Origin of the sequence: Gordonia aurantiaca (genome assembly GCF_039939235.1) — a bacterium.
GTDB lineage: Bacteria > Actinomycetota > Actinomycetes > Mycobacteriales > Mycobacteriaceae > Gordonia.
Genome location: NZ_JBDUUF010000012.1, coordinates 1 through 57,671, shown reverse-complemented (window position 1 = coordinate 57,671; position 57,671 = coordinate 1). Strand labels below are relative to the sequence as shown.

General features: G+C 66.1%; 45 protein-coding genes (1 of these 45 running past the window's edge). 29 read left to right on the top strand and 16 right to left on the bottom strand.

The window, feature by feature from the left end; genetic code table 11:
* The 4 genes from ABFT43_RS19650 to ABFT43_RS19635 all read left to right on the top strand — a co-directional run.
* Positions 1-177: the final stretch of an FxsA family protein gene (locus ABFT43_RS19650; protein ID WP_347961980.1), read on the top strand. Its footprint begins 360 nt before the window's first position; only the last 177 of its 537 coding nucleotides appear in the window; its start codon lies off the left edge, out of view; its stop codon occupies positions 175-177.
* A gap of 76 nt (positions 178-253) precedes the next feature.
* Positions 254-1,894, top strand: coding sequence for an amidohydrolase (locus tag ABFT43_RS19645; RefSeq protein WP_347961979.1), 1,641 nt, complete (start codon positions 254-256; stop codon positions 1,892-1,894).
* Positions 1,895-1,914: 20 nt separating this feature from the next.
* Positions 1,915-3,675, top strand: a complete 1,761-nt coding sequence (lnt, locus tag ABFT43_RS19640; RefSeq protein ID WP_457590193.1) for an apolipoprotein N-acyltransferase — start codon at positions 1,915-1,917, stop codon at positions 3,673-3,675.
* On the top strand, positions 3,659-4,474 hold the full coding sequence (locus tag ABFT43_RS19635; protein ID WP_347961978.1) for a polyprenol monophosphomannose synthase: 816 nt from the start codon (positions 3,659-3,661) through the stop codon (positions 4,472-4,474). Before lnt ends, ABFT43_RS19635 begins: the two co-directional genes overlap by 17 nt.
* 129 nt (positions 4,475-4,603) lie before the next feature.
* Here the strand turns inward: ABFT43_RS19635 and ABFT43_RS19630 are convergent, their stop codons facing one another.
* On the bottom strand, positions 4,604-4,948 hold the full coding sequence (locus ABFT43_RS19630) for an RNA polymerase-binding protein RbpA (RefSeq protein ID WP_347961977.1): 345 nt from the start codon (positions 4,946-4,948) through the stop codon (positions 4,604-4,606).
* A gap of 331 nt (positions 4,949-5,279) precedes the next feature.
* Between ABFT43_RS19630 and ABFT43_RS19625 the strand changes: the two genes are divergently transcribed.
* From ABFT43_RS19625 to ABFT43_RS19595, 7 genes are all read left to right on the top strand, one after another.
* Positions 5,280-5,564, top strand: a complete 285-nt coding sequence (locus ABFT43_RS19625; RefSeq protein WP_347961976.1) for a hypothetical protein — start codon at positions 5,280-5,282, stop codon at positions 5,562-5,564.
* The gene (locus tag ABFT43_RS19620) at positions 5,561-6,748 is read left to right on the top strand and encodes a DUF475 domain-containing protein (RefSeq protein WP_347961975.1); all 1,188 of its coding nucleotides are present in this window, start codon (positions 5,561-5,563) and stop codon (positions 6,746-6,748) included. Before ABFT43_RS19625 ends, ABFT43_RS19620 begins: the two co-directional genes overlap by 4 nt.
* A 181-nt stretch (positions 6,749-6,929) precedes the next feature.
* Positions 6,930-7,151 (top strand): DUF3263 domain-containing protein, encoded by a 222-nt coding sequence (locus tag ABFT43_RS19615; protein ID WP_347961974.1) that lies wholly within the window; start codon positions 6,930-6,932, stop codon positions 7,149-7,151.
* A 36-nt stretch (positions 7,152-7,187) separates the two neighbouring features.
* A complete protein-coding gene (locus ABFT43_RS19610) occupies positions 7,188-7,514 on the top strand; it encodes a hypothetical protein (RefSeq protein ID WP_347961973.1) in 327 nt (108 codons plus the stop codon).
* Positions 7,511-8,254: a VOC family protein gene (locus ABFT43_RS19605; protein WP_347961972.1), complete on the top strand. Its 744-nt coding sequence runs from the start codon at positions 7,511-7,513 to the stop codon at positions 8,252-8,254. The genes ABFT43_RS19610 and ABFT43_RS19605 overlap by 4 nt, the downstream gene beginning before the upstream one ends.
* A gap of 93 nt (positions 8,255-8,347) precedes the next feature.
* Positions 8,348-9,334, top strand: coding sequence for an oxygenase MpaB family protein (locus ABFT43_RS19600; RefSeq protein ID WP_347961971.1), 987 nt, complete (start codon positions 8,348-8,350; stop codon positions 9,332-9,334).
* Between the two features lie 421 nt (positions 9,335-9,755).
* Positions 9,756-10,487: a hypothetical protein gene (locus ABFT43_RS19595; protein WP_347961970.1), complete on the top strand. Its 732-nt coding sequence runs from the start codon at positions 9,756-9,758 to the stop codon at positions 10,485-10,487.
* Positions 10,488-10,502: 15 nt separating this feature from the next.
* On the opposite strand, the gene ABFT43_RS19590 is transcribed toward ABFT43_RS19595, so the two are convergent.
* Entirely contained in the window at positions 10,503-11,621 is a 1,119-nt protein-coding gene (locus ABFT43_RS19590) for an NAD(P)/FAD-dependent oxidoreductase (RefSeq protein WP_347961969.1), read from the bottom strand.
* Between the two features lie 65 nt (positions 11,622-11,686).
* On the opposite strand from ABFT43_RS19590, the gene ABFT43_RS19585 reads away from it, so the two are divergent.
* The 8 genes from ABFT43_RS19585 to ABFT43_RS19550 all read left to right on the top strand — a co-directional run bounded on the left by ABFT43_RS19585 (position 11,687) and on the right by ABFT43_RS19550 (position 21,634).
* Complete coding sequence (locus ABFT43_RS19585; protein WP_347961968.1) at positions 11,687-12,916, top strand: glucose-1-phosphate adenylyltransferase family protein; 1,230 nt, start codon at positions 11,687-11,689, stop codon at positions 12,914-12,916.
* Positions 12,895-14,598 (top strand): phospho-sugar mutase, encoded by a 1,704-nt coding sequence (locus ABFT43_RS19580; protein ID WP_347961967.1) that lies wholly within the window; start codon positions 12,895-12,897, stop codon positions 14,596-14,598. Before ABFT43_RS19585 ends, ABFT43_RS19580 begins: the two co-directional genes overlap by 22 nt.
* 71 nt (positions 14,599-14,669) lie before the next feature.
* Positions 14,670-15,101: a helix-turn-helix domain-containing protein gene (locus ABFT43_RS19575; protein WP_457590191.1), complete on the top strand. Its 432-nt coding sequence runs from the start codon at positions 14,670-14,672 to the stop codon at positions 15,099-15,101.
* Between the two features lie 20 nt (positions 15,102-15,121).
* Complete coding sequence (locus ABFT43_RS19570; RefSeq protein WP_347961965.1) at positions 15,122-15,532, top strand: VOC family protein; 411 nt, start codon at positions 15,122-15,124, stop codon at positions 15,530-15,532.
* A gap of 197 nt (positions 15,533-15,729) precedes the next feature.
* Positions 15,730-18,147, top strand: a complete 2,418-nt coding sequence (locus ABFT43_RS19565; protein WP_347961964.1) for an excinuclease ABC subunit UvrA — start codon at positions 15,730-15,732, stop codon at positions 18,145-18,147.
* A gap of 174 nt (positions 18,148-18,321) precedes the next feature.
* Entirely contained in the window at positions 18,322-18,744 is a 423-nt protein-coding gene (locus tag ABFT43_RS19560) for a globin domain-containing protein (RefSeq protein WP_347961963.1), read from the top strand.
* A 105-nt stretch (positions 18,745-18,849) separates the two neighbouring features.
* The gene (locus ABFT43_RS19555; protein ID WP_347961962.1) at positions 18,850-20,112 is read left to right on the top strand and encodes a glycosyltransferase 87 family protein; all 1,263 of its coding nucleotides are present in this window, start codon (positions 18,850-18,852) and stop codon (positions 20,110-20,112) included.
* Between the two features lie 106 nt (positions 20,113-20,218).
* Entirely contained in the window at positions 20,219-21,634 is a 1,416-nt protein-coding gene (locus ABFT43_RS19550) for a cytochrome P450 (protein WP_347961961.1), read from the top strand.
* 162 nt (positions 21,635-21,796) lie between these two features.
* Here the strand turns inward: ABFT43_RS19550 and ABFT43_RS19545 are convergent, their stop codons facing one another.
* From ABFT43_RS19545 to ABFT43_RS19485, 13 genes are read right to left on the bottom strand one after another with little or no spacing between them, the layout of a single operon-like run.
* On the bottom strand, positions 21,797-22,381 hold the full coding sequence (locus ABFT43_RS19545) for an FKBP-type peptidyl-prolyl cis-trans isomerase (protein ID WP_347962038.1): 585 nt from the start codon (positions 22,379-22,381) through the stop codon (positions 21,797-21,799).
* A gap of 35 nt (positions 22,382-22,416) precedes the next feature.
* A complete protein-coding gene (locus ABFT43_RS19540) occupies positions 22,417-22,869 on the bottom strand; it encodes an SRPBCC family protein (RefSeq protein WP_347961960.1) in 453 nt (150 codons plus the stop codon).
* Positions 22,869-23,903: an LLM class F420-dependent oxidoreductase gene (locus ABFT43_RS19535; RefSeq protein ID WP_347961959.1), complete on the bottom strand. Its 1,035-nt coding sequence runs from the start codon at positions 23,901-23,903 to the stop codon at positions 22,869-22,871. Before ABFT43_RS19535 ends, ABFT43_RS19540 begins: the two co-directional genes overlap by 1 nt.
* The gene (locus ABFT43_RS19530; protein WP_347961958.1) at positions 23,900-24,316 is read right to left on the bottom strand and encodes a nuclear transport factor 2 family protein; all 417 of its coding nucleotides are present in this window, start codon (positions 24,314-24,316) and stop codon (positions 23,900-23,902) included. The genes ABFT43_RS19535 and ABFT43_RS19530 overlap by 4 nt, the downstream gene beginning before the upstream one ends.
* Positions 24,313-25,302, bottom strand: a complete 990-nt coding sequence (locus ABFT43_RS19525; RefSeq protein WP_347961957.1) for a DMT family transporter — start codon at positions 25,300-25,302, stop codon at positions 24,313-24,315. The genes ABFT43_RS19530 and ABFT43_RS19525 overlap by 4 nt, the downstream gene beginning before the upstream one ends.
* Positions 25,299-26,486, bottom strand: coding sequence for an MSMEG_0565 family glycosyltransferase (locus ABFT43_RS19520; protein WP_347961956.1), 1,188 nt, complete (start codon positions 26,484-26,486; stop codon positions 25,299-25,301). Before ABFT43_RS19520 ends, ABFT43_RS19525 begins: the two co-directional genes overlap by 4 nt.
* A complete protein-coding gene (locus tag ABFT43_RS19515) occupies positions 26,483-27,355 on the bottom strand; it encodes a carbon-nitrogen hydrolase family protein (protein ID WP_347961955.1) in 873 nt (290 codons plus the stop codon). Before ABFT43_RS19515 ends, ABFT43_RS19520 begins: the two co-directional genes overlap by 4 nt.
* Positions 27,352-28,788, bottom strand: a complete 1,437-nt coding sequence (locus ABFT43_RS19510) for an MSMEG_0567/sll0787 family protein (RefSeq protein ID WP_347961954.1) — start codon at positions 28,786-28,788, stop codon at positions 27,352-27,354. The genes ABFT43_RS19515 and ABFT43_RS19510 overlap by 4 nt, the downstream gene beginning before the upstream one ends.
* Positions 28,788-29,843, bottom strand: coding sequence for an MSMEG_0568 family radical SAM protein (locus ABFT43_RS19505; RefSeq protein ID WP_347961953.1), 1,056 nt, complete (start codon positions 29,841-29,843; stop codon positions 28,788-28,790). The genes ABFT43_RS19510 and ABFT43_RS19505 overlap by 1 nt, the downstream gene beginning before the upstream one ends.
* Positions 29,844-29,875: 32 nt before the next feature.
* Complete coding sequence (locus ABFT43_RS19500) at positions 29,876-31,147, bottom strand: MSMEG_0569 family flavin-dependent oxidoreductase (protein WP_347961952.1); 1,272 nt, start codon at positions 31,145-31,147, stop codon at positions 29,876-29,878.
* Positions 31,147-31,479 (bottom strand): MSMEG_0570 family nitrogen starvation response protein, encoded by a 333-nt coding sequence (locus ABFT43_RS19495; RefSeq protein ID WP_347961951.1) that lies wholly within the window; start codon positions 31,477-31,479, stop codon positions 31,147-31,149. Before ABFT43_RS19495 ends, ABFT43_RS19500 begins: the two co-directional genes overlap by 1 nt.
* Positions 31,472-32,368 carry a carbon-nitrogen hydrolase family protein gene (locus tag ABFT43_RS19490; RefSeq protein WP_347961950.1) on the bottom strand — a complete coding sequence of 299 codons (897 nt, stop codon included), beginning with the start codon at positions 32,366-32,368 and terminating at the stop codon, positions 31,472-31,474. The genes ABFT43_RS19495 and ABFT43_RS19490 overlap by 8 nt, the downstream gene beginning before the upstream one ends.
* 53 nt (positions 32,369-32,421) lie before the next feature.
* Positions 32,422-32,946: an MSMEG_0572/Sll0783 family nitrogen starvation response protein gene (locus ABFT43_RS19485; protein ID WP_347961949.1), complete on the bottom strand. Its 525-nt coding sequence runs from the start codon at positions 32,944-32,946 to the stop codon at positions 32,422-32,424.
* Between the two features lie 694 nt (positions 32,947-33,640).
* Between ABFT43_RS19485 and ABFT43_RS19480 the strand changes: the two genes are divergently transcribed.
* Entirely contained in the window at positions 33,641-34,327 is a 687-nt protein-coding gene (locus ABFT43_RS19480) for a ZIP family metal transporter (protein ID WP_347961948.1), read from the top strand.
* Positions 34,328-34,332: 5 nt separating this feature from the next.
* Here ABFT43_RS19480 and ABFT43_RS19475 read toward each other — a convergent pair whose 3' ends face one another.
* Entirely contained in the window at positions 34,333-35,448 is a 1,116-nt protein-coding gene (locus tag ABFT43_RS19475) for an alpha/beta hydrolase (protein ID WP_347961947.1), read from the bottom strand.
* Positions 35,449-35,573: 125 nt separating this feature from the next.
* On the opposite strand from ABFT43_RS19475, the gene ABFT43_RS19470 reads away from it, so the two are divergent.
* From ABFT43_RS19470 to ABFT43_RS19430, 9 genes are all read left to right on the top strand, one after another.
* On the top strand, positions 35,574-37,094 hold the full coding sequence (locus ABFT43_RS19470; RefSeq protein ID WP_347961946.1) for a DUF3375 domain-containing protein: 1,521 nt from the start codon (positions 35,574-35,576) through the stop codon (positions 37,092-37,094).
* The gene (locus tag ABFT43_RS19465) at positions 37,091-37,984 is read left to right on the top strand and encodes a DUF4194 domain-containing protein (RefSeq protein ID WP_347961945.1); all 894 of its coding nucleotides are present in this window, start codon (positions 37,091-37,093) and stop codon (positions 37,982-37,984) included. Before ABFT43_RS19470 ends, ABFT43_RS19465 begins: the two co-directional genes overlap by 4 nt.
* The gene (locus tag ABFT43_RS19460) at positions 37,981-41,325 is read left to right on the top strand and encodes an ATP-binding protein (RefSeq protein WP_347961944.1); all 3,345 of its coding nucleotides are present in this window, start codon (positions 37,981-37,983) and stop codon (positions 41,323-41,325) included. The genes ABFT43_RS19465 and ABFT43_RS19460 overlap by 4 nt, the downstream gene beginning before the upstream one ends.
* Before the next feature lie 585 nt (positions 41,326-41,910).
* Positions 41,911-47,055 (top strand): DEAD/DEAH box helicase, encoded by a 5,145-nt coding sequence (locus ABFT43_RS19455; RefSeq protein WP_347961943.1) that lies wholly within the window; start codon positions 41,911-41,913, stop codon positions 47,053-47,055.
* A 7-nt stretch (positions 47,056-47,062) separates the two neighbouring features.
* On the top strand, positions 47,063-49,879 hold the full coding sequence (locus ABFT43_RS19450; protein ID WP_347961942.1) for a helicase-related protein: 2,817 nt from the start codon (positions 47,063-47,065) through the stop codon (positions 49,877-49,879).
* Complete coding sequence (locus tag ABFT43_RS19445) at positions 49,876-53,856, top strand: Eco57I restriction-modification methylase domain-containing protein (RefSeq protein ID WP_347961941.1); 3,981 nt, start codon at positions 49,876-49,878, stop codon at positions 53,854-53,856. The genes ABFT43_RS19450 and ABFT43_RS19445 overlap by 4 nt, the downstream gene beginning before the upstream one ends.
* Entirely contained in the window at positions 53,853-55,358 is a 1,506-nt protein-coding gene (locus tag ABFT43_RS19440; RefSeq protein ID WP_347961940.1) for an McrB family protein, read from the top strand. The genes ABFT43_RS19445 and ABFT43_RS19440 overlap by 4 nt, the downstream gene beginning before the upstream one ends.
* Positions 55,327-56,523 (top strand): McrC family protein, encoded by a 1,197-nt coding sequence (locus ABFT43_RS19435; RefSeq protein ID WP_347961939.1) that lies wholly within the window; start codon positions 55,327-55,329, stop codon positions 56,521-56,523. The genes ABFT43_RS19440 and ABFT43_RS19435 overlap by 32 nt, the downstream gene beginning before the upstream one ends.
* A gap of 158 nt (positions 56,524-56,681) precedes the next feature.
* On the top strand, positions 56,682-57,551 hold the full coding sequence (locus ABFT43_RS19430) for a DNA-binding protein (protein WP_347961938.1): 870 nt from the start codon (positions 56,682-56,684) through the stop codon (positions 57,549-57,551).
* Positions 57,552-57,671 lie beyond the last annotated feature (120 nt).

Here is a 57,671-nt window from a genome sequence, read left to right as displayed (position 1 = left end):
ATGGACCGCGCCGGCCTCTACGCGACCGGAGCCTTCCGCGACTCCCGCGTCACCGTCGACGGCACCGTGATCGACGGCGGGGTGGGCACCGGCGGGGTCGTGGATGGTGTGGTGGTCGACGTCCCCGGCACGAACACGAATCCGATGACCGGCCGCCGGTTGCCGCCCACCCGCTGAGATCCGCGGGGACACTCCCGGGACGCCCGGACCCCTCTCGGCTGTATTCACGCACGGCAAGGCAGACTGGACGATCGTGGCAACCCAACTGCTTCTCGGTGGAATCGTGTATTCGGCGGCCGCTCCCGACGCGACCGCCATGGCCATCACCGACGGCGTGGTGGTGTGGGTCGGAACCGACGACGTCGGCCGGGCCCTGCACCCCGACGCGGAGATCATCGACCTGAACGGGTTGTTCGTGACGCCGGGCTTCGTCGACTCCCACGTCCACCTCACCTCCACTGGCCTCGCGCTCGACGGTCTGACGCTCAACGAGGCGACGAGCCGCACGCACTGTCTCCAGCTCGTCGAGAAGGCCATCGCAGCCGACGCCGCAGCAGGGCATGACGAGGGTGAGCTCCTCTGGGGCCTCGGTTGGGACGACTCGACCTGGTCCGGTGCCGCACCCGAGGACGGCCGATTCCCGACGACCACCGAACTCGACGCCGTCGTCGGCGCCCGCCCGGTCTATCTGGCCCGGGTCGACGAACACTCCGCGGTCGCGTCGACCGCGCTGCGCCGTCTGGTTCCCGAGCTGGAGAACGCGGTCGGTTACCACCCGGAGGAGCCGCTGGTCGCCGAGGCGCACCACCTCGTCCGCGGGGCCGCCCGGCAGCTGGTCACCGCCGCGCAGCGGGAACGCGCCCAGCGCCGCGCCCTCGACGTCGCCGCCGCACACGGCGTGGTCGCGGTCCACGAGAACGGCGGTCCGGACATCAGCGGACTCGAGGATTTCCTCGCGCTCGCCGATCTCGACCACCCGGTCGAGATCCGGCGGTACTGGGGACAGGCGGTCACCGACGCCGACCACGCGGCCGAACTCCTGGGCATCACCCGTGCCGACGCGCTCGGTGGCGACCTGTTCATCGACGGCGCCATCGGCTCACACACCGCCTGGCTCACCGAGCCCTACACCGACGACCCGCACACCAGCGGTATCAGCTACCTCGACGCCGACACCATCCGCGACCACCTGCGCGGCTGCACGCTCGCCGGGATCCAGGCCGGTTTTCACGTCATCGGCGACGCGGCGACCGGTGCCGTCGTCGACGCGTTGACCGACCTCGCCGACGAGCTCGGCACCCCGGCCCTCGCACGCTGCGCCCACCGCCTCGAGCATGCCGAGATGGTGACCGCCGCCCAGGCCGAGGTGCTCTCCCGCTGCGGCGTCATCGCCAGCATGCAGCCGCTGTTCGACGCCGAGTGGGGCGGACCGGGCGACCTGTACGAGACCCGCCTCGGCGCCGAGCGCGCGGCGAGCCTCAACGACTTCGCGATGCTCGCGAAAACCGGTGTGGCGCTGTCATTCTCGTCCGACGCTCCGGTGACGCCGATCGACCCATGGGCCACCATCCGCGCGGCGGTGCACCATCACCGGGCCACCAACGCGATCTCCCCGCGCGGCGCTTTCGCCGCCGCCACCCGCGGCGGCTGGCGCGCCGGTGGTGTCAACGACGGTCTCACCGGCACGCTCACCCCGGGCGCCCCGGCGAGCTACGCGGTGTGGGAGGCCGACGAGTTCGTCGTGGCCGGGTCGCACGAGAAGGTGCAGCGCTGGTCGACCGACCCGCGGTCCCGGGTGCCGGCGCTGCCGGACGTGTCGCCGGGCGCCGAGCTGCCGCGCTGCGTGCGCACCGTGCACCGCGGACAGGTCCTCTACGACCGGGACGCCACGTGAACGCAGCCCCGCCGTCGGACATGACCGGCACCCCGAGAACCCCGGACACCCCGGGGCCGGAGGACGTCGAGGGCACGGCACCCGGCGCCGAGACCTCCCGCGGCACCCGGTTCGGCCGTTTCCGGTGGGGCCTCGAGCGGCTCCCCCTCGACTGGGCGCTGCGCACGCTGGTCGCGATCGTCGCCGGCCTCGCGATGTGGGGTGCGTTCCCGCCCCGCAACTTCTGGTTCCTGGCCGTCGTCTCACTCGGACTGCTGTTCGCGGCCGGCTACGTGGGCCGTCCGCGGGTGCGCACCGGCGCGTGGATCGGGTTCGTCTTCGGGCTGGCCTTCTTCCTGCCGCTCCTGCCGTGGATCGGGGTCTATGTCGGGCCGCTGCCGTGGGTCGCGCTGTCGCTGGCGCTCGCCCTCTACCTCGCGCTCTTCGGGGCGATCGCGACCCTCACCATGCGCCTGCCGGTGCCGCCGGTGTGGTTCACGCTGTCGTGGGTGCTCGTGGAGGCGCTGCGCTCGGCCTTCCCGTTCGGCGGTTTCCCGTGGGGGAGGGTCGCCTTCAGTCAGGTCGACGGTCCGCTGCTTCCGCTGGCCTCGGTGATCGGCGCGCCCGGACTGTCCGCCGGGGTGGCGCTGTTCGGGTCCTCGGTCGTCTGGGTGCTGCTGATCCTCGGCGACGCACTGCGCCGCGGCGCGACCAAGGATCCCCTCGCCGCCGACCAGCCGACCGGATACGTCCGGGTGGGCACCATGGCAGTGGCGCTGGCCCTTCTCGCACCCGTCGCCGCGATCGCCCTGACCCCGTCGACGGTCGACCGCACGATCTCCGGGACCTCGGTGCGGATCGCGGCCGTGCAGGGCAACGTGCCGCGCCTCGGCCTGGACTTCAACGCCCAGCGACGCGCCGTGCTCGACAACCACGTGCGCGCGACGCTGCAGTACGGCCGCGCCATCGACTCCGGGCGGGCGCCGCACCCGGACTTCGTGCTGTGGCCGGAGAACGCCTCCGACATCTCGCCGATCGACAACGCCGACGCCGCCGCCTCCATCACCGCCGCGTCGGAGGCGGTCGACGCCCCGATCCTCGTCGGCACCCTGCTGCGCAACCGTGACGGCCGGCCCACCAACTCGGTGCTGGTCTGGGACGGCGCCAGGGGACCGGTCGACCGCTACGACAAGCACATCGTGCAACCGTTCGGCGAGTACCTGCCGTGGCGGCCGTTCTTCCGGCTGTTCTCCTCGTACGCCGATCTCGCCGGCAACTTCAGGCCCGGCGACGGCCCGGCGGTGGTGACCGTCCCCGGTTACTCGCGCGAGGTCACCGTCGGTGTCGCGACGTGCTGGGAGGTCGCCTTCGACCGCGCCGCGCGGCAATCGGTCCGCGACGGCGCCCAGATGCTGTTCGTCCCGACCAACAACGCGACCTTCGGCCGCACCCAGATGACCTACCAGCAGCTGGCGATGTCCCAGGTGCGTGCCGTCGAGCACGGCCGTGCCGTGGTCGTCGCCGCGACCAGCGGTGTGAGCGCGATCATCGACCCCGACGGTTCGATCTCGGAGCAATCCGGCATCTTCACGCCGGATGTGCTGACCAGTACGCTTCCTCTCCACCACGACCAGACCCTGGCGACCCGTCTCGGCGTGTGGCCCGAGGCACTGGCGATCGTCGTGGCGGTGGGTGGGCTTTTGTTTGCGTTGGTATCGCGTACTAGGTTCACAATCATGTCCCGCAGGGGCGCCACTCGGGCGTCCGACGACACTAAGGAGCTCGATGGCATCGGGGATTGACGCCACGACAGGGGATCGGCAGTCGGGAGACTCGCCGAATCCCGTGGTCGGCACCGACGGAACGGGTGCGCTGGTGGTCGTTCCGACGTTCAACGAGCGCGACAACCTCCCGGTGATCGTCCGGCGTCTCCAGCAAGCGCTGCCGGGCGTGCACCTGCTCGTCGTCGACGATTCCAGCCCCGACGGCACCGGCGAGGTCGCCGACGAGCTGGCCCGCGCCGACGCCGGGCGCGTGCACGTCATGCACCGCAAGGAGAAGGACGGGCTCGGCCGCGCCTACCTCGCCGGTTTCGGCTGGGGGCTCGGGCGCGACTACCCGGTCATCGTCGAGATGGACGCCGACGGCAGCCACGCGCCCGAACAGCTGCACCGCCTCTTCGACGCCATCAACGCCGGCGCCGACCTCGCCATCGGCTCGCGCTACGTGCCGGGCGGCAAGCTCGTCAACTGGCCCAAGCACCGCGAGTTCCTCTCGCGCGGCGCCAACACGTATGCACGCATCGCGCTGGGCGTGCGGATCCACGACATCACCGCCGGCTTCCGCGCGTACCGGCGGATCGTGCTGGAGAAGATCGAGCTGGACACCGTCGAGTCGGCCGGTTACTGCTTCCAGATCGACCTCGCCTGGCGAACCGTTCGCGCCGGCTTCGACGTCCGCGAGGTTCCCATCACCTTCACCGAGCGCGAGCTCGGCGTCTCCAAGATGAGTGGTGGCGTCATGTCCGAGGCGTTCACCAAGGTCGCTACCTGGGGCATCCAGAGCCGCCTCGAACGACTTGGACTCCGCAAGAACCCGTGAGCGGCAAGAACCCGTGAGCGGCAAGAACCCGTGAGCACCGGACGCGTGTAGGCGGGTCACACCGACCGGAAAACGCTTCGGCCCGGCAGGTCAACCTGCCGGGCCGAAGCGTTGGTGTTCGTGGTCGCGTCAGTGCGCGGCGCCCTTGCGACGCTGCCGCAGGAGTTCGAGACGCTCGTTGAGGAGAACCTCGAGCTCTTCCTCGGTGCGGCGCTCGAGCAGCATGTCCCAGTGGGTCCGCGGCGGCTTGGTCTTCTTCTCCTCGGGCGGAGCGCCCTCGAGAAGCTTGCCTTCCATGCCGTTCTTGCACGGCCAGGTGGCCGGGACCTCGGCATCGTCTGCGAAGGGGATGTCGAAGATCTCACCGTTGTCGGTGCGGTACTGGACGATGCGACGCGGCGCGAGATCGTGGTCGCGATCGGTCTCGTAGCTCACCGCACCGAGGCGGCTACCCCGAAGTACTCGATCTGCCATGAAGGGTTCCTCTCAGACTTCCTCAGATTCTCAGTTTGCCGGATCTCTCAGCTCTGCTCGCGTGGTGTTCACCGTTGAACCCAACAACTGAGTCGTCAACAGAAACATTCTACGCGCATCCGGCCTCCCATTTCGTCACTGCCCATTTCGTCACTGCCGACCGCGTGCCGATTCGGCGGCGGTCACCAGCTGTCACGCGCCGCCCATCCGGTTGCGTCCCGACTCGCCGTGCCCTGCCTCGCTGCGATCGCCGAACCGGGTACGGTCTGTCGTTGTGGAACAGCCCTCCCGTCACCGACGTCGCCCGTACGCCTGTGCGTGGTGCGGCACGATGATGGTCGATTCGGAGCTCGGCCGGCGGCGCAAGTACTGCAAACGGTCGTGCAGGCAGCGCGCCTATGAACAGAGAACGCAGCTCGAGGGCACCAGCATTCCCGCCGACGCGGTGATCCTCACCCCGGCCGAGGCCGCGGATTTCGGCGACCGGATGTTCGCCTTGCGCTGCGCCGCCGAGGACCTGGGCACCGCAGTCGAAGAACGCGCGGACCACGAGGTCCTCGCCGAGCTGACCGACCGGTTGCTCGAGCTCGCGAAGGAAGCCGAGCGACTCCGGTGATCGCCCGCATCTTCGGCCTGTCGTTCGCGGTGTCCATCATCGCCCTCGTCGTGGCCTACCTCTACATGGGCTGGACCGGTCTGGCGCTGGCCGCGATCCTCGGCATCCTCGAGGTGTCGCTGTCCTTCGACAACGCCGTCATCAACGCGACCATCCTGGAGCGGATGAGCGCGTTCTGGCAGCGCATGTTCCTGACCATCGGCGTCCTCATCGCGGTGTTCGGCATGCGCCTGCTGTTTCCGCTGCTGATCGTGTGGATCACCGGCGGGCTCAACCCCGCCGAGGCGTTGCGGCTGGCCACCAACCCGCCGCCGGACGGCGGGTCGCATTTCGCCGACGGACGGCCCAGCTACGAGACGATCCTCACCGAGGCGCACCCGCAGATCGCCGCGTTCGGCGGCATGTTCCTGCTGCTGCTGTTCCTGAACTTCGTGCTGACCGACCGGGAACGCAAGTGGCTGACCTGGATCGAGCGACCGCTGGCGAAGATCGGAAAGCTCGACCAGCTGCCCGTCGTCCTCGCGGCCGTCGCACTCGTGCTGACCGCGGAGTACCTCGCCGCCGACGACATCCGCGCGACCGTGCTCATCGCCGGCATCCTCGGTCTGGTCACCTATATCACCGTCGACGGCCTGAGCTCGCTGTTCATGGCCGACGGTCCGGAGACCGGCGGAACCGTTGCCGGGGAAGCCGACGCCGCGGAGGCCGAGACCGGGGGAGTCGACGCGGGGCGGTCTGTTGGTGCGCCGGGGGAGTCCGGGAGGTCCCGCGGCCCGTCGCCGGCCGTGCAGGCAGTGGGCAAGGCAGGCTTCTTCCTGTTCCTCTACCTCGAGGTTCTCGACGCGTCGTTCTCGTTCGACGGCGTCATCGGCGCGTTCGCCATCACCTCGGACCCGATCATCATCGCGCTCGGCCTCGGTTTCATCGGCGCGATGTTCGTCCGTTCCATCACCATCTTCCTGGTCCGCAAGGGCACGCTCTCCGAGTATCGCTATCTCGAGCACGGCGCCCACTGGGCGATCGGTGCGCTCGCGGTGATCCTGCTGCTCGGCGTCGAGTACCACATCGACGAGATCGTCACCGGTCTCGTCGGCGTCGCTTTCATCGGCGCCTCGCTCGCCAGCAGCATCCGCGCGAATCGACGTGACGCCCAGCGCAACTCGCCGTCCTCGGTGAACGCCTGAATCCACGTCCCAGACCATCTGATGGGTCGTTCATGACGACCCGATGAACCTTTCGGGACACGTTCGGATCAGTCTGGGCGTCCTCCTGTCATCTGTTGGTCCGCCGGTGTAGAAAGGACGGCGTTGGTGACGTGGGTCACCCCGAATCGAGTACTTGCCAGGCAACCAACCGGTGGTGTGAATGGACGACAGGCAATTGCAGATGATCCAGTTCGAGAAGAACTGGTACCCGCTGGGTGGCGGTTCATCCAAGCAGATCATCGAGGAGTTCGGCGTGTCCGATCGGGACTTCTTCGCCGAACTCGATCGTCTCGTCGACGCCGACCCGCCCGAGGCCCTCACCGAATCGGAACTCCGGCGTATGCGCCAGGTCATCAAACGACGACTCTGGATGGCCCGCTGAGCGACGGGTTCTCCGTCGACGGGGATAATCGATGTCGTGCCCTTCTCCGACGACGAACTCGAAGCGTTCTATCGCGAGATCGAGGCACGCACGGCATACCGGGAGCTGATGGATCGAAGGCGCGCCGAGCGTTCGGCCCGGCTCGCCGATCTCCCGGAGTGCCCGACGCCGGACAAGCTCCCGTTCACCTCGCCGGCCGCGGCCATGGACGGGATCGAACGCATCAGGGCGCGGACCCTCGGCACGGTGACGCTTCGCTACTACGAATGCGTCTGCAATCGGTGGCACATCACCAGTTCGGCGCAGTTGACCCATCGCCCGGAGGCGCCGGTCCGGCGACGGAAGGGTAAGAAGAAGCGGTGATCCCACCGATTTCCTCGTCGACCGCCGGACCGACGGTGGTCATCGAACTCGCCTGCGCGGATGCCGCCGCGACCGCCGGTGCCCACGGCGTGCTCCTCGGTCTCGACGCCGCCGATCCCTCGATGCCGATCGTCGTCGGAAACACCGAACTCCGACTGGGTGACCGCGAGCCCGGCACGGACGTCGACCGCGACGGCGCGCACCGCGTGTACTTCAGTGTCGACGATCTGCCGGCTGCGCTTCGGTTGTTGACCAGGCGCGGGTTCCCGCTGACCGAGACCGGGATCGCTGCGGTGGGGGAGCCGACCCCGCTCGGTGTCGCCGGACCGTCCGGCATCGCACCAGTCCCGGCAGGCGACATCACCGGGATGGACCACCTGGTCTTCATGAGCGATGACCGCGACCGTGCCGTCGCCCTGTTCGGCGGCGTCTTCGGACTGGACTTCCGGCTCGACCAGCCGATCGGGGACACGGCCCGCCAGCTCTTCTTCCGTGCCGACGACCTGATCGTCGAGGTCGTGACCGGAACCCGATCGCCGGACGCACCGCCCATGCCGGCGGCGGCTACCCTGTGGGGCGTCGCCTGGCGCGCGCCCGACATCGAGGCCACGCACGCGCGGCTCACCGCAGCGGGCCTGGATCTCAGCGAGATCCGCGTCGGCCGCAAGAAGGGCACCCGCATCTTCACCGTGCGCGAGCGATCTCTGGGCACACGCACCGTCGTCATCGGTCCCGCCTGAGACAAGACGGCGGATGCTGTCTTTTGGCCGAGGACTGCGGTAATCTGACTACGAATGTTGTCGAAAGCAGGCTTCGCTCGAGATGGGGGTGCCATGACCGCGGTACACGACGATCCGACGTCCACTGCGTCGGATGCGGCCGACCTCGAGGGCGCGGACCACCTCATCAACCATCGCGATGCCGAGATCGAACTGATCCCGCCGGACTCCCTGACCGCGCGGCTCACGGGGCTGTACACGTTCCTGCCGATCAACGGCGCTGCCTTCGTGATGCAGGTGATGCACCCGATCATCGGGGACGTCGTCGACAAGTTCTCCGTGTTCCGCAAGGATCCGATCGGCCGCGCGATCCGCTCGGCGGACTCGGTCTTGCGCTGGACCTACGGAGGCCAGGAGGCCATCGCCGAAGGGCACCGCCTGCGCAAGTTGCATCAGCCCCTGCAGATGCGCAATGCCGAGGGCAGGCACATCAGCGCGCTGAACCCCGAGGCCTACGCCTGGGTGATCGCCACCGCGTTCCCCACGATGACGACGGCCGCGCCGTTGATGCTGGGACGCGAGTTCTCGCTTGAGGAGCGCAAGGAGCTCCTGCGCGACAACCGTCGCATCGCCAAGATCGTCCAGGTCCCGATGAAGGGGTACCCGGAGACCCTCGAGGAGTTCGACGAGTACTTCGACGACTTCATCGAGAACAAACTCGTTCGCCACCCCGTCGCCGTCGAACTCATCGAGCAGATGCGCCAGGCCCCGCCGGTCCCCAAGACGGTGCCCGGGCCGCTGCGTCCGGCGCTGAAGAAGGTCGCCGCGACCGCGTCGGTGCCGCTCCAGAACTTCAACTACCTCACCACCGTCGGCGTGATGGATCCGCGCGTCCGCGAGATCCTCGGCCTCACCTGGACCGACCAGGAGCAGCGCCACCTCGAGAAGATCCACGCCCGGCTGCGGTTCGCCTACCGCACCCTGCCGGAGCGCTTGACCTATTTCCCGCTCGCGTACCACGCGCGCCGGCACCACGACGCCATCCAGGCGATGAAGCGTCGCGAAAAGGCCAGCGCCGCATACCAGTACGCGTCGAAATGAGCTGGGACTGAGCCGACGCGCCGATGTTGGGGGGTGCGTCGGCCCAGTCCCGCCCACCCGTTTCGTAGCGGCTCACGCGGCTCTCATGGTCGAGAGCGGACCCGGTGAACGATAGATTCCGCTTACACACCATGAGCTGTCGAGCATCTGTGTAGGGACTTCGGGTTCATGCGTCGGTGGGTCCGGACCGATGAGCGAGTGCAATCGAATCCGCTTACGCAGGAGTCGTTTGCAGTCGCGTGATCGGACCTGCGACTGAACCGAGCATCCGATCTGGGTCGTGCGAGGCTATGGACTGAAGTGGGGACTGCGAGGTTCTCGGGTGGTCTCCCGCCACTATTGTCAATAGTGTGGATCACTAAGTGATTCTCTTCGCCGTCCTTACCATTTGTCATGGTCGATGCATTTTTCTGATTCTGTCGTGCGTGCATTTTTCTGCGGTACTGTCTGGTATCACGTCGCCGGCAGTGTGCTGAATCGGGAGATGCAGATGAATGTTGTCAGGAACTCAAGGGTTCGTGTTATCGCCACGATTATGGCCCTTGGCTGTGCACTCGCGGTTGCCGTGAGTGCCACCGGCGCCGCGGATGCTGCGGTGAAGACGGTGAATGTGAATCACAGCAAGAGTACCCGTTGGACCGAGTCGAAGATTCGGCTCAGTCTCACGGGATCGTTTTCGATGAACGTGACCTATGACAGCTCTGACAAGTCCCAGCTCAGTATGGCTGGATTCTTCAAAGGTGGCGTAGTCACCAAGAGTGCTTGGACCAACCACAGGCTCTGCGTCTACGGACAGGTCAATCTCTGGGCGAAACGCAAGGGGCCCGGCACTTTTGCATTGGACATCGATCCGCAGTACGTGACCGGTTCCAGCACTCCGTATATGTCCAGCATGGGATCTCCGAAGGTATGGTCCACCGGAAGTGGTTCCAGAGCGACGCAGTATGGAATCTTCTCCTACGGTACTGGTTGGAAATGTGTCGAAAACGAGAATGTTGTCACCTACTCGATACCTGTGGGCAATATCGGATGGATGACGACCGCGGGAGCTCAGATCTACAAGATCGAGATCATCTCCTATGCGCAGAACTATGAATACAACAGTGACACAGTCGCAAAGAGGGCTGAAGCGAAAAAGGGCAGGAATGTCTGACGGTCTATCTGCGGATCAGTGTGTGAGAGGGCTGAAGCTCTCCGCCACATACCCGCCGATCGCCAACGACGACGTGATCCCCGGTGACTCGATCCCGAACAGATTCACCAGTCCCGGCGAACCGTGTTCATTCGGTCCCTGGATGACGAAATCCGCGGCCGCCTCACCGGGACCCCCGACCTTCGGCCGAATCCCTGCGTACGCGGGAGTCAACGTCTGGTCCGGCAAACCCGGCCAGTACCGACGGATCGCCTCCTCGAACACCGTCCGACGCCCCTCGTCGACGCGATGGTCGAGGTCCTCGGCGTCCCCGTCGATCCATTCCACATCCGGACCGAACCGCGCCGCACCGTCGAGGTCCATCGTGAAATGCACCCCGAGTCCGCCGTCCACCGGCACCGGATACACGAGATGCTCGAAAGGAGCTCGCGCACCGGTCAGTCCGAAGTAGTTCCCCTTCGCCAGATGTCGTTGGGGGACAGGACCGTCGAAGCCGACGAGCGATTCGGCGACCGACCACGCACCCAGCCCCGCGCAGTTCACGACGAGGTCCGCCGATGCGGCCGAACCGTCGGCCAGTTCCAGGGTCACGCCGGCATCGTCGACGCGCCCGCCGACGACCCTGCTCCGCAACGCCACTGCTCCGCCGAGATCCTCGACGTCACGCTGCAGCGCACGCACCATCCCCGCCACGTCGACGATCCCCGTGGACGGGGATAACAACGCGCCGACGCCCCAGACCTCGGGTTCCAACTCGTGGAGCTCGGACTCGTCGACGCGGCGCAGATCCTCCACACCATTGGCCAGTCCGTGGCGCAACAACGTCTCGAGCCGACCCGACTGCGCGTCGTCGGTCGCGACGATCAGCTTTCCGGGCCGACGCCAGGCGACCCCGTGCTCGTCGCAGTACCGCGTCAGCATCTCGCGACCACGCACGCAGAGTCGTGCCTTCAGGCTGCCTTCGGGATAGTAGATGCCGGCATGGATGACCTCGGAACTGCGCGAAGTCGTCTGCGTGCCAACGGCGTCGGCGGCCTCGAGCACGACCACCTCGCGGCCGGTCAGCGCCAGCGCACGGGCCACCGCCAGGCCGACGATCCCGCCGCCGACCACCAGACACTCGACTCGGTCCACATGTCCTCCCTCGTCGCACAGCGAACTTACCCAACCGGGTCCCACGGCTCGTGCACACTGGGCTGATGCGGCACTCCGAAGTCCTCGCGATCGTTCAGGCCGGCGGGCGTGGTTCCCGGATGGAGGTCCTGACCGACCGCCGGGCCAAGCCGGCGCTGCCGTTCGCGGGGAACTACCAGCTCATCGACTTCCCCCTGTCCAACCTGCACCACTCCCACATCGACGACGTCTGGCTGTGCGTCCAGTACCAGGCCGACGGCCTCACCCAACTCGTCGCCGGCGGGCGCCCCTGGGACCTCGACCGCACCAGTGGCGGCCTGCGGATCGTCATGCCCGAGCAGACCGATGCGCCGGAGACCGAAGACGGATTCGCCACCGGCAACGCCGACCTCCTCTACCGCATCCGCGACCGCATCGTCGACCAGGACGCCGCCGAGGTCATCGTCATGAGCGCCGACCACGTCTACGACTTCGACTATCGCGACGCGCTCGACACCCATCGCCGCCACGGCGCCGAGTGCACCGTCGTCACCACCACGTGCGCGCTCGACGAAGCCTCCCGGCACGCGACCGTCACCGCCCGCCGGGACGGCACCGTGCGCGAGTTCCGCTACAAACCCGAGCGTGCCACCACCCGCACCATCGCCACCGAGATCTTCGTCTACGACTCGACCGTTCTGGTCGAAGGTCTCGAGAACCTGATGCGCAAGACCACCGAGCACTCCGCCGCCGACGACACCGGCCTCGGCGACTTCGGCGAACACCTGCTGCCGTGGTTCGTCGACCGCGGCAAGACCGTCGCCCACGCGATGTCCGGATATTGGATCGACGCCGGACGCCCCGAGACCTATGTCCAGGCCCACCGCGACCTGCTCGCCGGCAAGCTCGACGTGTTCCGCGCCGACCGTCCGATCCTCACCAACCAGCCGCAACGCACCGCCGCGCGCGTCGAGGCCGGCGCGGTGATCGAGGACAGCCTGATCAGCAGCGGTGCCCGCGTCCACGGCACGGTTCGACGCAGTGTGCTCGGACCCGGTGTCGTCGTCGAGAAGGGGGCCTCGGTCGTCGACTCGATCGTCTTCGCCGACAGTGTGATCGGCGCAGGTTCCTCGGTCGCGTGGTCGATCCTCGACGAACGAGTCCGGGTCGGTCCCGACGCCACGGTCGGCGGGCATCCCCGCACCCGTCCGGTCCCGACCCGGAAGATCACCCTCGTCGGCATGGACACCCGCATTCTTCGCGGCGCTCGGGTTGCGTTGGGCGACCGCATCGAATGCAACCGCCGTGTGCGGTGACTGATAGCCTCGCGCGCGTGATCGAGACCGCGCGCATCTGGCGAGACCACGACCCGGACCCGGCGACCCGGGCCGAACTCACCCGTCTCATCGATGCCGCCGACAGCGGCGATGGTGTGGCGCTCGCCGAGCTCGAGTCCAGGTTCCGCGGCCCCCTGATGTTCGGGACCGCCGGACTCCGCGGCGAGATCGGGGCGGGGGAGACGCGGATGAACGTCGCCGTGGTCACCCGAGCCACCCACGGACTCGGCCGGTACCTGATCGACACGGTCGGTCCCACGGCAAGGGTCGTCGTCGGTTGCGACGCCCGGCACGGCTCGGACGACTTCCTCGACGCCACCGCGGAAGTCCTTGCCGCTCAAGGCCTCACCGTACTGACCCTGCCACGCCGGCTGCCCACCCCGGTGACCGCCTACGCCACCCGCGCCCTCGACTGCGACGCCGGCGTCATGATCACCGCCTCGCACAACCCGCCCGCCGACAACGGGTACAAGGTCTATCTCGGCGGACGCGCGGCCGATGACACCGGCCGCGGCGTGCAGATCGTTCCGCCGGCCGACGCCGAGATCGCCTCTCGTATCGCGAGCGCACCGCCGGCGGACGAGGTCGCCCGCGCCGCCACGGGTGTCACCGCGCTGGGTGGAGACGTCGTCGACGCCTACATCGCGCGTACCGCCGGTCTACGGCGCGTCGGCTCGCCGAGCCCGATCCGGGTCGTGCTGACCCCGTTGCACGGTGTCGGCGGGGTCACCGCGCTCACCGTGCTGCGAATGGCCGGCGTCACCGACATCCACGTCGTCGAGGAGCAGTTCGCGCCCGATCCCGATTTCCCGACCGTCGCCTTCCCCAACCCCGAGGAACCGGGCGCCCTCGACCTCGCGCTCGACCTGGCCCGCCGAGTCGACGCGCACATCGTGGTCGCCCTCGACCCCGACGCCGACCGGTGCTCGGTCGCGATGCCCACCCGCGACGGCGCCTGGCGCCAGTTGTCCGGCGACGAGATCGGCTGGTTGCTGGGGGAGCAGGCCGCCTCCGACCACGACCGTGCCGGCCGCACCCTGGCCTGCTCGATCGTGTCGAGCCGGCTGCTCGGCAAGATCGCCGCGCACCACGGCCTGGACTTCGCGGCGACGCTGACCGGCTTCAAGTGGATCGCCCGCACACCGGATCTGCGGTTCGGTTACGAGGAGGCGATCGGCTACTGCACCGACCCGGAGTCCGTTCGCGACAAGGACGGCATCTCCACGATGGTCCGTGTGCTCGCCCTCGTCGAGGAACTCGCCGGGCACGGCCGAACCCTCGAGGACAAGCTCGACGACCTGGCCCGTCGCCATGGCCTCCACGCGACCGCGCTGTTGACGATCCGCGTCGACGACGTCGCCGAGATCGGGGCGATGATGGATCGGTTCCGGCACACCACGGTGGACGCGCTCGCCGGATCCGAGGTCGTCGAGTTCCTGGACCTGGCGGAGGGTTCGGCCGATCTGCCGCCGACCGACGGCGTCCTGCTGCGCACCGCCGCCGACGACCGGGTCATCGTCCGCCCGTCGGGTACCGAACCGAAGCTGAAGTGCTACCTGGAGGTGGTGCTGGGATGTCCCGACGGCCACATCCCGCGCGACGAGGCCGCCGAGCGGCTGGAGGCATTGAAAGCCGACGTCGCGGCCGTTCTCACCGGCTGAGACCGGCAGAGACACGAGGAACGCACGCGACGGGCATGGGAATCGGGTCCGCGACCCCTACCATCGAAACCGTGTCCCGATCCGACGACGACCAGCGTCTCCGCGACCTCACACTGCTGCGCAAGGTGCGCGACCGGATCGACCGCGAGTACGCCCAGCCCCTCGACGTCGAGGCCCTCGCGCGCGGCGTGAACATGTCCGCCGGCCACCTGAGCCGCAGGTTCAAGCAGACCTACGGCGAATCCCCGTACTCCTACCTGATGACCCGCCGCATCGAACGCGCGATGACGTTGCTGCGCCGCGGCGACCTCAGCGTCACCGAGGTCTGCTTCGAGGTCGGGTGTCAGTCCCTGGGCACCTTCAGCACACGCTTCACCGAACTCGTGGGCGTCCCGCCGACCGTCTACCGCGAGCGATACGCGGACTCGACCGACGGCATCCCGCCGTGCATGGCCAAGAACATCACCAGACCGATCAGGAATCGAGAAGCGCGGCACGGCTGATCGTGCCTAGCCTGGCTTTCATGAACATCACCATCCAGTACGCATTCCTCCCGCACACCGATGCCGAAGCGGCACTCGGTTTCTACCGCGACCTCCTCGGTTTCGAGGTCCGCAAGGACGTCGGCTACGAGGGCATGCGGTGGCTCACCGTCGGACCGCCCGATCAGCCCGGCACGTCCGTCGTGCTCTATCCGCCCGGCGCCGAGCCCGGGATCACCGACGCCGAGCGACAGACCATTCTCGAGCTGATCGCCAAAGGTTCTTACGGCGCGCTGACTCTCGCGACCGACGACCTCGACGGCCTGTTCGAGAAGCTGCAGGCCAATGGTGTCGACATCGTCCAGGAGCCCATGGACCAACCGTACGGCGTGCGTGACGCCGCGGTCCGCGATCCGTCCGGAAACCTCATCCGCATCGACCAGGCGAGCTGACCGATGTGCGGTGCCGGACGACAACCACCGCCCGAGGCCGTGACACCCACTGCCTTCGGAGAACATCCCGCAAGCCCGGTCACGCACGTGGTTGGATCGACAGGGTCCCCGGCGAACACATCTCACGGCCGGGCCTCGACTTACGTGACCGAAGAACGTGAAGACCGCTGCGCCCCAACAGCCTTGATGGAGAGACGATGAGCCCAGCCACCGCAACCGCCTCCCGATCCACCGGGACCCGCGCCGACCCCGAACGTCCCGCGATCCACCCCGCCGACACCCACGATCGCATCCGCGTCCACGGGGCGCGCGAGAACAACCTCAAGGACGTCGACGTCGAACTGCCCAAACGCCGTTTGACCGTTTTCACCGGTGTGTCGGGTTCGGGTAAGTCGTCCCTGGTGTTCTCGACGATCGCCGCCGAGTCGCAGCGACTGATCAACGAGACGTACAGCACCTTCGTGCAGGGCTTCATGCCGACGATGGCCCGCCCCGACGTCGACGTCCTCGAGGGACTGACCACGGCGATCATCGTCGACCAGGAACGCATGGGCGCCAACATCCGCTCGACCGTCGGCACCGCCACCGACGCCCACGCCATGCTGCGAATCCTGTTCAGCCACTTGGGTGAGCCGCACATCGGTCCGGCGCAGGCGTTCTCGTTCAACGTGGCGTCGGTCAGCGGCGCCGGCGCGGTCACCGTCACCAAGGGCGGCCGCGAGGTCAAGGAGCGGCGCAGTTTCTCGATCACCGGCGGCATGTGTCTGCGTTGCGAGGGGCGTGGCGAGGTGTCGGATTTCGATCTCACCGCGCTGTACGACTCCTCGAAGTCGCTCAACGAGGGCGCCCTCACCATCCCCGGCTATTCCATGGACGGCTGGTACGGCCGCATCTACCGCGGGTGCGGCTTCTTCGACCCCGACAAGCCGATCGCGAAATTCACCAAGAAGCAGCTCGACGACCTCCTCTACAAGGAGCCGACGAAGATCAAGGTCGACGGCATCAACGTCACCTACGAGGGCCTCATCCCGAAGATCCAGAAGTCGATGCTGAGCAAGGACCGTGAGGCCATGCAGCCGCACATCCGGGCGTTCGTCGACCGCGCCATCACCTTCCAGACCTGCCCGGAGTGTGAGGGCACACGCCTGACCGCGGAGGCGAGGTCGTCGAAGATCAAGGGCATCTCGATCGCCGACGCCTGCGCCATGCAGATCAGCGATCTCGCCGAGTGGGTGGCCGAACTCGACGAACCGTCGGTCGCGCCGTTGCTGAAGAGCCTGCGCAAGCACCTGCAGTCCTTCGTCGACATCGGCCTCGGCTATCTCTCCCTGGATCGTCCGGCCGGCACCCTGTCCGGCGGTGAAGCCCAGCGCACCAAGCTGATCCGTCATCTCGGGTCGTCGCTGACCGACGTCACCTACGTCTTCGACGAGCCGTCGATCGGCCTGCACCCGCACGACATCCAGCGCATGAACGACCTGCTGCTGGCCCTGCGCGACAAGGGCAACACGGTGTTGGTCGTCGAGCACAAGCCCGAGGTCATCGCGATCGCCGACCACGTCGTCGACCTCGGCCCGGGTGCGGGCACCGACGGAGGCGAGATCGTCTTCGAGGGTTCCGTCGAGGATCTGCGCAAGGCCGACACCCTCACCGGACGTCACCTCGACGACCGCGCCCAACTCAAGCCGGAGGTCCGCACGCCCACCGGCAGGATCGAGGTGCGCGGGGCCGACCGGCACAACCTGCAGAACGTCGACGTCGACATCCCGCTCGGGGTCCTCGTCGTCCTGACCGGTGTCGCCGGATCCGGCAAGAGCTCGCTGGTCGACTCCTCGGTCGCCAACCGCGAGGGCGTGGTCTCGATCGACCAGACCGCGATCAAGGGTTCCCGACGCTCCAACCCGGCGACCTACACCGGCCTGCTCGAACCCATTCGCAAGGCGTTCGCAAAGGCAAACGGGGTGAAACCGGCCCTGTTCAGCGCGAATTCGGACGGTGCATGCCCCAGCTGCAACGGTGCCGGCGTGGTCTACACCGACCTCGCCATGATGGCGGGAGTTGCCGCGCCGTGTGAGGTGTGCGAGGGCAAGCGGTTCCAGCCGGAGGTGCTCGAGTACACCTTCGGCGGCCGCAACATCAGCGAGGTCCTCGAGATGTCCGTCGCGCAGGCCGAGGAGTTCTTCGGATCCGGCGATGCGAAACTGCCTGCAGCGCACAAGATCCTGAAGCGACTCGTCGACGTCGGGCTCGGCTACATCAAGGTCGGACAGCCGCTGACCACACTCTCCGGCGGCGAACGCCAGCGCCTCAAGCTCGCCGTGCACATGGGGGAGAAGGGCGACGTCTACATCCTGGACGAGCCGACCACCGGCCTGCACCTCGCCGACGTCGAGCAACTGCTCGGACTCCTCGACCGTCTGGTCGACTCCGGCAAGTCGGTCATCGTGATCGAGCATCACCAGGCCGTGATGGCGCACGCCGACTGGATCATCGACCTCGGCCCCGGCGCCGGCCACGACGGCGGACGAATCGTGTTCGAGGGCACGCCCGCCGAGATCGTCGCCGACCGGTCGACGCTCACCGGCAAGCACCTCGCCGAATACGTGGGCGCCTGACCCGGCTCTGTCACCGATCCATGGCCCCACACCGCGCTCGCCGCGGTGTGGGGCCATGGGGTCGTGGCTCGGTCCGCGCATCTCACAGCCCGCCTGTGGCCGTGTGAGATCACCGTTACCCGCCCCTTGCGGCGTCACAGCCTCGACGCAACGCGGCGGCGTCAGTGTCTGTGCATGGACAAACAATTGTTGGAAGAAAGCCTCGCCCTCGTCGATCTCCCCGATGCCGGTCTCACGGTCAGGTTCTACGACATCCTCTTCGAGCGTTACCCCGCGGTGCAGCCGATGTTCCAGCGCGACACTCGCGTACAGGCCGAGATGCTGCGGACCGCGGTCGTCTCGGTCCTCGACCACCTCGAGGACGCCGAATGGCTCACCACCAATCTGCACGCGCTCGGCAAACGTCATGCCGATCTCGGCGTCACCCGGCCCATGTACTCGGCCGTCGCCGAATGCATGATCGCCGCCATGAGCGAGATCGGTGGCGATCGGTGGACCGACGCGATGACCGAGGCCTGGCAGGAAGCGCTCGGGGCTGTCGCCGCCATCATGCTCGACGGCTATCCGGAGGAATCGGCCGAATCCGGCGCCGCCTGAGACCGCAGCTCATCTGACCCCCCCAGGCCCGCAGCGGGGTCACCGCCGCCCCCGCTGAGGTCCCGACCGTCCGCGATACGATCCCGCTCGGAAGAGAGAGGGCTCGTGACTGTTGTGGACATTCCCCGGCGGGGGATCGATCGTTTCCTTCACTCGACATGGGCACGAGGACTGACGCTGGCCGTCTTCCTCGCGAGCGCATCGGCAGCGATCTTCCTGCTGCCCAACCAGCCGCCGGCGCCCTACCGCATCGATTTCGACGTCTACCGCATGGGCGGCCAGGTGCTCCGCGACGGTGGCGACCTGTACGGCCTCCTTCCGCGACTCGCCGAGGGAGCGTATCTGCCCTTCACCTATCCGCCGCTGGCCGCGGCGCTGTTCACGGTCTTCACCGTCGTGCCGCTCTGGCTCGGACAGGCGCTCTTCACCGCGATCTCGATCGGCTGCCTGCTGCTCGTCTGCCGGATCGTCGTGTCGCACCTCACCGACCGGCCATCCGCCGATCTGTGGTGGCTCGCCGTCGCCGCGACCGCCGTCGGCCTCTGGCTCGAACCGGTCCGTGACACGCTCAACTTCGGCCAGATCAACATCGTCCTGATGGCACTGGTCGTCGTCGACGCCCTGCTCGGCCGCGGAAAGTGGTGGCGCGGCCTGCTCGTCGGCCTCGCCATCTCCATCAAACTCACACCCGCGGTGTTCCTCCTGCTGCTCTTCCTCCGCCGCGACTGGCGTGCCTTGATCGTGGGCGCGGCGTCGGCGATCGCCTATGCCGGCCTCGGCTATCTGATCGCGCCCGACGACTCGGTCCAGTACTGGACGTCGACCCTCGTCGACACCGACCGCATCGGCGACGTGAACTTCGCCAACAACCAGTCGATCAGGGGCGAGCTGGCCCGGTTGGGCGTCGAGTCGCAGGTCGCCTGGTTCGTGGTCGCCCTCGTCGTCGGCCTGCTGATCGCGTGGGCGGGCCGGCGGCTGCTCGCGGCGGCCGACGCCCACGACGATAGGGTCGCCGACGTCGCCGCGGTCATGTGCGTCGCCTTCGCGTGGCTGTTCTGCTCGCCGGTCGCGTGGGATCACAGTTGGGCGTGGATCGTGCCGCTCCTGCTGGTGTTGTCCGCGCTGGCGGTGCGTCCCGGGGCGTCGCAGGTCTGGTGGTGGCTCACGGGCACCGGGCTCGTCCTGTTCGCCGTCGCACCCCACCAACATCTCCCGCACCGCTTCGACGCCGAGCTGACCTGGGCATGGTGGCAGCACCTCATCGGGTCGGCGTACCTCATCTGGGGACTCGCGGTGATTGTTGCCCTCGGAACCCTCGCACCCCACCTGACCTCGACGAGCGCGCAACGGTCGACCGCGGCACCTTGACGTCTTGCGACGGGCCGACACGGACCCCTTGAAACAACCGCTAGAATCCGTTCCAATGGTGCATAGTGATGTAACGCACATCGGACCAACGGGGAGTGGCAGGTAGATGGTCAGTCGGAAGAAGCAGTTCCAGTCCGTTCTCGGCAAGCTGAGCAGCAAGTACCCCAGCAAGCCGCGTCCGCTTGCCGAGCCCCCGGCCGGTTCCGGACTGAAGCCGGTCATGGGTGACCCGGGCATCCCGTTCCTGGGCAACACCCTCGAGGCGTTGGCGGACCCGCTGAAGTCCGCAATGGACCGCTACGAGCGCTACGGCCAGGTCTCGTGGTCGGGCGCGCTCGGCATGAACATGGTGACCCTGGTCGGCCCGGACGCCATCGAGACCGTGTGGATGAACCGCAAGAAGGCGTTCTCGAGCGAGCTCGGCTGGGAACCGATGATCGGCCCGTTCTTCCGCCGCGGCGTCATGCTCATGGACTTCGAGGAGCACATGCAGCACCGGCGCATCCTGCAGCAGGCATTCAGCAAGCAGCGCCTGGTCGGCTACCTCGACATCATGACCCCGCACATCGAGAAGACCCTCGCCAACTGGCAGGTGGGCCCGGGGTTCCACATGTACTCCAACACCAAGGACCTGACGCTCTCGCTCGCCACCGAGGTGTTCATGGGCGCCCACGTGTCCGAGGCCGAGGCGCATCGCCTCGAGCGCGCGTTCGAGGCGGCGGTCCGCGGCGGTCAGGCCATGATCCGCAAGGACGTCGGCAACTGGACCTGGGCCAAGGGCCTGCGCGGCCGTGAGGTCCTGCAGGAGTACTTCCGTTCGGAGATCCCGCTGCGTCGCGGCAACGACGCCGACGACCTGTTCAGCGTTCTCTGCAACACCGAGAGCGAAGAGGGTGAATCGTTCTCCGACGAGGACATCGTCAACCACATGATCTTCGCGATGATGGCCGCGCACGACACGTCGACGATCGCGCTGTCGATGCTGACCTACTACCTCGGCAAGCATCCAGAGTGGCAGGAGCGGCTGCGACAGGAGTCTCTCGCACTCGGCAAGCCGACCCTCGAGTACGACGACATCGACAAGCTGCCCAGCATGGACCTCGCGTTCAAGGAGGCACTGCGCCTCAACGCCCCGGTCGGCATGCTGTTCCGGATGGCCATCGAGGACACCGACGTCTGCGGCTACTACATCCCGAAGGGCACGCTCGTCGCGATCCACCCGTGGGCGACGATGCTGCGCGAGGAGTGGTGGCCGAACTCCCGCAGGTTCGACCCGGAGCGCTTCTCGCCCGAGCGTCGTGAGGACAAGGTCCACCGCTTCGCGTGGGCCCCGTTCGGCGGCGGCGCACACAAGTGCATCGGCCTGTACTTCGGTGGCATGGAGGTGAAGTCGATCCTGCACCAGATGCTGCAGCGCTTCGAGTGGACCGTCCCGGCGGGTTACCACCCGGAGCTCACCTATGGCACCGGCCCCACTCCGGCCGACGGTCTGCCGATCGACATCCGGCACCGCGCGCTGTAGCCAGACGACGAAACGCCCGGAGGGAGTATCCCTCCGGGCGTTTGTCGTTGGTTCCTGTGTCGTCGTGTCGTGAGGAGACCGCGGGCGAGGCGACCCTCAGGCGACGACCGGCCGGGCGGTGTCAGCCGTGAACCGTGTCGAAACCGGCACTCCGGCAACCGGTCACGACGCCGACAGGATTCCGATCTCGAACACGAGCGTGTCGCCCGGTTCGATCCCGGCCGCAGGCTGTCCCTGCGCGTACCCATCCGCGGAGGTCATCGCGACGGCCACCTGTGAGCCGACCTTCTGTCCGGCGATCGCCTTGCTGAAGCCGGCGATCACACCGTCGAGCGAGAAGGTGGCGGGGGAGCCGCCCGGGCGGTACGTGCCGTCGAATTCCTCACCGGTGCGGCCGTTGACGCCGACGTAGCAGACCGTGACGGTGGCGTTCTCGGGCACGATCTCGCCGTCACCCTCGACGAGCGTCTCGACCTCGGTCTCGTCGACCTTGAACGGGGCCTCGACGGTGATCTTCGGGGCCTCGTTCGCGGTCGCCGCGACCACCTTGAGCTCGCCGGTCGCGCCCGCGAGCGTCCACTGCGGCGAGGCGTCGGCCTTGCCGGGGGCGTCGGGGCAGGTCTCGACGGCGGACGAGCCGGCGTCGGTGGCCGCCTCGGTGGCGGTCGAATCGGAATCGGAGTCGGAGCTGCAGCCGGCCACCGTCAAGACGAGGGCCGCGCCGAGCGCGAGCATCGTGTTCTTCATGTTCACCCCGGTGACGCTACCCGAGCGCCGTTGCCTCACCGGGCAGCATTCGCGACAATTCGGGCCGCCCGCTGCAGATCCGACCGGATCGCCCGCGCCGCCGGCCACCGATTGAGCAGCAGGACCGGCACCGCGACGGCCGGCACCGTCAGTTCGGCGCGCGCCCGCACATCCGTGCCGCCGTCACGCTGAGAGAATTCCAGGGTCAACGACGCATCCACGGACCGCCACGACCCGACCTCACGCCACAACCGGGGCGGCTCGCTCTCGACGACCTCCAGCCGCGGCCTCACCCCGGGGACGACGGTGACATCGGTCCAGCTCGTCCCGACATCGCCCGGTCGCTCGCCCGCGATCCGCACATCGTCGACGCGCCGCAGGCTCGACTGCCACTCGGCCCGACGCCGCGGATCGGTGAGGTGGTCGAACACCTGCGCTGCCGGCGCGACGAACCGCACGACGTCGTCCACGATGGGGATGCGGGCCATCAGGCGATGAGCTCGGCCAGACGGTTGATCTCCTCCACGGTGCGCGGCGACACCAGCATGGTGGTGACGCCGCACGACTCCCACACCTTGATCTGCTCGCGGACGAGGTCGAGGTCGCCGACGATCGCCGAGTCCTCCACGACCGCGTCCGGGATGATCTGTGCCGCTTCCTCTTTGCGGCCCGACCGGAACAGCCTGGTCACCTCGTCGACCACGTCGGAGTAGCCCATGCGGCGGTACACGTCGGCATGGAAGTTGGTGTCCTCGCTGCCCATGCCGCCCATGTAGAGCGCCAGGAACGGTTTGATCGCCGCGAAGGTGCCCTCGCGGTCGTCGGTGATGACGATCTGGGCGGTGGCGATGATCTCGAAGTCCTCCCGGCTGCGCCGCGCACCCGGCCGGGAGAAGCCCTCGTCGAGCCACTCGTTGTAGGTGTCGGCCATCCGCGGGGTGTAGAACAACGGCAACCACCCGTCGGCGATCTCGGCGGCCAGTGCGACGTTCTTCGGCCCCTCGGCGCCGAGCATGACCGGGATGTCGGCGCGCAGCGGATGGGTGATCGGCTTCAACGTCTTGCCGAGACCGGTCGCGCCCTCGCCGGTGTACGGCAGCGGGTAGTGCGGCCCGGGGCTGCTCACCGGTGCGTCACGCGCCCACACCTGTCGCATGATGTCGATGTACTCACGGGTCCGCGCAAGCGGTTTCGCGAACTTCTGCCCGTACCAGCCCTCGACGACCTGCGGCCCCGACACCCCGAGTCCGACGATGTGCCGTCCGCCGGACAGGTGATCGAGCGTCAGCGCCGCCATCGCACACGCGGTGGGGGTGCGCGCCGACAGCTGCAGCACCGACGTCCCGAGCCGCACCCGATCGGTCGACGACCCGAGCCAGGCCAGGGGAGTGTAGGCATCCGAGCCCCACGCCTCGGCGGTGAAGATCGAGTCGAATCCCGCCTCCTCGGCCGCGGCCACCAGGTCGGCGTGACCGGCCGGCGGCTGCGCGGCCCAATATCCCAGCTGGAGTCCGAGTTTCACTTCGCCGCCTCCTTGCCCGCCTCTTCTGCCGCGGCCTCGGCGGCGATCCGGTCGAATTGCGCGCCCATCGCCTCGGCCAGGGCCTGCGCGCCCGACAGCGGTCGGACCATCACCATGAAGTCGTCGATCTTGCCCTCCTCGTCGACGTGGATGAAGTCGCAACCGGTGACGCGCTTGCCGTCGACGGTGGCCTCGAAGACCAGTGCCGAATCCCGGCCCCCGGTGTCGTTGATCTCGCGGATGTAGCGGAAGTCCTCGAAGACGCGCAGCACGCCCCGCAGGATCGCCGAGGTGATCGCCTTGCCCGGGTACGGCTTGAACGCGACCGGGCTGGTGAACACGACGTCGTCGGCGAGGAGCTCCCTCATCGCCTCGGCGTCGCGGGCCTCGACGGCCTCTCGGAACTGCTTCATGCATCGACCTCCTCGTCTGTGGCGACGGGACCGGCAGTGGCGCCGTTCACACGTCTGCGGTCGACGCTATCCGATCGCCGACGCCGAGTGGGGGCCATCAGCGTGGCGAGGGCGGCCGCCAGCACCCCGATCCCGATCCAGCCGATCGCGGTGATCGGCTCGGCCAGCACCGCGACCGCCAACACCGTCGCCACCGCCGGTTCGAGGAGGGTGCTCGTGGTGGCGGTCGAGCTGTCGACGAGCTTGAGCCCCCGGCTGAACAGCACGTATCCCAGGAACTGCGGCACCAGCACGAGGTAACCGAGAACAAGCAGCGTGTCGGGATGGTCGAGGACCGACGGCACGGCGAACGCCGCCACCGGCAGCAGGAGCACACCACCGAGCCCCATGACGCCACCGGCCGACGCCCCGCGTGGGATCCCCTGGTTCATCAGTCGCCGCATCGCATACGAGAAGCCCGCATAGGTGACACCGGCGAGCAGCCCCAGCCCCACACCCCACGCCGACGCGTGCTCGCCGGGCAGGGCGTCGGCGTGCGACGACTCGCTGCGCGACAACGCCAGCGCGACGGTGCCCGCGATCCCCAACAGACACGACACGGTCCAGCGCGTCGAGAGTGCCCGGCCTTCGACGACCCGCTCGATGAGCGCCGAGAACAGCGGTGCCGACGCCAGCGACACCACCGTGCCCAGCGCCACGCCGCCCACGCGCATCGAGCCGAAGAAGCACAGCGGGTAGACGAAGACGCAGATCCCGCCGACCAGCAGCGTCGGCCATCGTCGGAGCAGGCCCGGCCAGGCGGCGCGTACCGGACGGGCGTTCACCGCCGCCTGTAGGAGTCCGCCGCCGCCCATCGCGACCGCCCCGACCGCGACGGCGCCGAGTTCCGGCACAAACGCCGCCGCCGTGCCGGACGTCCCCCACAGGCACGCGGTGAGGAACACCAGGATCATCCCGAGGCGCTCCGATGCGCCGTGGCTCGTCATCTGGCACCGGTGATGCGTGTCGGGGCGGCGTGGGGCGGGTCGCTGCGGCGGGGTATCTCGTTGCGCCCGGGCGTGGGATGCCGTGCGTAGAACTCCAGGTGCCGGCGCGCCGCGTCCTCCCACGTCAGCGACGCGGCCAGTGCACGCCCGGCGGCCACCCTGGTTGCGTCGGGTGTCAGTGCGGCCTCGAGCGCATGCGCCAGATCGGGCACGGTCGACGCGTAGGTGACCGTGTCGCCGAAGACCTCCCGGAGGATCGGCAGCTCCCGCGCGACCACGGGCCGACCGGCCGACAGCGCCTCCATCGCTGCGAGCCCGAAACCCTCCTTCACCGATGGGAACGCGAAGACCCGGCACGCGGCGACCAGCGACGGCAGGTCGTCGTCGGGCACATTGCCGAGCACGATCGGTTCGACGTCGAGTTCGGCCCGGCGACGGTCGAAGTCGGCCCGATAGTCCCGATAGTCGAACAGGGTCTCCCCACCGGCGAAGACCAGCGTCAGCTCGCGATGCCGCTCCCGCAGCAGCGCATACGCATTCAGCAGGTCGATGCTGCCCTTGCGCGGCTCGATCCCGCCGACGGCCAGCACGTACTCGCCGAGACGGTCCGACCAGCGTCGTCGCGCCCCGATCGCGACCGCGCTGTCCGACGCGGCGTCGGCGAAGCGTTGATACGCGACACCGTTCGGGATGACCGTCGGGGACAGACCCCACTTGTCCTCGACCTCGGCCGCCACCGCCTTCGAGACACAGATGCGCGCATGCGGATTCAGCACGGCCTTCTCGTGACATTCGACGAGGATCGGCGTCGTGAACTCATCGAGGTGATGGATCGTGCGGATACAGGTTCCGACGGCGTTCGCGCTGATGCAGTCCTGTGCGTGCACGATGTCGTAATCGTCGGGTTCGAATGCCTCGCGAAGGGTGTCGATGGACCGGACGATGCGGGCGGTGATGTCCTCGCCCTCACGGTCGGCGAAGGGCACCAGTCGCACGGTGACCGCCGGATCCACCTCGCGGAAGAACCCCGCGTCCCCGCCGCGGGCGAGCGACCACACCGTCACGTCGACTCCGAGTGCCGCCATGGCCTCGGCGAGGTTCAGCGTGTGCACGACGCCGCCACGCGGTTTCGTCGAGTAGGTCAGCAGGGCGACCCGCGGTGAGGGGGAGTCCACCCGCGTCATGATAGGTCCGGCGTCCCGACCTGCGCCTGCGATGATCGGGCGGGAGAGTAGGTGTCCGGCCGGAGCTCGTCGAGGTGGTTCAGGACCCGGCGTGCGCGCGCGATCTCGGCGTCGACGTCGACGCTCACGGCGGCGAGTCCGCCCTTCGAGCGCGTCGTGGAGAGGATCTCGCCGCCGGGCCCCACGACCTTGGCCTGCCCCAGGAACCGGAGCGTGCCCATCACCCCGGTCTGGTTCGACGACACGACGAACACCTGGTTCTCGGCCGCGCGGGCGCAGTCGTAGAGATCGAACAGTCGCGCCTGCCGGTCGGCGGGGAGGCGGGCGGCGCGGTCGGTGACGCTGGCCGGCCACGCCGAGAGCGCCGCGAGGATCCGCGCCCCGTCGAGTGCGAGGGTGCGGGCCGATTCCGGGAAGGTCTTGTCGTAGTCGATGAGCATGCCGATGCGTCCGACCGGGGTGTCGAAGGCGCGGAACGCATCTCCCGCCGAGTACGCCATCGACTCGCCCGCGGGCTGGTGCACCTTCCGGTGTGTGCCGAGGATGCCGTCGCCGGAGACGCAGACCGCGGTGTTGTAGCGCTGGTCGCCGTCGGCCTCGGTGTAACCGATGCACACCGTCATCGTTCCGGCCGCCCGGATGATCGCCGCGAGTTCCGGGCCATCGGGGGACAGGGCCGGCGGCAGCTCGGCCGGATCTGGATGACGCAGGTCGCCGATGTACCCGCCGATGCAGGCATCCGGGAAGACGAGCAGGTCGACTCCCTCGCGACGTGCCGCCTCGATGATCCCGACCGCCTTCGAGACGCCGCGCTCCACGTCGCGGCCGAAGTGTCCGGCGAGAGCGCCGAGCGTGACGATGCGCGTCACGCGACCCCCAGCCCGGTGACCGTCGAATCCACCGCGACGGTCACCTCGCCGTCCGGCCAGCGCAGTCGCACACCGGCCTCGGCGGTGAGACGACCACAGTCGGCGACGGTCAGCGTTTCCGGCGTCGGCACGTCGGCACGCCGTCCCGGACGGTCGGTGCTGAGCATCGCGTAGCCCGGGAAACAGGTGAGCCAGGCCCCCATCGACGCCCTGCCGGGGCGGGGGAGCGCGGTGACGTCGAGTTCGGCGCCGGTGCCCGACGCCTCGGCCAGCATCCCCAGCGTGCCCGCGATGCCGGCCATGCTCACGTCCTTCGCGGCCGCGGGTGCGACGCGCGCGAGGTGACCTGCCATCGCGCACAATTCGTCACTCGATCGCGAACTCGTCGAATCCCACTGACGGTCGTGGTATCCCGGGCGCCACGAGCCGCCGAGATCCGCATGGAGTGTCACCGTGTCGCCGACCGCACCGCCTCCTGCCCGCACTGGGGCAGGGGTGGTGCCCAGCGCTGTCACCGAGAGCGCCGACGGCACGCCGACCTGGGTGTGCCCGCCGAGAACCGGTGTGCGCCAGGCCCGCGCGGCCGACGAGATCCCGCGGATGATCCGGGTCAGATGCGAGGTGGTCGGTGCGCCGACCGCGTCGAGGAGACCGATGGGGCGGGCGCCCATCGCCGAGAGGTCGTTGATGTTGACCAGCACCGAACACCATCCGGCCCACTCGGGATCCCGCTCGATCATCGACGGGATGATGGCGTCGCAGGCCGCGATCACGTCGGTGCCGGGTAGCGGCACGCCGTCGTCACCACGGAAACCCGACGACCCGAGCCCGCCATCCTGCTCGGCGAACGGGGCGAGTGCCTGCGCGAGAACCGCTTTGGTGCCGTCGACGGTCCGCTGGATGCGGTCGACCGGCCACCGCATCTCGCGGTGCGCGCGCCCGGCGATCACCTCGCCCGGACCGGCGTCGATCCAGCCGAGGCGCCGGAACATCGGCGCGTACCGGTCCTGGACGGTGGCGTCGAACCGCACCGCCCCCTGCTGCTCGATGTAGGCGCATGCGGCACGGACGAGCGCCGGCCCGATCCCGGCCGCATGCCGGTGACCGTCGACGACGAGCCGGCTCCCGAACCACCATCCGATGTCCTCGGACGAGCCGTTCCACCGGACGGGGGCGACCCGCACCCCGCCGACGATGGTGCCGTCGTGCAGGGCCGCAACCAGCACGGCGGCCGCCGGGTCGCCGTCCGTGTCATCGAGATCGGTGCGTGCGAACAGCGCCTGCCGCTCGACGAATTCGCGGTGCCGCAGCGCGCGGTAGGCGGCGTGCTCGGCCGGCGACTCGGCGATCGTGATCAGGAACTCCGGTCGCGGTTCGACGTGCCGGCGGCCCGCCAGGATCGACAGTTCGCCGGGCAGGTGGTCGCTGTGCATCAGCCACCCACCGTCGGCAGGATGCTGCAGGCTCCGCACGCGGCGCACCCGGCGCGCTGATCGGACCCCGACATGCCGATCAGATGCAGGTACGCCGCAACCTCCCGGCTCACCTTCTCCAGCACGGCGGGATCCGGACCCGTCGCCTTGTCGACGTCGACGGCCAACGTCCCGGCGTGCGGGCGGAAGGGCACCACGAACGGGTAGACGCCCATGTCGGCGAGTTCCTTGGCTCCGGCGATCACTTCGTCCGCGTCCTCACCGAGGCCGACGAGCAGGTACGTCGACACCTGGTTGCGACCGAAAACGCGCACCGCCTCCGCCCACGCGGCCCGGTACTCCGACAGCGGCACCGTCGACTTGCCGGGCATCCAGCGCCTCCGCACCTCGTCGTCGAGCGATTCGACATGGATGCCGATGGCATCGGCGCCGGCCTCCCGGAGCTCGGCGATCACCCCGAGGTCGGCGGGCGGTTCGCACTGCACCTGGATAGGCAGGTCCGGGACCGCCGCCTTCACCGCGCGGACACATCGTGCGAGATGCCGCGCGCCGCGGTCGCGGCCGTTGGTGGTGCCGGTGGTCATCACCATCTGGGTGACGCCGTCGAGGTCGACCGCCGCACGGGCGACCTCGGCGAGCTGATCCGGCTTCTTCACCGCGATCGTGGACCCCGACCTCAGCGACTCCTCGATGGAGCAGAAGCGGCACCGCTGCGATTCGTCGTACCTGATGCAGGTCTGCACGACGGTGGTCGCGAGGACGTTGCGGCCGTGCAGGCGCGCGATCTTCTCGTAGCCGATCCCGTCGTCGGTCTGCAGGTCGTAGAACCCGGGACGGTCGATCGCCTCGACGTCGATCCCGACGTCCTCGCCCTCGTACAGGACGCGATTGCCGTCGAACACGAAGGGACTCTGTGGATTGCGTGGGATCGCGGCGTGTAGGCCGTCGATCACGAGGTGGCCGTCGTCGCTGGGGCCCGCGCCGCCGGTGCGCTGCACCGCTGGCTCGCCCCGGATCCCGAGGAGTGCCAGGTCAACTCGCGTGGATACGGTCATGGATGCTCCTTGTGGGGGAAGAAGTCTTTCGGCTACCGCGCCGCCGCCAGCCGCGGCCGTTTCTCACCGAGTGCCGCCACGACATGCTCGGCCACGTATCGCGCGTCCCGGTCGATGCCGAGGAACCGGCCCGATCCCCAGGTGTGCATCCACGGCAGGCCGATGAAGCTCAGCCCGGGCACCTGCGTGATGCCGCGCGTCTGCATCGGCCGTCCCGCGCCGTCGAACGCGCTGGCCTCGATCCACCGGTAGTCGGGTCGGTACCCGATGGCCCAGATGATCGACGTGACCCCCGCCGCCGCGAGATCCAGCTCCGCCGGCTCCTCCGGCGGCGTCCACACCGGTTCGTACCGCGACGGCGGTGGCGCGTCGAGTCCCATGGTGTCGATGTGGCGGTCGATGTCGGCGCAGATGGAGTTGTAGACGGCGTCGGCCCTGTCGAGGGACTCGGTGAGCGTGGGCGCGAACCGCAGCGTCGAATCCTTGCCGCCGACGAGCATCCCGTAGAGCCTCATGCCCTCGAGTGCGAATGCCCGTAGATCGATGTCCCGGCCCCCATCGCGTCCGGTGACGTAGTGGTTCGTCTTCTCCTGGGCCGCACGACCTCCCGGATACTCCTGGGTCGGGGTGTCGTAGAGGCCCATGTCCGACAGCCAGGTCATGCAGTCCCGTCCGCGGTAGGTGCGTGCGACGCGCGGTGCGTTCCCGACGGCCAGGTGCACCTTCCGGCCGGCGAGGTGCAGATCCTCGGCGATCTGCGTCCCCGACTGTCCCGAGCCGACGACCAGCACCGCGCCCTCGGGCAATTGTTCGGGGTTGAAGTACTGCTCGGAGTGGATCTGGTGGACGCCCGGATCGAGGGCGGACGCAAACGGCGGGATCACCGGCAACGGGTATCCGCCGGTCGCGATGATCGCCTGATCACAGGTGACCGTGGCGGTGCCGTCCGGGCCGTCGAGTGTCAACTCGAAGCGGTCTTCCTCGACGCGACACAGGCGAGTGACCCTCGTGTGTTCGACCAGTGGTGGCTCGAAGGTGTCCAGCCACCCGCGCAGCCACTCGACGACCTCGTCGCGGGTCATGAACCCGTCCGGCTCCGGACCGTCGTAGGTGTGGCCGGGCAGTCGGCAGTGCCAGTTCGGCGTGACGAGAGTGAAGTTGTCCCACCGCTTGTCGGCCCATGTGTGGACCGCGGTCTCCGCCTCGACGACCAGATGATCGATGCCGGCCTCGCCGAGGTACCAACTCACCGACAGGCCCGCCTGCCCGCCGCCGACGACGACCGCCGGAACATACGTGCCCATCACTGCACCTCCGAGACCCGCGGAGCGACGGCGGGGGTCGGCTCGGTGGGCAGCGGCGGGTACATCGAGACCACCACGACCGTCGCCGAATCCGGGTGCCGCCGTGCGTCGTTGATGATCGAGTCCGCCGACGCCGCGGCCGACGTACACGCGAACCCGAACTTCGCCCGCACCCGCTCGCCGGCCTCCTCGAGTCCCGCGCACGCGCGGGACCGGAACTCGTCGACCCGGTAGGTGCCCGGGCTGAGGTGGTCGTGCAGCACGAGGCTGGGGGAGTAGTACTGGCGGATGAGCCCGTCGGGCCACCGCACCTGCACGGTCATCTCAGGCATGGGCGAGCTCCATCCATGCGACGTCGGCGTCCTGGGGCTCGGTGATGGGGCCGTAGACGTCGGGACGGCGGTCCCGCAGGTGGAACATCCCGGCACGCATCGTGGTGAACGTCGCGGCGACGTCGATCTCGGCGACGGCCATGCCGCTGCCGAGAAGCGTCGTGTCGAGGATGTTCCCGCCCGGGTCGACGATCTTGGCGTTGCCCACGTACCGCAACGACCCGAACGTCCCGCTCTGGTTCGATGCCACCCAGAACACCTGGTTCTCCAGGGCCCGGGCGGTGTCGAAGAGGTTGAACCGGTACGTCCATCGGTCCTCCTGCAGGTTCTCGGCGGTGGCGGTGCGCGCCGCCGGCCAGGCCGAGAGGCTCGCGATGATCTCGGCGCCCTTCAGCGCCATGATCCGTGCCGCCTCGGGAAATGCCTTGTCGTAACAGATCTGGAGTCCGACCCGCCCGACCGGTGTGTCGAACACGTCGTATCCGGTGCCCGACGAGTACGACATGTTCTCGCCCAGCGGTTGATGCACCTTGCGGTAAGTGCCGTAGATGCGGTCGCCATCGAGGACAGCGGCGGCGTTGTAGCGGGTTTCGCCGTCGTCACCGAGTTCGCAGAACCCGATCGCCACCACCAGGTCCCCGATGACGGACTGCACCCGGGCGATCTCGGGTCCATCGAGGGTGATGGCCGGCGGTAGCGATCGGGCGCTGGTCTTCTGCGTGTCGCCATGGTTGCCCAACGACGACAGGTATCCGCCGATCGCGGCCTCCGGGAAGACCAGGAAGTCGACGCCGCGTTCACGCGCCTCGGCGACATGCCGTTCGATCGTCGCGTAGTTCTGCTCGAGGTCGCGGGTGAAGTTCGCCGCGACGGAACCGATTGTGGTCATAGGGATTCCCCAGGTCGGTAACGGATCTGTTCGGTAGGGCAGGGAGGTTCGGGCTAGACCATGTACGTCGAGTTGATGATCGCGCCCTTGCGGGCGTAGTGGATGATCGCGTCCTGGACGTCGAGCGGGTGGGCCGGGATGACACCCTCGATCAGGTCCTCTTCGCGCCCGCCGTGCAGGGCGAGGCCGAAGCGGCAGCAGAACACGGTGCCGCCTTCGGAGATGAACGTCTCCAGGGCGTTGTTGATGTTCTGCTCGCCGGGGAAACCGGAGTCGCCTGTCGTCGGGAAACCGCGTGTCGCAAGGCAATTGATCGCGCCCGGGCCGTAGAAGTACATCGCGGATTCGAAGCCCTTGCGCAGCGCGCGGGTCGCCTGCAGGACCGCGACGAACGACACCGACGACTCGTGCGCGATGCCGTGCACCAGGGTGAAGTAGCACTCCCCGTTCTCGGCCTGGTAGTCGGGGAAGATCTTCGTGCCGCCGTAGATGTTCGAGCCCTTCGGCAGCGAGGGGTGCGGGATCTCCGCCAGGGAGGCTTCGATGTTCGCGGTGATGGTTTCGTCGAAAGAGTGCACGGGTACTCCTGGAAGGCGTGACGACGCCGCACCACGATGCGGCGTGAGGGAGAAAGAGTGGTCGGGCCACACTGCCCGGGAAACGAAGTCGATCAAAAGACGTCGATCAAAAGACGTCGATCGGATGAGTAGCTGACGTCGCTACACGAACCAGTTCACCGCTCGATGATTACCGTGTGGTTACCGCTGGACTAAATGGACGATCGATTCGCGAAACACGGCCGGCCGGGGAGCCGGCAGCCCCGTCGAATGGCGTCAGGTGGAGAGAGTGGCCATCCCGGCCGAAGAAAAATGTCCGATGAACCGGTCGGGTCGGGGGTCTGACCGGTCCATCGGACGTAAGTCAGCATATCCTCTGCGGACCCTCTGGTCGAGTTCGGTATCCACAAATCTGAGACCTGTTTCGGTGCGGATCCCGGCGAAACGGACCCTTCAGGCGCTCTAACCAGCGGTTTTGTCTCGAATCGGGCGCTGGTGGTCGAACTTGACTAATGAACGTTGTTACGGTTTGCCTGGTCAGACGGTCAAGGTGAGATTGACGGTTGTCCGGTTTTGGCTGTCGATGGGCCTTCCGGAGGGCCTAACCCGCCACAATCCGTGACTCGACGCCGATGCGGGGTGGGCCCACACCGACGCGGGGAGCCGGGCGACGGGGTCCACCACCTCGCCCCATGGAAGGTGCACCCTGGACTCCATGCTGACCGCAATCCTCTACGGCCTCGCGACCGCCGTCCCGATCGCGATCGGCGCCGCCGTCGGACTCCGCTGGGAGCTCCCCGCCCGTCTGCTCGCCACGCTGATGGCGTTCGGCGCCGGGACGATGATCGCGGCGGTCTCCACCGAGCTGTTCGAACCCGCCTTCCGGCAGGCCGGGATCGGGCTCGCCGGGCTCGCGCTCGTCCTCGGCACCGCGGTCTACGTCATCGCGAACCGTCTCGTCGAGACCAGACTCTCGTCGAGCGCGATCGGCCCGGCGCTCATGCTCGGTGTGTTCCTGGACGGCGTCCCCGAGAACTCCGCCCTGGGCGTGTCCCTGACCGCGGGTGGTTCCGTCGTCCTCGTCGTGGCCATCGCGGTCGGCAACGTCCCGGAGGCCGTGAGCGGGGCATCGTTGATGCGCCGTGAGCACGACGCCTCGATCCGCTCGGCACTTCTGCTCTGGATGGCCACCGCCGCGATTCTCGCCGTCGTCACGGTCGGCGGATATGCGGTGTCCGGCGTCGTCTCCGACACCGGGACAAGCGTCATCCAGGCCTTCGCGGGTGGCGCGACCCTCGGCGTCCTGGCCGACGGCCTCATGCCCGAGGCCTACCGCGAGGGCGGCTGGTGGGTCGGTCTCGCGACCGCGGCCGGCTTCCTCCTCGCGTTCGTGCTCAGATAGCGCACTCAGTGCGTCTGCGTCGCCGCCGGATCGCTCGCGACGTGGTTCTTCGCCAGGTCGTGCATCGCCCGGAACACGCGCTTCGACGCCTCTGCCCAGGGCATGAGGATCGGGAAGACATGGAACATGCCGCGCTCCTCGATCGTGTGGGTCGGGACCCCGGCTTCCTTGAGCCGTGCCGCGAACTCCCGGATGCCGTCGCGGAACATCTCGTCCTGCCCCCAGCAGATGAAGGTGGGCGGAACCCACTCCGGATCCGGATCGGCGTTGGTCAGTGACACCCGCTCGTCGTTCGGCTGGATGCCGTGGAGGTAGGGGGTGACCGGGATGTTCCACGGCAGCACGTCGAGCTTGGCGTTCTCGGTGACCGACGGATGGTCGAGGTCGAGGTCGATCTCGGGGGAGAACAGGGCGAGTGCGGCCGGCTTCGGCATGCCCTCCGAATGCAGGTAGGAGACCAGCGACGCCGCGAGCCCGCCGCCGCCCGAGTCGCCGGCGACGATGATGTGATCCGGCGTCACCCCGCGCCCGATGAGGTCCTTGTACACCTCCGCGGCGTCGAGAACGCCTGCGGGATAGGGGAATTCGGGGGCCATCCGGTAGTCGGGGATGAACACCTCGAAGCCGGTGATCTTCACCAGCGACGACGCGAACGACGCGTACATCATCGGGGTGGTCCCGACGTACCCGCCGCCGTGCAGGTAGAGGATCGTCGCGCCGATCGCCTGCTTGTCCTCGTCGTCCTCCACATAGGCGTCGGTCGACGCCTTGGCGCGGCACCACAGGCCGGGGATGCCGCCGACGGTGTCGTCGCTGAGTTCCACTCCGTCGGTGAACTCGACGAAGGGCGGCATCACGACGCGGCAGATCTGATCGAGGATCTTCTCCATCGACCGGAACTCCTCGATGGGCAGTCCCGCCGAGTAGCCCATGAACGACCGGATGGACTGGCGCGTGACCGCCTGGCCGATGTTGTCGAGCAGCCCCGACGGGCCGGACCACGGTTTCGTGAACGGAACCCGGGCGAGTCCGTTCAGCATGTTCTGGGCCAGGCCGATGACAGTCAACGCCGTCAGCGGAGCGGACGCGGTCTGGACCTCGGGACGATCAGCCATCACCATGACGCTCAGGGTAGCGAGGCGCGCCACGAACGGCTGGACACGCGACCCACCGCATGCGGTCCCGCCTGCCGGACGTGGCAGACTACCTCGGGTCCTGTAGTCCCCGAGATCCACGTGAGGCGGCGATGGAGAGTTCTGCCTTCCCGGCTCAGCACGAGGTCGGGCGCGCAGCTGCGCCGTCGGAATCTGCGCAGGTCACGCTGCACGACGCCCTCGAGGCGAACCGTTCGCTGCAGAAGTCGGCGGCGGTCCGGCTGTTCGCGGCGTCGAACTCTGCTCTCTACGTCACCTTGATGGAACGCCACCTCGACTACGGCGCCAAGATGAGCGAACCCGAGCTGACGATGCGTCTCGATCGCGACCTCACCCAGCTCGAACTCTCCGACGACCAGCCCACCGGCCTCGAACTGGTCAAGCTGTGGGCGCGGCAGGGCTGGCTGCACCGCGTCACCGACACCAGCGACCCCAACGCACCCAACATCTGCCACCTCACCAGCGAGGCCCGCTCGGTCCTGGACTTCATGCGCCGCCAGCGCCGCGAGGACTCGGTGGCCACCGGCGGCTCGATCACCGGCATCGCCTCGGAGCTGCGCCGCGTCGCCGGGCAGGTCACCAACGATCCCGAGCAGATCCGCTCGGAGATCGAGGCCCAGATGGAGGAGCTCGACGCCGAGCTCGCCGACCTCGAGGCCGGCCGCCGCCCCCCGCCGGACCTGCGCGTCGCCGAGGACTCCGCCCGCGCCATCGCCTATCAGATGGAGCAGATCATCTCCGACATCGGCCAGTACGGGGCGATGCTCGACCGCATCACCACCGCTCTGCTCGACGACCCGGGCGACTCCGACCTCGCCTACCGCGACCGCCAGCGCCAGCTGTTCGACGACTACGAGGCGCTGCTGCAGTCGTCGCAGTCGGCGTCGTACCAGGCGTTCGTGCAGATGATCCAGGATCCGGAGCGTCGTGCTCGCCTGCAGGCCGACATCGACACCATCATCGAGAACTTCCCGGGCATGGACGCCGGACTGCGGTCGGTGATGGACAACTTCTTCAGCATCGTTGCCGAGCAGATGGCCGAGGTCGGCCGCACCCGGCAACGGTGTGCGCGTCGTATCCGGCGCTTCGTCGCGTCGGGCACCCTCGAGCAGAGCCGCGGCCTGGCCCGGCAGCTCAACGACGCGCTGGCCACCGCCAACGAGCTGCTCAAGTCCTCGCTCGCCGACCGCCGCCTCGGCTACGAGCTGCCGCTGGCCGCCCCGACCGTCAACTCGATCGGACGCCTGACCTTCGAGATCCGCGAGCACGTGCCGCCCGCCCCGGCACTGCCCGCGGCCCACGACGCCGCGGACCTCTCGGCGTTCGCATCGCTGACCGGCCAGGTCGACACCGTCGAGCTCACCGAGACCGTCAACAGCGCCGTCGCCGACGGGCCCGTCCCGCTCACCGAGGTGATCGAGGGGCTCGACGAGCCGTACCTCGCGCACGTCATCGTGCTGTGGTCGTGGGCGCAGAAACAGGCGAAACCGGGGGAGAAGATTCCGATGACCACCGTGCGATTCCGGTCCCTCGTCGGGGAGGACCACGTCATCGACGTCCCCGACCTGACGTTCATCGAACCGATTCCGACTGCGGAGGTCGACGCCGAATGACCACCACCGACGAGACCGTCAACGAGGGTCCCGAGACCGCCGACGCCGAAATCCCGGAGACGGAGGCCCGGGAAACCGACGCCTTGTCATCCGAGTACGCCGGCTTCGACGACCTGCCGACCGTCGCGGCGACCGCCGCGCAGTCGCACGCCCCGAGCGCACCGCGCTTCGACGGCGACGTCAGCGAGCTGCCCGACCGCGCCTGCTGGGCGTTGCAGAACCTGCTGACCCGTCGCTACATCTCCGGCGACCGGCAGCCGCAGCTGTGGTCGTGGGTGGCCGAGTACCAGGACGCGCTGCGCGTGCGCCTCTCTGAGCTGGACCTGCGCCTGCGCATCGTCGACGAGCTGCAGGTCGCATTCGTCGAGCAGGCCGGCTACGAGTCCCGGTGGGGTCGGCGCATCCTCAAGCGCGAGACCATCCACACCTACGACGCCATCCTGGCGCTGCACCTGGCGAAGTACATCCGCGCCGCGCGCGACGAGCCGGTGCTGATCACCCGCGAGGAGATCCACGAGCTCTTCGCCGGCGTCACCAACACCATCGACCGCGACCTCGCCCTGTTCGACAAGCGCATCGAGCGCGCCATCGACAAGATGGAGGAACTGGAGTTCCTGCGCAAGCAGCGCGACGACGCCGACACCTACGTGATCAGCCCGGTGATCTCGGCGGTCATGACCGCGTCGGTGATCACCGACCTGCAGCGGCAGTTCGAGCAGTTCATCGGCTCCGGCGAGGAGGGGGAGGAGCCGCCGGAGGGCGCCGCCGAGCCCGGGGAGGACGCCGACGACGGGCCGCGTGACCTCGATGGGGATTCGGATACCCGGAATCCGGATGCCCGGGATCTGGACGCGGAGGACGCCTACGGAGACGAAGGAGACGACTGGTGAGCGGGCAGGTCGACCAGTACCACCTGTCCCGGTTGCAGCTGATCAACTGGGGCGTGTTCGACGGGTATCACTCGATCCCGTTCAGCGCCAACGGGTCTCTGATCACCGGCTCGTCGGGTAGTGGTAAGTCGTCGTTGCTGGACGCCATCTCGCTGGCGTTCCTGCCCGACCACCGCCGCAACTTCAACGCCTCGAGCGACGCCACCGCCGCCGGGTCGTCGAGCGGCAAGCGCACCGTCGGCAAGTACGTGCGCGGCGCCTGGGGCGAGAAGCGCGACGGCGCGGGTGCGCACCGCGAGATCATGTACCTGCGTGGCACCGGTCCCGCGTGGGCGGCGATCGCCGTCACCTACACGTCCACCTCGGGCACGTCGATCACCGGTCTGGTCCTCAAGTGGCTGGCCGCCGGGAAGATGACCGACGCCCACAGCGCCTACTTCATCTACGACGGCGACGCCGACATCCGCGAGGTCTGCAACGAGTGGGCCGCGTCGAACTACAACTCGGCCAAGTTCCGCGAGCGCGGCTGGAAGGGCGGGCCCGGCGAGGGCAAGTACCTGTCGACGCTGTACTCGCTGATCGGCATCCGCGCCTCCGACGCCGCGCAGCAGCTGCTCGGAAAGGCCAAGTCGCTCAAGAGCGTCGGCGGTCTGGCGCAGTTCGTGCGGGAGTTCATGCTCGACGCCCCGACGTCCATCGTGGGCATCTCCGACGCGCTCGAGCAGATCGATCCGCTCGTGGAGGCCCGCGAATTGCTTGACATCGCGCGCCGCAAGCGCACCATCCTCGGCAACATCGAGGAGGTCCACGAGCGGTACGCGGGGGAGTCGGCCACGTTCAGCGTGCTCGACACGATCGATTCCGCCACCGTTCGCGCGTACGTGAACAACCTGCGGATCCGGAACGCGGAACCGGAGATCGCCGACCTCGACGACCAGATCGCCCGGCTCGACGGCGATCTCGCGGCGCTGACCACCCAGCACGACCAGCTGCGCCAGGACCACAGCCTGCTGTTGGCCCGGATCGCGACGTCGACCGGCGACCTCGCCCCGCTGCGTGAGCAGCTCGGTGGCGCGCAGAAACTCAGCACCGAGGTCACCGCGCGACGCAACGCCTACGAGGACAAGATCTCCGCGCTGGGCTTCTCGCCCCCGACCAACGCCGAGGGCTTCTGGTCGTTGCGCGAGGAACTCCTCGAGGAGGCCACGAAGCTCGACAACCAGCTCGAGGCCGGCCGGGCCCACTACGCCGAGGCGCTCGCGCGCGAGGTCGCGGCGCGTACCCGCCGCGACACCGCGCAAGAAGAGCTGAGTCGAGTCGAGGCCGCCGGTTCCGCGCTGCCGCGCACCGAGCACGAGATGCGCCGCATGATCGCGCACGCGCTGCAGATCGACGAGTCGGAGCTCAAGTACGTCGCCGAGCTCGTCGAGCTCGACCCCGACGAGGAACGCTGGCGCCTGGCCGTGGAGAAGGTGCTGCGCAACGCAGGTCTCCGGCTGCTGGTGCCCGACAAGCACTTCCGCGCCGCCCTGCGCTTCGTCAACTCGCACGACATGCGCGGGCGGATCCAGCTTCACCAGGCCGAGACCCGGCCCATGCCCGACATCGAGCCGGGCACCCTGGCGTCCAAGCTGCGTCCCGTCGACCCGAGGCATCCGTGTGCCGCCGAGGCGATGACGATCCTCGCGCGCCTGGGCAACCACATGTGCGTCGACAGCCCCAACGAGTTCGGTCAGCACGCGAAGGCCGTCACCGACCAGGGCCTGCGCAAGGATTCGGCGAAGCTCGCCGTCAAGGACGACCGCCAGCAGCTGCGTCGGTCGCAGTACATCTTCGTGGGCGACGTCGAGTCCAAGATCTCCGCGCTCCGTGACGAGCTGGCCTACGAGGAAAGGGCTTTCGAGGACGCGCGTGAGGATTGCGCCGAACTCGACCGCGAACGCTCCGCCAAGGAGAAGCGCCGCGACGCCTACCGCCGGGTGTGCGAGCAGTTCACGCAGTGGAACGAGATCGACGTCGACTCGGTGGACGATCGCGTCGATCAGCTCACCGATCAGTACGACCTCCTCATGGAGGAGAACCCCGACGTCGAGGCGCTGCAGCGCAAGGCCGAGGACCTGTGGGAGCAGGTGCGGCACGCGATCTCGCAGGCCGCGCTGGTGCGGGACAAGATCGCCAAGCACGACGAGCGTCGCACCCAGTTGCTCGATCTGCTCGACCGGCTCAAGCCCGAGGAGATCTCCGCGCAGGCGGAGAAGACCCTCGACGGCTTCGTCGAGGATCTGTCAGCGACGCTCGACGTGCTGCACCCGGAGCCGTACCGTCAGGAGATCATGAAGGCGTGCGCCCGGGAGCGTGACCGGATGCGCTCGGACGCACGGCGTTCGCGGGATGAGCTGGCTCGCATCCTGGACACCTACGACAAGGAGTTCCCGGACGCCATCCCCAACGACAGCGACGACTTCGACGAGCGCATCCACGACTACGTCGCGGTGTGTCGGCGTATCGACGAGCGCGAGCTGCCGGCCGCCTACGAGCGGATGCGCCGCCTGATCACCGAGCAGGCGCCGGGCGCGATCCTGGGCCTGCACATGGCCGCCGACGCCGAGGAACGCCGCATCGTCGAGCAGATCGAGCGCGTCAACACCGGCCTCGGTGCGGTGGCGTTCAACCGCGGCACTCGTCTGCGGCTGGTGCCAGGCCGCAAGAAGCTAGCCGCGGTGGAGGAGCTGACCGAGAAGGCGCGTCAGATCTCCAACCGGGCGACCGCCGTCAGCTTCGGCGACGAGCAGGCCATCCTGGAGCAGTACTCCGACATCCTGCTGCTGCGTGAACGACTCGCCGGCAACACCCCGGAGGACCGCCAGTGGACGCGGGACGCGCTCGACGTGCGCAACCGGTTCGACTTCTACTGTGAGGAGCTCGACGCCGAGTCCGGGGAGATCATCCGCACCTACTCAAACGCCGGCGACAACTCCGGCGGTGAGCAGGAGAAGCTGATGGCGTTCTGCCTCGCCGGCGCGCTGAGCTTCAACCTGGCCAGCCCGAACGGCAAGGACAACCGGCCGATCTTCGCCCAGCTGATGCTCGACGAGGCATTCTCCAAGTCCGACCCGCAGTTCGCCCAGCAGGCGCTGAGTGCGTTCCGCAAGTTTGGGTTCCAGCTGATCATCGTCGCCACGGTGCAGAACACCAGCACGATCCAGCCGTACGTCGACAACGTGGTGATGGTGTCGAAGACCGAGGCCGGCCCGGACAACCGGCCGACCGCATCGGCAGTGTCGACGACGATCAAGGCGTTTTCGGAGCTGAGGCGGTCGGGGAGTCAGTTGACGGTGTAGGGGAGAGAGCCGATGTGACAGAGGTAGACCCGTAGACCCTGCCAGATGTCGGACGGCGAGCGGCTGGACTGGCACCGACTACACGCCCGTGGGCACCAGGCTCTTAGTGATCGCCAACTCGCCGTCGGGGTGGCGAACTGCGCTGTCGGGCGTATCGATACACCTGCGCCGATACGACGGGAACCGGCGCGGCCCTCCAATCGGTTGTCGACCAAACAGAAGGATCTCGGGTTGCGGTTATATGGCTTCGCTGTCGTTCTCGGGAGATCGCCTTATCGCCAAGATTCGTCTGTCCGGACGAATCTTGGCTATCGAGTGATTCGTTAGCTCTCCGAAGGTCAACGGCACGCTAGCTTTCGATGGTGGAGCACATCCTCGTTGAGACGCTTGCCTCACCTTTAGATGAGCGCGGGTCGATCGCGAGTAGCGGCGCGATCTCGGGCCATGTCCGCGGGTGGCGACAGAGACGGCGCTCTCTCGCCCGTTTCTGGGACCTGATTGGTTTTAGGTGGCATAGCTGCTCCGGGATGTCGGGCCAGCGTCGTAGGGTTCGACTATCGAATGACGGGACCGGGAAGGGGAGAAATGGACGTCTTCGCTGTTCATGAACAACTCGTAGACGACTACAAAGCCTTCACCACAGCGTCGGTGGACGTTCGAGAACCCCGTCTCAAGCAGTACGTGGACGACCTGACTGCCCGTGGTGATCAATGGCCCCAGCCGTGGCTGTCCCTGAACCCGCTCTTCGCGTCCGGTGGATCGATCGATGAGTTGGTTGCCGAGGGGCTCTTGCACGAGGAGTGTGAGCGGATCTTCCGGCCGAAGGCCAACGAACAGGACCGTGGGGATCGCCCGATCACGCTCCATCGGCACCAGCGCGAAGCAGTTGAAGCGGCCAAGACCGGAAGGTCATACGTTCTTACCACCGGCACCGGGTCCGGCAAGTCACTCGCGTACATAATTCCGATCGTCGACCGCGTTCTACGGCTGAAGGACATCACGCCCGGGGTGAAGGCGATCATCGTCTACCCGATGAATGCCCTGGCAAACAGCCAGGTGGAGGAGCTCAAGAAATTCCTGCGGTTCGGCTATCCCGAAGGCGCGGAGCCTGTCACCTTCGCGCGCTACACCGGTCAGGAGCAGGGAGAGGAGCGCGAACGTATCCTCCGCAACCCTCCTGACATCCTCCTGACCAACTACGTGATGTTGGAGCTGTTGCTTACTCGTCCGGAGGAACGCCGGCGCCTCGTACAGGCTGCGCGCGGCTTGGAGTTCTTGGTGCTCGACGAACTCCATACATATCGCGGTCGCCAAGGTGCGGATGTGGCGATGCTGGTTCGACGGGTGCGACACGCATGTCAGTCTCCAGACCTACAGTGTGTCGGGACCTCAGCAACGATGGCCACCAGCGGTTCCATTATTGAACAACGTCGAGTTGTGGCGCAGGTGGCATCGCAGTTGTTTGGGTCTGAGGTGAGTCCGGAGCGCGTCATCGGAGAGACACTGACCCGTGCCACCTCTGGTGACGAAACTGACGTAGCGGCCTTGACCGGCGAAGTCCGCGAAGGTGGGGTAGGCGGTCCCTACGAGCAGATTGCGGGCTCGTCGCTCGCGACATGGATCGAGTCGGTCTTCGGTCTGTCCCATGAGCAGGAGTCCGGTCGTCTGGTCCGTCAGCGCCCAACTCGGGTGAGGGATGCAGCGGCGCGTCTCGCGGAATTAACAGGTTGCACCCGTGACGAGTGCGAACAGGCGATCCGGTCGACACTGCTTGCCGGATCGCAGGCGCGGCACGGGAGTACTGGCCGCCCTTTGTTCGCGTTTCGACTGCACCAGTTTCTCTCCAAGGGCGACACAATCTATGTGTCGATCGAACCCGAGTCCCAGCGCTACATCACCTCGACCTACCAGGTTGCGGTGCCCGGAGAGCCACACAAGTCGCTGATGCCCCTGGCCTTCTGTCGGGAGTGTGGACAGGAGTACCTCGTCGTCGCCAGAACCGATGAGCGAGGGACTATCCGCTATCGTCCCCGTCGTGACCGCGACGCCAGCGGCGGCGATGACGCGAACGGCTACCTTTACATATCCGAAGATCAACCGTGGCCGAATGACCCGATCGCTGAAGGTCGGTTCCCCGACTCCTGGCTGTCTGACGGACAGGTGATTGAGAGGCTCCGCCGCTACCAACCGCGAATCGTGCGTGTGGGGGTGGACGGAGGGGAATCCCCCGGTGGCCTGCGGATGGCCTACGTACCGTCTCCATTCCGCTTCTGTCTGCGGTGCAAAGTCTCGTATGAGCAGAACCGCGGTACCGACTTCGCCAAGTTGGCGACACTTGATGCCGAGGGTCGCAGCTCTGCGGTCTCGGTGATCAGCGCCTCCATTGTTCGGACGCTCAAACAGATTCCAGGAGAGGAGCTTCCGGAAGACGCCCGAAAGCTGCTGACGTTCGTTGACAACAGACAGGACGCCAGTCTGCAAGCGGGGCACTTCAACGACTTCGTCCAGGTCACCCAATTGCGCGGTGCGCTCTACCGCGCGCTCGTCAACGGTCCCGTGCGTCATGACGAGGTCGCACGTCGTGTCGTCGCCGCTCTCGGTGTGCCGTTCGAGTCGTACGCCGCCAATCCGGAAGCCGTGTACGGAGCGCGTTCAGCAGCGGAACGTGCTTTCACCGACTTCGTCGAATTCCGCCTGTACGCCGACCTGCAGCGGGGTTGGCGTGTGACGATGCCGAATCTGGAACAAACGGGACTCCTGCGTATCGAGTACGAGTCGCTGGCCGAGATCGCTGCCGATCCCGACCTCTGGCATGACTGCCCGGTGCCCCTGCAGCACGCCCGCCCCGGCGAACGGGAGGACCTCTGCAAGATCGTCTTGGACGAGTTCCGGCGAGATCTCGCGATCGATGTCGAGTGTCTGACAGAGGACGGATACGAGCGGATTCGTCGCCAATCCGATCAGCACCTGACCGGTTTGTGGTCGATCTCCCGACGCGACGCTCCGCCCATTCAGGCGACGGTGAGTACCCGACCTGGAACGCCAGGAGGGGCGCGGGCCGAAGCACGGATGACGGGGCGGTCTGCGGTGGGGAGGTTTATCCGAGAGCGGAGCGGTCTTCGGGGCGTTGACGGTAGCCGATTGGACACTGCCGACGCACAACAAGTGATCGAGCACATGCTCGCGGTTCTGGAGCGGGCCGGCTTGCTGACATCCGTGACCTTGCCCAACGACCCCGGCCCCAGCTATCGCCTGAAGGCATCTGCTGTCGTGTGGACGGCGGGAGACGGCCAAACCGGGGCGCCGGATCCATTGAGGCGTTCGGCGATGGCCGATCTCGGCTTCCGGATCAATCCCTTCTTCCGCGAACTTTATCGCGCCACATCGAAGACATTGGCCGGTCTTCACGCCCGCGAGCACACCGCCCAGGTCAGTGCCTTCGATCGTCGTGAACGAGAGGACGCGTTCCGAAGCGGCGATCTACCCCTCATGTTCTGTTCGCCGACAATGGAACTCGGTGTCGACATCGCGAGCCTGAATGCGGTTGGTCTCCGTAACGTGCCTCCGACTCCGGCAAACTATGCGCAGCGATCGGGTCGAGCCGGTCGGTCGGGGCAGCCGGCGCTGGTCGTGACCTACTGTGCGACCGGGAACTCGCACGACCAGTACTACTTCCGTCGGTCGCAAGACATGGTCGCCGGTTCGGTGGCAGCACCACGACTGGACCTGACGAACAAAGCACTGATCGAGTCGCACCTGCAGGCCCTTTGGCTCGCCGAGACGGGCGTGGATCTGGGTTCGCGGATGCCGCAAATCCTCGAAGTCGATCTTCCGGACATGCCCATCATGGACGACATTGCGGCGCGACTCCGCGACCGGGACGCAATCGCGCGGGCTACTGCGCGTGCTGAGGAGATCGTCGCACCCTTGCGGGCTTCCCTACGCGAGACCTCTTGGTGGCATGAGGACTGGGTGGCTTCGGTGATCGAGCAAGCGCCGGACAACTTCGACAATGCATGTAATCGGTGGCGGGACCTATATCAGGCCGCGCTCGCGGATCAGGACGAGCAGAACCGAATCGTCCTCGACAGTTCGGCAGCCCTCAGTGTGCGTCGTGCCGCCGAGTCTCGGCGTCGCGAAGCCGAGAGCCAACTTCGGCTTCTTCGCAACGAAGACTCGGATCGGACACACTCGGATTTTTACACCTATCGCTACTTCGCATCGGAGGGATTTCTTCCCGGATACAGCTTCCCGCGGTTGCCGCTCGCTGCGTACGTCCCCGGCGTTCGTACCGCTGCGGGATCAGAGGGGGGAGACTACCTGCAGCGTCCGAGATTCCTTGCCATCAACGAGTTCGGGCCGGGTGCACTGATCTACCACGAAGGGGCACGCTACGAGGTCAGTCGAGTTCAGATCCCGATGGCATCGGGTGGAATCGGCACAGTTGACCTACGTGACGCTCGTCGGTGTGAAGAGTGCGGTTACCACCATGACCGCCAGCCAGGCCTTGACACCTGCGAGAACTGCGGCGCGGTTTTGTCCGAACCGCGATTCAATCTGATGCAGATGCAGACGGTGTTCACGCGCCGACGCGAGAGGATCTCATCCGACGAGGAAGAGCGCCGCCGCGCTGGTTTCGAACTGGAGACCTCGTTTCGCTTCAGCCAGCACGGGCACAGGGCAGGGCGCGTGGATGCGACGGTCGTGGGCCCCGACGGCGAGTTCGCTGAGCTGAGCTATGGAGACACCGCAACCGTTCGGGTGACGAACCTTGGTCGGCGGCGGCGGAAGAATCCTGACGAACTCGGATATTGGTTGGACACCGTCAAGGGGAACTGGTTGTCGGAGAAGAAGGCCGCCGACGCGACCCCGCAGGACGACGGGCTCGGCGACGCCGCCGACGTGCGGACCAAACAGAAAGTCATTCCCTACGTCGAGGACACGCGCAACATCGCTGTGTTCCGACTGTCGCAACCTGTCGACGAGGTCGTGGCTACGACGCTTCGCTACGCCTTGGAACGGGGGATCGAGGCGGAGTTCCAACTCGAGGACTCGGAGTTGTCGAGCGAAGCACTACCGGACCCTGCCGAACGGGGCCGCATGCTCTTGACGGAGTCTGCAGAGGGTGGAGCGGGTGTGCTGCGGCGTCTTTATGGCGAACCTGACGCGCTCGCATCTGCAGCCCGTCGCGCGTTGGAGATCGCCCATTTCGACGCCGAAGGTAACGATCTGGGCCATGCGAACGGAGCCGAGGAACGATGTGAGAAGGCGTGTTACGACTGCCTGCTGTCGTACGGAAATCAGTCCGATCATGAGCGAATCGATCGCCACCGCGTTCGCGATTTGCTGCTCAACCTTGCCGGGGCACGGACGATTCCCCGGGCAACGGGTGGGGGTGATGCCGCGGACTCCGAAGATCTACGGGGGCAATGTCAGTCGGTGGCGCAGAAGGCGCTTATCGACCTGTTGATCAAGCACGAGTTCAGAATGCCGAGTGCAGTCGGCCAGCAGATCGGCAATGCGAGGGTCGACTTCGTCTTCCGTGACGGCGGCAACTCGACTGCCGTGTTCATCGACGAGGCTGGGAGTCCGCCCGGGCCAGGGCGCGACGCCGATGCAGAGGATGAGCTGATGGATTTGGGTTGGTCGGTGATTCGTTTCGCCGACGGCGATGACTGGCTCGACACGATTCGTGCGAACACCTATGTGTTCGGTACGGGAAGGAATTGATCCGACAATGAGCTTTGCCCCTGGCAGTCTCGTCGCCGCACGCGGCCGGGAATGGGTGGTCCTGCCCGGCAGCACAGATGACTTCCTCGTTCTGCGTCCCCTCGGGGGCATGGACGATGACGTAGCCGGCGTCCTGGTCAGCGAGGGCGTCACTCCGGCGACCTTCCCGCCGCCCGTCGCCGACGACCTAGGGGATCACTTCAGCGCACAGCTGTTGACCAACGCCCTGCGCATCGGCTTCCGGTCGACTGCGGGACCGTTTCGGTCGCTGGCCTCGATTGCCGTACAACCCAGGGCTTACCAGATGGTGCCGCTCATGATGGCCCTGCGGCAGCAGGTGGCGCGACTGCTGATCGCGGACGACGTCGGCATCGGTAAAACGATCGAAGCCGGTCTCATCGCAGCCGAGCTACTGGCAGTGGGGGATGCACGAGGGCTGTCGGTCCTGTGCAGTCCGGCTCTGGCAGAGCAGTGGCAATCGGAACTACGCGACAAGTTCGGCCTCGAAGCCGAGCTGGTCCTGCCATCCACTGTGCGTCGTCTGGAGCGGGGCCGGATCGGTTCGGAATCGATCTTCGAGAGATATCCGATCACGGTCGTGTCCACCGACTTCATCAAACACTCACGCCGACGATATGAGTTCCTCCGTACCTGTCCCGATCTGGTCATTGTCGACGAGGTCCACACATGCGTAGCGGCATCTGGGCAAGGTGGATCAGGTCGGACGCAACGATATGAACTCATGCAGGCACTCGCCGCAGACCCCAAGCGCCATATGGTCCTTGTCAGCGCAACGCCACATTCTGGCAAGGAGGAGGCCTTCCGCAACTTGCTGGGGCTGCTCGATCCGGCTCTCGAAGCGGTCGACCTGGAGAACCGGCAGGGGCGTGAGCTACTCGCGAAGCACTTCGTCCAACGTCGTCGAGGGGATATTCGTCGCTACCTCGACGAGGACACCCAGTTTCCTAAGGACAGGCTCACGCGCGAGGCACCGTACAAACTGTCGCCGGAGTACCGCGCGCTGTTCGACAAGGTCTTGACTTTCGCTCGAGAAACAGTCCGTCACGACGACGGGACCCTGACCAAACGGGTGAACTGGTGGTCGGCTCTCGCCCTCCTACGGGCGCTCGCGTCGTCTCCGCGGGCTGCCGCGCAGACACTGCGTACCCGTGCGGTGTCGGCGGCGGCCGGCACGGCCGAGGAAGCGGATGCTCTGGGCCGGGCTATCGTGCTCGACCAGACCGACGACGAGGCTGTGGAGAGCCCGGACACCACTCCTGGTGCGGACGCCTCAGATGGCGCGGAGAACGCTACTGTGCGAAAGCTGCGTGGTTTCCTCGCCGAGGTTCGCAGGCTAGAAGGAAAACCTGATCGCAAGGTCGCTGCACTGGTTAAGGAAGTTCGTGCGCTACTGGCTGAGGGGTGTGATCCGATTGTGTTCTGCCGTTTCATCGATACGGCGGAGTACGTTGCAGAGCAGCTCGCCAAAGACTTGAAAAAGGATGTCGTCGTCCGCGCTGTTACCGGTACTCTTCCCCCGGATGAGCGCGTTGCGCGCATCCAGGATTTGACTGCGGCGCCTGGGCGACATGTTCTCGTGGCTACGGACTGCCTGTCTGAGGGTGTCAACCTTCAGGAGAGTTTCCAGGCTGTCGTGCACTATGACCTTGCTTGGAACCCGACCCGTCACGAGCAACGAGAGGGGCGTGTTGACCGGTTCGGTCAGCGCGCTGAATCCGTTCGTGCCGTAACGATCTATGGCCGCGACAACCAAATCGACGGAATCGTGCTCGAGGTCTTACTGAAGAAGCACGAGGCGATCCGTAAGGCAACCGGTGTCTCGGTTCCGGTACCGGACAGCAATAACGCAGTCATCGAAGCTCTGCTGGAGGGGCTCCTTCTGCGTGGTGAGGACGCTGAGCAGTTGTCGCTGGACCTCGACATCAAAGAAAAGCAGGACAGCCTGTATGCGACGTGGGAATCGACGGCGCAGCGCGAACGCCTCGCCCGGACGAAGTATGCGCAGCATGCGATCAAGCCGGAGGAGGTGATGTCCGAGATCCGTTCGGCGCAAGCCTCGCTCGGCGATCATGCGGCTGTCACGAGCTGTGTCGAGGATGGTCTGCGAGCGTTGCACTCCACCATCAGGCGTACCGAGGATGGCTTCACGGCAACACTGGCGCCGTTGCCGCTGGGATTACGGGACGCATTACCACGCGACCGCAAGGACCCTCTGCGGTTCCGCAATGACCTTCCGGTAGGCCGCGGCGAAGCGGTTCTGGCACGCACCGATGCAAGTGTGGAGGCGATCGCGCAGTACATCCTCGAGTCAGCGCTCGACACCGGACTGGACCCATCACTGCGGCCCGCCAGACGGTGCGGCGTGGTGCGTACCGATTCCGTCTCCACCAGAACGACGCTTCTCGTGATGCGTTACCGATTCCATCTCGAACTGCCATCCCGTTCTGGGACCAAGCAGTTGGTCGCCGAGGACGTCGCGACGCTCGCTTTCGAAGGCGCTCCGAGCCGTGCCCGGTGGCTTGAGGAAACCGATTCAAGTCGCCTGCTCGACGCTCGTCCGGTGGGTAACGTCCCTTCACCTCAAGCACAACAGTTCATCACGCGGGTTCTCAGCGGAATGGATGAGTTGCGGCCTCACTTGGAGGAGCACGGGGAATCACTGGCAGCGTCGATATTGGCGGCACACCGGCGTGTACGCCAGGCCTCGTCGGAGATCGTTCGCGGGGTGAAGGTGACGCCAGAGCCGAATGCCGATCTCCTTGGTGTCTTTGTGTTTGTTCCGCCGGCAGGAGGGGAGGCATGATGACCGAGCAGCCATATGTCGGAATCCGTATTCAGGGAGGACTGCTTCCGGCGAATATGCCCGCTCAACTGGGTAGCGGGCTGGATCCCCAGGGAGACCATCTGTCCCCCCAGGACTACCACCTGGCTACGGGCGAAACAGTCCGGGATGCCGCCAACCGCGTGTGGTCGTATCTCCTCGGTGTATGGGGAGGCTATCGAGAAGCTCTCGCGAAACTGCCTGACGGCGCCTCCACGACTTCGCTAACCCGCGAACGCTTCTTGTTGATCCTGCTTGATCAACTCGGATACGGCCGGGTTCCACCGACGGGCAAGGGCGGGCTGAAAGTCGACGGAAGGTCGTTCCCGATTTCACATGTGTGGGGATCGGTACCGATACATCTACTCGGTTCCTCGACGCCCCTCGACACCCGATCGAAGGGCGTCGCGGGGGCCGCTGGATCATCGCCCCATTCGATGGTGCAAGAGTTCCTGAATCGCAGCGACGACCATCTGTGGGCAATCCTCGCGAACGGCGAAGTTCTTCGCCTGCTCCGTGATTCGACTTCACTGGTTGGTTCGTCCTACGTCGAATTCGACCTGGAATCAATCTTCTCCGGGGAACTCTTCGCCGACTTTCTGCTGATGTACTCGCTGTGCCAGGCCTCAAGGTTGGAAGTTCGAGACCCCGAAGTGGGCCCGGCATCGTGCCGACTCGAATCATGGCGGACGATGGCAATCGAGTCCGGCTCGCGTGCATTGAATCTACTTCGCGACGGCGTCGTGAAGGCCTTGCGAACTCTTGGTGCCGGGTTCTTGACGCACCCGGCCAACAGCACTCTTCGCGATGATCTCGAGGCCGGTCGGTTGTCAATTACGGACGTGAACCACGCTCTCCTTCGCGTCGTGTACCGGATGCTGTTCACCTTCGTCGCTGAGGACCGGGGCGTGCTCTTGGACCCGGCCTCTGACACGCTCGCTCGCCGGCGCTACCTCGACTACTTCGCCACAGCTCGTCTGCGCGCGGTGGCTCGCAAGCGTCGGGGAGGGCGTCACGGCGACCGCTGGAAAGCCCTGACTCTGGTGTGGCGAGGACTCGGGACCGAAGGCGGGCTACCTGAGCTTGGACTGCCAGCCATCGGCGGTCTCTTCGACCCGGGAGAACTTGACTTCCTGACCGATTGCGAGCTCTCAAACGAGGCTCTGCTCTCGGCGGTCCGGTCGCTGTGCTTGGTCAGCGAGCCGAAGTCCGGTGTCCTTCGCCGCGTCGACTATCGCAACCTGGGTGCCGAAGAACTTGGGAGCATCTACGAGGCCCTGCTCGAGTTCGTGCCGCACTGGGACCCGGCGACTAAGCGATACTCGCTCGACGTCGCATCGGGCAACCAGCGTAAGGACACCGGTTCGTACTACACGCCAACGTCGCTCGTCGAGTCGCTGCTGGATACAGCGCTGGACCCGGTCCTGGACGCCGCCGAGAAGTCGGCCGACGATGTCGACGGACAGGTCGAAGCGTTGCTACGAGTAACAGTCTGCGACCCGGCTTGCGGCAGTGGACACTTCCTTGTCGGTGCGGCCCGTCGGATCGCCAAGCGAGTGGCTGCTCTCCGTACGGGGGATCCCGAGCCGAGCCCGGACCAGGTCCGTTCGGCCATGCGAGACGTGGTGGCGCGCTGCATCTACGGCGTCGACGTCAACCCCCTCGCCGCGGAGCTGGCGAAGGTATCGCTATGGATGGAGGCATTGGAGCCGGGCCGTCCACTCGCATATCTGGATGCGCAGATCAAGGTTGGAAACGCGCTGCTGGGCGCGACGCCGGCGCTGCTTGCCGAGGGGGTGCCCGATGCGGCATTCAAGCCAATCGAAGGTGATGACAAGAAGATCGCGACAGCGACAGCACGGGCGAACAAGGCAGAGCGCGGCAGTCAAGAAGGTCTTTTTGACGTCGCCGAGGCGGTGTCAGGCAATCAGGACCTCGGGCGGGAGCTCGAGCGACTGCTCAATACCGAAGCACTCTCCTTGTCGGATATTCATGTTCAGCGGCAGCGACTGCGGGCGTACTCCGAATCCGACCGGTACCGGCAGCAGCGTCTGAGGGCAGACGCGTGGTGCGCGGCGTTTGTTTGGCCGCTGCAGGCGGGTGCACCCAAGCCGATCACCCAAGCGACGATCGATGCCCTGGAAACTGATTCTCAGGCCCTCGATGACCGTCAACGAGCCGAGGTCGAGAAGCTTGCCGGCCGGTACCGCTTCTTCCACTGGCATTTGGAGTTTCCTCACATCTTCCCGACGGTCGCTGAAGCAGGCGACACGGTGAACGACGAGACAGGCTGGGCCGGTGGGTTTTCGGCCGTTATCGGCAATCCTCCCTGGGAACACATCGAATTGAAAGAGCAGGAGTTCTTCGCCTCGCGTGAACCTGAGATTGCTACGGCATCAGGATCAAGACGCAAGAGTCTGATCGCCGGCCTTCGAACGGGGAATCCCGCTCTTTGGGATCTGTACTGTTCAGAGAAGCGTCGAATTGACGGATTCAGGCACTACGCCGCCAACTCTGGAAGGTACCCACTAACTGGTCGCGGCCGCGTAAAGACCGATCCGCTATTCGCTGAGGGAGGGCGGACCCTGATATCCCCTCAGGGACGGTTCGGCATGATTCTTCCCACAGGAATAGCAACTGATGCGACAACGCAGCACTTCTTCAAGAATCTTGTTAAGGATGGGGCTATAGCTAGTTTGTACGACTTTGAAAACAAGAAACCATTGTTTGAGTCGGTTGACAGTCGCTACAAGTTTTGTCTGCTCACTCTCGCCGGTCGAAGTATTCGCGAACCGGCAGCTGACTTCGCGTTCTTCGCTCATGACTCGTCTGATCTGAATCGGCCAGGAGTGCGGTTCTCGCTCAGTCCCGAGGAGATTGAGCTCCTTAATCCGAACACCGGCACCTGTCCGGTGTTCCGGTCTCGCCGCGATGCCGAAATCACGCTAGGCATTTACAAACGAGTTCCGGTATTGATTCGGGACGGTGAGCCGAATGGTAACCCCTGGAGAATCAACTTCATGCAGGGGATGTTCAATATGACCACTGACTCGGCTAGTTTCCGAACACGTCAGGATCTCGAAGATAATGGTTGGGCTCTGAAGGGGAATGTATTCGAGCGTGGTAACGAGAGGATGCTTCCTCTGTATCAAGGAATGATGGCTACCTTCTACAATCATAGAGCTGCGGATGTGATTCGTAGCTCCACTGCCACCAAGAGAAAGAATCAGCCGCGGTACTTATCTATAGACGAGCTGAAGAACCCCGAGCGTGTTGCTCAGCCAATCTATTGGGTAAATGAGAGCGAGATTCCTGTCACTGATCAATGGTTGATTGGCTTCTCGGATGTTACAAGTCCAACCAATGAGCGAACGCTTGAGGTATATGCTTTACCGCGGGCTGCGGTAGGCCATAAGATTCCTTTGATTATCACGAGGTTAGAACCTGCGTATCGGGCTGTATTGCTCGGCATGCTATCGTCTTTCGTGGTGGACTATGTGGCCCGGCAAAAGATCGGTGGGACCTCAATGACGTACTTCTACCTAAAGCAGTTTCCGGTGTTAGGTCCCCATTCTTTCGACCGCACTACACCTTGGGCAAAGCGCGGTTCGCTACGTGATTGGATTGCCAATCGGGTCGTTGAGTTGTGCTATACGGCATACGATATGCAACCGATGGCGGATGATCTTGATTGGAGTCGCGACCCGTGCTGGGACCCTGAGGATCGATTTCGATTGAAATGCGAGCTGGATGCGGCATTCTTCCATCTCTATGGCGTAACGCGTGAAGATGTGGAATATATTCTCGAAACGTTTCCTATTCACAAGCGCAAGGAAGTCTTGGAATTTGGTGAATATCGCACAAAGGGTGTAATTCTCGGAGTCTACGACGCAATGCGGAACGCCATCGATTGTGCGGGTGAGTATCGGTTTCCTGCCAACTTGGGCGGTAAGCAGTGACCTTTGAGTCGGGCTATCCCGTGGAGAAGCATGTGACAGAGCGGCGGACCTTGTCGTCTGGTCCGTATGTGCCCCCGACTGATCAAGTCACCCATGTCTGGAAGGTGCATGGTTCCAATGTCGGCGGGATCGACATGGTTCCAATCTGGCGAGAGAAAGGAACGGTCTCGCTTGCTGCCAAGTTTCTAAGACCTCTTGATTCGACTGTATCTAGGGAGGAACTCGAGGCGTACGTCGAAGAGGATTATCGTGCGTCGGGCTACGCCGCGCGTCGCGACAAGTTCGACGAGTTCCATGCATTCCTGGCCCGCATGCATTCGGGGGACTTGGTTATGACGGTCAGTCAGGGTCGCATTCACACTGGCATCATTACCGGTGACGCGACTTTTGTCCGGAGCAGCGATGGTCGATCCAACCTGCGGCGGGCGGTGAAGTGGGAATCGAGGACCTACCCAATCACCGATCTACCGATGGAACTAACCTCACGGATGAACGCGCACGGGGATGTTGTCGACCTCACGCCCCAGATCGATATTGTTCGTGAACTCATGGGGATGCGCCCTGCGCGTAGGCTGGCGACGGGGGTCAACTTGCCTGACGCTGACGATACGATCGCATCCCGGCTTCACGTGCCGCGCGAGTGGCTTCAAGAATGCATCGATCTCCTGCGGGACCGTCCCCAGCTGATTTTCTATGGTCCGCCGGGCACCGGGAAGACCTACATTGCGAAGGAATTGGCTCGGCATCTTGCTGGCGATTCGAAAGTCAGAATCGTACAATTTCACCCAGCGTACTCGTATGAAGACTTCTTCGAGGGATACCGGCCAGCGCAGCAGAGTAACGGTCAGATCGCGTTCGAACTAAAGCCCGGTCCGCTCCGAAGAGTCGTGGACCGTGCCATCGAGAATCCGGATGCTGTGTTCGTTCTTATCATCGACGAGATCAACCGCGGAAACCTCGCAAGGATCTTTGGGGAACTCTATTTCCTGCTCGAGTACCGGAACGAAGCGATCGACCTCCTGTACAGTGCGGACTCCACTGAACCGTTCATGCTTCCGCCCAATGTGCTCATTCTTGGAACTATGAATACTGCTGATCGCTCGATCGCACTTGTTGATGCAGCGATGCGTCGGAGGTTCGCATTCGTGTCTCTCCATCCCTCTGAGGCGCCCACGAACGGGGTACTGAGGAGTTGGCTACGTGGTACGGGCAGGTCGGAGGAGTATGCGGATCTCCTTGACGAGCTGAACATGCTGATCGACGACGAGGACTTCAAGATCGGCCCCTCGTACTTGATGCGTGCGGCCGTCTACCAGGAACACGGACTCGAAAGGGTGTGGACGACAGCGATTCTGCCGCTTCTCGAAGAGTTCCACTTCGGCGACAAGTCGGTAGATGTCAAAACGAAGTACGGATTGGAGACGCTCCGCAAACGGTTGGCGAGCCGACGCTCTGAGCCAGAGACTCCAGATGTCATATCTGACACCAATTCTGCTGACTGAGGGTGATCCGCCCCGCCCCGTGTCACTTGACTTCGCTGAGTACGAACTGTTGCGTAGGCTGGCGATTGTCGAGGTCAATCCATCCCTGCAAGGTGGTGTCTTCGAAGTATCTGCAGGTCGCAAGATCGGGGCGGTGGCGGTTGGCGAGCGGCAGATCGTCGTGCGGCCAAAGATTTCTGACTTGAACCGGCTGGTATTCCTACTTGGGTACAGTTTGCACAGAGACTTCTGGCTCGACGACGAGGTGCATCTGACAGAGGCGGACGAGCTGCTTCCGGCAATGGCTGAAGCCTTTGGGCGTTTGGCCTCACACGCGACTGCGCAGGGTCTGCTGCAGGGGTACCGAACGACTACCGATGATCTTCCTGTTCTCCGTGGTCGGATGCTCGCTAGCGAACAGATGACGAGGCATCATGGTCTTCCGGTGCCGATCGCGGTCGAGTACGACGAATTCACCGTCGATATCGGCGAGAATCAGCAGCTTCTCGCGGCCACCTTGCGTCTGCTCGGTGTTCCTGGCCTACCTCATGGGACCAGAAGCAGGTTGCAGCGTTTGCGCCGGGTCCTGGTAGATGTCACCCCACCGATACGGGGCCTCGGGGGAGCGCGGTGGAGGCCTACGCGACTGAACAAGCGATACCACAGTGCTCTCCGATTGGCGGATCTGGTGCTCGCGGCGCAGTCATTTGAGCACCGCGCCGGCGATCTCCCGGTCTCAGGGTTCATGTTTGACATGTGGCGGATCTTCGAGGACTTCGTCAGTACCTCGCTAGGGGAGGCACTGACCAGCCGTGGCGGGCAGTATGCGACCCAGAAACCCGTTCACCTAGATACCGAGCGCTCGTTGAGGATGCGGCCCGATCTTGTATGGACGGATCGGGGTGGCGCAATTCGAGCAGTGGTCGATGCCAAGTACAAAGCGGAGCGACCGGAAGGATTTCCTTTCGCGGACCTCTACGAATTGCTCGCGTACTGCACCGTGCTGGGGCTACGACACGGGCACTTGGTCTATGCCAAGGGAAACGAGCCAGTGCGTCAGCATGTGGTGGAGGGTGCCGATGTCACTCTTCACTGCCACGCACTCGATCTCTCCCTGCCGCCGGCGGCCCTATTGGGGCAGGTCGAAGTATTGGCGGACTCGATAGCTGCGCAGGCAGATGTGTAGCGCAGGGGAATCTCGTTTCCGACGGGTGGCGTACGGGTAATCGCCGTTGGCGATGTCATGTCTATCGCCGTGGCGCTCGCTGTATCGAGTGAGGTCGCTTGATCGCGAACTGCCAGACCACCCTTCGATCTGCGGCTTTACGCGACTAGCATGGCGATGTGACGACTGATATCATGATCCTCACGGTTGACGGTGCGGTCGCTAAACCGTTGACGACCGCACCACTGGCAGAGTCTGGCTTTCTCGAGACCACCCACCTTGAGCAATGGGTAGTTGACAACCCTGCGGTACTCGGCAGAGGGGTCATGATCGTCGCTCGTCAATACGCCAAGTGGTCCTCAGATGAGGGCGATCTGGGACGGGAAAGGCTGGACATCCTCGCTCTGGACACGTCCGGCCAGCTGATTGTCGTTGAGCTCAAACGAGGGAACGACCCTCGCATCCATCTCCAGGCGATCACCTACGCTGCGCTGGTTGCAGGATTCGATAAGCAGACGCTGGCCGAGGCGCACGCTGAATACCTGTCATCCCTGGGGGACGCGTGCTCGAATGACGAAGCATTGAGTCGGCTCGAGCAGCACGTCAACGATGACTGGAATGACGACTTGCTCAGACTTCCGCGGATAGTGCTGATTGCCGAGAGTTACGCGCCACAGACGCTGACGACAGTTGCATGGTTGTCAGAGATTGCACCGAAGTTAACCGTCGAAATGCACACGGTGAATCTCTTCTACAACTCGAGCGGCGATGAAGAGTCGATTCCTTGCGTGGTCTTCCGGCGTCAGTACCCGCCAGATGATCCGTCCACTCGGCTTCTCACGCCCGGCGTCACAAGCATTGACTCGACGGCCACACGTATCGCGGAACGGCAGCGTGCCACCCGATCGACGTACCTCCTGTACGATTACAGCGCGATTCCAGAGGGTGCGACTGTTGAATTGAAGCTTCGCGGTACGGTCGCACACGAATTGGTGGCTGAGGTCGAACGGTGGATCCAGGAACGTCCGGAAAGGGGGCGTGCGACCTGACAGTGTCCCGTGGGGTGGTGGACTTTGGGTCGGCGTGGGTTCACGCGTGGTGATCAACGAGTCATGGTGAATGCTAGGCGATTTGATGTTGTTTGGCCACGGGTTCAGCGGCGGCCTGTT

Excerpts from the sequence above, each read along its gene's own strand:
- lnt (WP_457590193.1), top strand. The coding sequence starts at position 1,915 with ATGACCGGCACCCCGAGAACCCCGGACACCCCGGGGCCGGAGGACGTC.
- ABFT43_RS19635 (WP_347961978.1), top strand. The coding sequence starts at position 3,659 with ATGGCATCGGGGATTGACGCCACGACAGGGGATCGGCAGTCGGGAGAC.
- ABFT43_RS19630 (WP_347961977.1), bottom strand. The coding sequence starts at position 4,948 with ATGGCAGATCGAGTACTTCGGGGTAGCCGCCTCGGTGCGGTGAGCTAC.
- ABFT43_RS19625 (WP_347961976.1), top strand. The coding sequence starts at position 5,280 with ATGATGGTCGATTCGGAGCTCGGCCGGCGGCGCAAGTACTGCAAACGG.
- ABFT43_RS19615 (WP_347961974.1), top strand. The coding sequence starts at position 6,930 with ATGGACGACAGGCAATTGCAGATGATCCAGTTCGAGAAGAACTGGTAC.
- ABFT43_RS19600 (WP_347961971.1), top strand. The coding sequence starts at position 8,348 with ATGACCGCGGTACACGACGATCCGACGTCCACTGCGTCGGATGCGGCC.
- ABFT43_RS19585 (WP_347961968.1), top strand. The coding sequence starts at position 11,687 with ATGCGGCACTCCGAAGTCCTCGCGATCGTTCAGGCCGGCGGGCGTGGT.
- ABFT43_RS19580 (WP_347961967.1), top strand. The coding sequence starts at position 12,895 with ATGCAACCGCCGTGTGCGGTGACTGATAGCCTCGCGCGCGTGATCGAG.
- ABFT43_RS19570 (WP_347961965.1), top strand. The coding sequence starts at position 15,122 with ATGAACATCACCATCCAGTACGCATTCCTCCCGCACACCGATGCCGAA.
- ABFT43_RS19565 (WP_347961964.1), top strand. The coding sequence starts at position 15,730 with ATGAGCCCAGCCACCGCAACCGCCTCCCGATCCACCGGGACCCGCGCC.
- ABFT43_RS19560 (WP_347961963.1), top strand. The coding sequence starts at position 18,322 with ATGGACAAACAATTGTTGGAAGAAAGCCTCGCCCTCGTCGATCTCCCC.
- ABFT43_RS19550 (WP_347961961.1), top strand. The coding sequence starts at position 20,219 with ATGGTCAGTCGGAAGAAGCAGTTCCAGTCCGTTCTCGGCAAGCTGAGC.
- ABFT43_RS19545 (WP_347962038.1), bottom strand. The coding sequence starts at position 22,381 with ATGAAGAACACGATGCTCGCGCTCGGCGCGGCCCTCGTCTTGACGGTG.
- ABFT43_RS19540 (WP_347961960.1), bottom strand. The coding sequence starts at position 22,869 with ATGGCCCGCATCCCCATCGTGGACGACGTCGTGCGGTTCGTCGCGCCG.
- ABFT43_RS19530 (WP_347961958.1), bottom strand. The coding sequence starts at position 24,316 with ATGAAGCAGTTCCGAGAGGCCGTCGAGGCCCGCGACGCCGAGGCGATG.
- ABFT43_RS19525 (WP_347961957.1), bottom strand. The coding sequence starts at position 25,302 with ATGACGAGCCACGGCGCATCGGAGCGCCTCGGGATGATCCTGGTGTTC.
- ABFT43_RS19520 (WP_347961956.1), bottom strand. The coding sequence starts at position 26,486 with ATGACGCGGGTGGACTCCCCCTCACCGCGGGTCGCCCTGCTGACCTAC.
- ABFT43_RS19510 (WP_347961954.1), bottom strand. The coding sequence starts at position 28,788 with ATGCACAGCGACCACCTGCCCGGCGAACTGTCGATCCTGGCGGGCCGC.
- ABFT43_RS19505 (WP_347961953.1), bottom strand. The coding sequence starts at position 29,843 with ATGACCGTATCCACGCGAGTTGACCTGGCACTCCTCGGGATCCGGGGC.
- ABFT43_RS19500 (WP_347961952.1), bottom strand. The coding sequence starts at position 31,147 with ATGGGCACGTATGTTCCGGCGGTCGTCGTCGGCGGCGGGCAGGCGGGC.
- ABFT43_RS19495 (WP_347961951.1), bottom strand. The coding sequence starts at position 31,479 with ATGCCTGAGATGACCGTGCAGGTGCGGTGGCCCGACGGGCTCATCCGC.
- ABFT43_RS19490 (WP_347961950.1), bottom strand. The coding sequence starts at position 32,368 with ATGACCACAATCGGTTCCGTCGCGGCGAACTTCACCCGCGACCTCGAG.
- ABFT43_RS19480 (WP_347961948.1), top strand. The coding sequence starts at position 33,641 with ATGCTGACCGCAATCCTCTACGGCCTCGCGACCGCCGTCCCGATCGCG.
- ABFT43_RS19475 (WP_347961947.1), bottom strand. The coding sequence starts at position 35,448 with ATGGTGATGGCTGATCGTCCCGAGGTCCAGACCGCGTCCGCTCCGCTG.
- ABFT43_RS19470 (WP_347961946.1), top strand. The coding sequence starts at position 35,574 with ATGGAGAGTTCTGCCTTCCCGGCTCAGCACGAGGTCGGGCGCGCAGCT.
- ABFT43_RS19465 (WP_347961945.1), top strand. The coding sequence starts at position 37,091 with ATGACCACCACCGACGAGACCGTCAACGAGGGTCCCGAGACCGCCGAC.
- ABFT43_RS19455 (WP_347961943.1), top strand. The coding sequence starts at position 41,911 with ATGGACGTCTTCGCTGTTCATGAACAACTCGTAGACGACTACAAAGCC.
- ABFT43_RS19450 (WP_347961942.1), top strand. The coding sequence starts at position 47,063 with ATGAGCTTTGCCCCTGGCAGTCTCGTCGCCGCACGCGGCCGGGAATGG.
- ABFT43_RS19445 (WP_347961941.1), top strand. The coding sequence starts at position 49,876 with ATGATGACCGAGCAGCCATATGTCGGAATCCGTATTCAGGGAGGACTG.
- ABFT43_RS19435 (WP_347961939.1), top strand. The coding sequence starts at position 55,327 with ATGTCATATCTGACACCAATTCTGCTGACTGAGGGTGATCCGCCCCGC.